General features: G+C 68.0%; 44 protein-coding genes and 2 tRNA genes (1 of these 46 cut by a window edge). 19 read left to right on the forward strand and 27 right to left on the reverse strand.

Annotated elements, in window-relative coordinates:
* Positions 1 to 1,919 carry the 3' portion of a TPM domain-containing protein gene (locus MMF96_RS03245; RefSeq protein WP_256882552.1) on the forward strand. The gene continues 193 nt to the left of window position 1, outside the view, so the window shows 1,919 of its 2,112 coding nt (coding positions 194-2,112); its start codon lies off the left edge, out of view; the stop codon is at positions 1,917 to 1,919.
* A 156-nt stretch (positions 1,920 to 2,075) separates the two neighbouring features.
* Positions 2,076 to 2,873 (forward strand): PspA/IM30 family protein, encoded by a 798-nt coding sequence (locus MMF96_RS03250; RefSeq protein ID WP_176615492.1) that lies wholly within the window; start codon positions 2,076 to 2,078, stop codon positions 2,871 to 2,873.
* A 40-nt stretch (positions 2,874 to 2,913) separates the two neighbouring features.
* On the opposite strand, the gene MMF96_RS03255 is transcribed toward MMF96_RS03250, so the two are convergent.
* Complete coding sequence (locus tag MMF96_RS03255; protein ID WP_176615493.1) at positions 2,914 to 3,765, reverse strand: aldo/keto reductase; 852 nt, start codon at positions 3,763 to 3,765, stop codon at positions 2,914 to 2,916.
* A gap of 272 nt (positions 3,766 to 4,037) precedes the next feature.
* On the opposite strand from MMF96_RS03255, the gene MMF96_RS03260 reads away from it, so the two are divergent.
* From MMF96_RS03260 to MMF96_RS03285, 6 genes are all read left to right on the forward strand, one after another.
* Entirely contained in the window at positions 4,038 to 5,009 is a 972-nt protein-coding gene (locus MMF96_RS03260) for an aldo/keto reductase (RefSeq protein ID WP_176615494.1), read from the forward strand.
* 26 nt (positions 5,010 to 5,035) lie between these two features.
* Positions 5,036 to 6,055 carry an NAD-dependent epimerase/dehydratase family protein gene (locus MMF96_RS03265; RefSeq protein WP_375141396.1) on the forward strand — a complete coding sequence of 340 codons (1,020 nt, stop codon included), beginning with the start codon at positions 5,036 to 5,038 and terminating at the stop codon, positions 6,053 to 6,055.
* Positions 6,056 to 6,140: 85 nt separating this feature from the next.
* A complete protein-coding gene (locus tag MMF96_RS03270) occupies positions 6,141 to 6,548 on the forward strand; it encodes a molybdopterin-binding protein (RefSeq protein WP_176615495.1) in 408 nt (135 codons plus the stop codon).
* Positions 6,545 to 7,345 carry a molybdate ABC transporter substrate-binding protein gene (gene modA / locus MMF96_RS03275; RefSeq protein ID WP_256882553.1) on the forward strand — a complete coding sequence of 267 codons (801 nt, stop codon included), beginning with the start codon at positions 6,545 to 6,547 and terminating at the stop codon, positions 7,343 to 7,345. The genes MMF96_RS03270 and modA overlap by 4 nt, the downstream gene beginning before the upstream one ends.
* Entirely contained in the window at positions 7,323 to 8,168 is an 846-nt protein-coding gene (locus MMF96_RS03280) for an ABC transporter permease (RefSeq protein ID WP_256882554.1), read from the forward strand. Before modA ends, MMF96_RS03280 begins: the two co-directional genes overlap by 23 nt.
* Positions 8,165 to 9,286: a sulfate/molybdate ABC transporter ATP-binding protein gene (locus MMF96_RS03285; protein WP_256882555.1), complete on the forward strand. Its 1,122-nt coding sequence runs from the start codon at positions 8,165 to 8,167 to the stop codon at positions 9,284 to 9,286. Before MMF96_RS03280 ends, MMF96_RS03285 begins: the two co-directional genes overlap by 4 nt.
* A 76-nt stretch (positions 9,287 to 9,362) precedes the next feature.
* Here the strand turns inward: MMF96_RS03285 and MMF96_RS03290 are convergent.
* The 8 genes from MMF96_RS03290 to MMF96_RS03325 all read right to left on the reverse strand — a co-directional run bounded on the left by MMF96_RS03290 (position 9,363) and on the right by MMF96_RS03325 (position 16,450).
* Positions 9,363 to 9,439 (reverse strand) — tRNA-Met (locus tag MMF96_RS03290).
* Positions 9,440 to 9,566: 127 nt separating this feature from the next.
* On the reverse strand, positions 9,567 to 10,343 hold the full coding sequence (locus MMF96_RS03295) for an enoyl-CoA hydratase (RefSeq protein ID WP_256882556.1): 777 nt from the start codon (positions 10,341 to 10,343) through the stop codon (positions 9,567 to 9,569).
* 42 nt (positions 10,344 to 10,385) lie between these two features.
* Positions 10,386 to 11,333, reverse strand: a complete 948-nt coding sequence (gene mmsB / locus MMF96_RS03300; protein ID WP_256882557.1) for a 3-hydroxyisobutyrate dehydrogenase — start codon at positions 11,331 to 11,333, stop codon at positions 10,386 to 10,388.
* Positions 11,330 to 12,412 (reverse strand): enoyl-CoA hydratase/isomerase family protein, encoded by a 1,083-nt coding sequence (locus tag MMF96_RS03305; RefSeq protein ID WP_176615501.1) that lies wholly within the window; start codon positions 12,410 to 12,412, stop codon positions 11,330 to 11,332. The genes mmsB and MMF96_RS03305 overlap by 4 nt, the downstream gene beginning before the upstream one ends.
* Positions 12,413 to 12,429: 17 nt before the next feature.
* Positions 12,430 to 13,566, reverse strand: coding sequence for an acyl-CoA dehydrogenase family protein (locus tag MMF96_RS03310; protein ID WP_256882558.1), 1,137 nt, complete (start codon positions 13,564 to 13,566; stop codon positions 12,430 to 12,432).
* An 81-nt stretch (positions 13,567 to 13,647) separates the two neighbouring features.
* Positions 13,648 to 14,574 carry a cytochrome b/b6 domain-containing protein gene (locus MMF96_RS03315; RefSeq protein WP_176615503.1) on the reverse strand — a complete coding sequence of 309 codons (927 nt, stop codon included), beginning with the start codon at positions 14,572 to 14,574 and terminating at the stop codon, positions 13,648 to 13,650.
* Positions 14,575 to 14,704: 130 nt separating this feature from the next.
* Positions 14,705 to 15,670: an electron transfer flavoprotein subunit alpha/FixB family protein gene (locus MMF96_RS03320; protein ID WP_256882559.1), complete on the reverse strand. Its 966-nt coding sequence runs from the start codon at positions 15,668 to 15,670 to the stop codon at positions 14,705 to 14,707.
* Positions 15,671 to 15,682: 12 nt separating this feature from the next.
* Positions 15,683 to 16,450 (reverse strand): electron transfer flavoprotein subunit beta/FixA family protein, encoded by a 768-nt coding sequence (locus MMF96_RS03325; RefSeq protein WP_176615505.1) that lies wholly within the window; start codon positions 16,448 to 16,450, stop codon positions 15,683 to 15,685.
* Between the two features lie 132 nt (positions 16,451 to 16,582).
* Between MMF96_RS03325 and MMF96_RS03330 the strand changes: the two genes are divergently transcribed.
* Positions 16,583 to 17,119 carry a MarR family winged helix-turn-helix transcriptional regulator gene (locus MMF96_RS03330; RefSeq protein WP_256882560.1) on the forward strand — a complete coding sequence of 179 codons (537 nt, stop codon included), beginning with the start codon at positions 16,583 to 16,585 and terminating at the stop codon, positions 17,117 to 17,119.
* A gap of 19 nt (positions 17,120 to 17,138) precedes the next feature.
* On the opposite strand, the gene MMF96_RS03335 is transcribed toward MMF96_RS03330, so the two are convergent.
* The 3 genes from MMF96_RS03335 to MMF96_RS03345 are packed head-to-tail and all read right to left on the reverse strand — an operon-like array spanning position 17,139 to position 21,398.
* A complete protein-coding gene (locus MMF96_RS03335; protein WP_176615507.1) occupies positions 17,139 to 18,002 on the reverse strand; it encodes a crotonase/enoyl-CoA hydratase family protein in 864 nt (287 codons plus the stop codon).
* A complete protein-coding gene (locus tag MMF96_RS03340; RefSeq protein WP_256882561.1) occupies positions 18,002 to 20,170 on the reverse strand; it encodes a 3-hydroxyacyl-CoA dehydrogenase NAD-binding domain-containing protein in 2,169 nt (722 codons plus the stop codon). Before MMF96_RS03340 ends, MMF96_RS03335 begins: the two co-directional genes overlap by 1 nt.
* Positions 20,171 to 20,174: 4 nt before the next feature.
* A complete protein-coding gene (locus MMF96_RS03345; RefSeq protein ID WP_176615509.1) occupies positions 20,175 to 21,398 on the reverse strand; it encodes an acetyl-CoA C-acetyltransferase in 1,224 nt (407 codons plus the stop codon).
* 227 nt (positions 21,399 to 21,625) lie between these two features.
* Here MMF96_RS03345 and MMF96_RS03350 point away from each other — a divergent pair, with 227 nt between their 5' ends.
* Entirely contained in the window at positions 21,626 to 22,312 is a 687-nt protein-coding gene (locus MMF96_RS03350; RefSeq protein ID WP_256882562.1) for a TetR/AcrR family transcriptional regulator, read from the forward strand.
* Between the two features lie 42 nt (positions 22,313 to 22,354).
* Here MMF96_RS03350 and MMF96_RS03355 read toward each other — a convergent pair whose 3' ends face one another.
* The 5 genes from MMF96_RS03355 to MMF96_RS03375 form a co-directional block, all read right to left on the reverse strand.
* Positions 22,355 to 23,212 (reverse strand): NAD(P)-dependent oxidoreductase, encoded by an 858-nt coding sequence (locus tag MMF96_RS03355; protein WP_176615511.1) that lies wholly within the window; start codon positions 23,210 to 23,212, stop codon positions 22,355 to 22,357.
* A gap of 574 nt (positions 23,213 to 23,786) precedes the next feature.
* On the reverse strand, positions 23,787 to 24,236 hold the full coding sequence (locus MMF96_RS03360) for a hypothetical protein (RefSeq protein ID WP_256882563.1): 450 nt from the start codon (positions 24,234 to 24,236) through the stop codon (positions 23,787 to 23,789).
* A 73-nt stretch (positions 24,237 to 24,309) separates the two neighbouring features.
* The gene (locus MMF96_RS03365; RefSeq protein ID WP_256882564.1) at positions 24,310 to 25,734 is read right to left on the reverse strand and encodes a ThiF family adenylyltransferase; all 1,425 of its coding nucleotides are present in this window, start codon (positions 25,732 to 25,734) and stop codon (positions 24,310 to 24,312) included.
* Positions 25,734 to 26,126, reverse strand: coding sequence for a hypothetical protein (locus MMF96_RS03370; RefSeq protein WP_256882565.1), 393 nt, complete (start codon positions 26,124 to 26,126; stop codon positions 25,734 to 25,736). The genes MMF96_RS03365 and MMF96_RS03370 overlap by 1 nt, the downstream gene beginning before the upstream one ends.
* An 8-nt stretch (positions 26,127 to 26,134) precedes the next feature.
* Positions 26,135 to 26,395, reverse strand: coding sequence for a multiubiquitin domain-containing protein (locus MMF96_RS03375; RefSeq protein ID WP_256882566.1), 261 nt, complete (start codon positions 26,393 to 26,395; stop codon positions 26,135 to 26,137).
* Between the two features lie 100 nt (positions 26,396 to 26,495).
* Between MMF96_RS03375 and MMF96_RS03380 the strand changes: the two genes are divergently transcribed.
* Together MMF96_RS03380 and MMF96_RS03385 are read left to right on the forward strand one after the other, a co-directional pair.
* A complete protein-coding gene (locus MMF96_RS03380; protein ID WP_256882579.1) occupies positions 26,496 to 26,852 on the forward strand; it encodes a helix-turn-helix domain-containing protein in 357 nt (118 codons plus the stop codon).
* A 7-nt stretch (positions 26,853 to 26,859) separates the two neighbouring features.
* Positions 26,860 to 27,423, forward strand: coding sequence for an ImmA/IrrE family metallo-endopeptidase (locus MMF96_RS03385; protein ID WP_256882567.1), 564 nt, complete (start codon positions 26,860 to 26,862; stop codon positions 27,421 to 27,423).
* A gap of 302 nt (positions 27,424 to 27,725) precedes the next feature.
* Here MMF96_RS03385 and MMF96_RS03390 read toward each other — a convergent pair.
* The 3 genes from MMF96_RS03390 to MMF96_RS03400 all read right to left on the reverse strand — a co-directional run bounded on the left by MMF96_RS03390 (position 27,726) and on the right by MMF96_RS03400 (position 32,117).
* Positions 27,726 to 27,802, reverse strand: a tRNA-Met gene (locus tag MMF96_RS03390).
* Positions 27,803 to 27,883: 81 nt separating this feature from the next.
* The gene (locus tag MMF96_RS03395) at positions 27,884 to 30,886 is read right to left on the reverse strand and encodes a UPF0182 family protein (protein ID WP_256882568.1); all 3,003 of its coding nucleotides are present in this window, start codon (positions 30,884 to 30,886) and stop codon (positions 27,884 to 27,886) included.
* Positions 30,887 to 31,013: 127 nt separating this feature from the next.
* The gene (locus tag MMF96_RS03400) at positions 31,014 to 32,117 is read right to left on the reverse strand and encodes a PDZ domain-containing protein (protein ID WP_256127682.1); all 1,104 of its coding nucleotides are present in this window, start codon (positions 32,115 to 32,117) and stop codon (positions 31,014 to 31,016) included.
* A 272-nt stretch (positions 32,118 to 32,389) separates the two neighbouring features.
* On the opposite strand from MMF96_RS03400, the gene MMF96_RS03405 reads away from it, so the two are divergent.
* Positions 32,390 to 33,871, forward strand: coding sequence for a zinc-dependent metalloprotease (locus MMF96_RS03405; RefSeq protein WP_176615512.1), 1,482 nt, complete (start codon positions 32,390 to 32,392; stop codon positions 33,869 to 33,871).
* Positions 33,872 to 33,920: 49 nt separating this feature from the next.
* Here the strand turns inward: MMF96_RS03405 and MMF96_RS03410 are convergent, their stop codons facing one another.
* Complete coding sequence (locus MMF96_RS03410; RefSeq protein ID WP_256882569.1) at positions 33,921 to 34,637, reverse strand: M48 family metallopeptidase; 717 nt, start codon at positions 34,635 to 34,637, stop codon at positions 33,921 to 33,923.
* Between the two features lie 168 nt (positions 34,638 to 34,805).
* Between MMF96_RS03410 and MMF96_RS03415 the strand changes: the two genes are divergently transcribed.
* On the forward strand, positions 34,806 to 35,906 hold the full coding sequence (locus MMF96_RS03415; RefSeq protein ID WP_176615514.1) for a TOMM precursor leader peptide-binding protein: 1,101 nt from the start codon (positions 34,806 to 34,808) through the stop codon (positions 35,904 to 35,906).
* On the opposite strand, the gene MMF96_RS03420 is transcribed toward MMF96_RS03415, so the two are convergent.
* On the reverse strand, positions 35,867 to 37,978 hold the full coding sequence (locus MMF96_RS03420; protein WP_256882580.1) for an ATP-dependent DNA helicase UvrD2: 2,112 nt from the start codon (positions 37,976 to 37,978) through the stop codon (positions 35,867 to 35,869). The two genes, MMF96_RS03415 and MMF96_RS03420, sit on opposite strands and share 40 nt — an antisense overlap.
* 32 nt (positions 37,979 to 38,010) lie before the next feature.
* Positions 38,011 to 39,003, reverse strand: coding sequence for an NAD(+) diphosphatase (gene nudC, locus MMF96_RS03425; protein ID WP_256882570.1), 993 nt, complete (start codon positions 39,001 to 39,003; stop codon positions 38,011 to 38,013).
* Between the two features lie 143 nt (positions 39,004 to 39,146).
* On the opposite strand from nudC, the gene MMF96_RS03430 reads away from it, so the two are divergent.
* Positions 39,147 to 40,472, forward strand: a complete 1,326-nt coding sequence (locus MMF96_RS03430; protein WP_256882571.1) for a macrolide 2'-phosphotransferase — start codon at positions 39,147 to 39,149, stop codon at positions 40,470 to 40,472.
* A 341-nt stretch (positions 40,473 to 40,813) separates the two neighbouring features.
* On the opposite strand, the gene MMF96_RS03435 is transcribed toward MMF96_RS03430, so the two are convergent.
* From MMF96_RS03435 to MMF96_RS03445, 3 genes are read right to left on the reverse strand one after another with little or no spacing between them, the layout of a single operon-like run.
* Positions 40,814 to 44,308 carry an ATP-dependent DNA helicase gene (locus MMF96_RS03435; RefSeq protein ID WP_256882572.1) on the reverse strand — a complete coding sequence of 1,165 codons (3,495 nt, stop codon included), beginning with the start codon at positions 44,306 to 44,308 and terminating at the stop codon, positions 40,814 to 40,816.
* Positions 44,305 to 47,631, reverse strand: a complete 3,327-nt coding sequence (locus MMF96_RS03440) for an ATP-dependent DNA helicase (RefSeq protein WP_256882573.1) — start codon at positions 47,629 to 47,631, stop codon at positions 44,305 to 44,307. Before MMF96_RS03440 ends, MMF96_RS03435 begins: the two co-directional genes overlap by 4 nt.
* Positions 47,628 to 48,053 carry an MGMT family protein gene (locus tag MMF96_RS03445; protein WP_256882574.1) on the reverse strand — a complete coding sequence of 142 codons (426 nt, stop codon included), beginning with the start codon at positions 48,051 to 48,053 and terminating at the stop codon, positions 47,628 to 47,630. Before MMF96_RS03445 ends, MMF96_RS03440 begins: the two co-directional genes overlap by 4 nt.
* A gap of 84 nt (positions 48,054 to 48,137) precedes the next feature.
* On the opposite strand from MMF96_RS03445, the gene MMF96_RS03450 reads away from it, so the two are divergent.
* From MMF96_RS03450 to MMF96_RS03465, 4 genes are all read left to right on the forward strand, one after another.
* The gene (locus MMF96_RS03450) at positions 48,138 to 48,860 is read left to right on the forward strand and encodes a 3'-5' exonuclease (protein ID WP_256882575.1); all 723 of its coding nucleotides are present in this window, start codon (positions 48,138 to 48,140) and stop codon (positions 48,858 to 48,860) included.
* Positions 48,861 to 49,179: 319 nt separating this feature from the next.
* A complete protein-coding gene (locus MMF96_RS03455) occupies positions 49,180 to 50,112 on the forward strand; it encodes an ABC transporter substrate-binding protein (RefSeq protein ID WP_176615539.1) in 933 nt (310 codons plus the stop codon).
* An 11-nt stretch (positions 50,113 to 50,123) separates the two neighbouring features.
* A complete protein-coding gene (locus MMF96_RS03460; RefSeq protein ID WP_371130802.1) occupies positions 50,124 to 50,882 on the forward strand; it encodes an amino acid ABC transporter permease in 759 nt (252 codons plus the stop codon).
* A gap of 4 nt (positions 50,883 to 50,886) precedes the next feature.
* Positions 50,887 to 51,624 (forward strand): amino acid ABC transporter ATP-binding protein, encoded by a 738-nt coding sequence (locus MMF96_RS03465; RefSeq protein WP_176615521.1) that lies wholly within the window; start codon positions 50,887 to 50,889, stop codon positions 51,622 to 51,624.
* Between the two features lie 43 nt (positions 51,625 to 51,667).
* Here MMF96_RS03465 and MMF96_RS03470 read toward each other — a convergent pair whose 3' ends face one another.
* Positions 51,668 to 53,293 (reverse strand): molybdopterin-dependent oxidoreductase, encoded by a 1,626-nt coding sequence (locus MMF96_RS03470; protein WP_256882576.1) that lies wholly within the window; start codon positions 53,291 to 53,293, stop codon positions 51,668 to 51,670.
* Positions 53,294 to 53,510: the final 217 nt, after the last annotated feature.

Here is a 53,510-nt window from a genome sequence, read left to right on the forward strand (position 1 = left end):
ACGCCCATGTCCTGGGCGGCCGGAAGGCGGACGTCAGCTCCGCCATTGACAAGCTGGCCAAGGACCATGGCCTGACCTTCTTTGTGGTCTACGTCAATTCATTCGACGGCATGACGGGCGATGCCTGGGGCACCGAGGTGGCAAACAGCAAGCAGCTGGGCGCCAACGACGCCCTGCTGGTCGTCGCAGTCAAGGACAGGAAATACGCACTCCTGGCCGACACCGGCGTGATTCCGGCCGCCAAGAACCAGAACATCCAGGTCAAGGCCATCAAGCCCCAGCTGGCCGCCGGGAACTGGGCACAGGCCGCGATCGACGCCGCCGCGGCCCTTGGCGACGCCGCCGGCGGCGGCGCGGGCAACGTGCCCAACCCCACGGGCGGGTACGTGGCGCTGGGCGTGGGCGCCGTCGTCGTACTGGGCGGTGCGGGAACTGCGCTGGCCATCCGCAGCCGGCGCAAAAAGGCTGCCGCCGACGCCACCGCCCAGGGCTACGGCCCCGACGGCAAGCCCCTCGACGCCAACGCGGGGATGACCGTGGAGCAACTGCGCAGCAAGGCCGGTTCGCTGTTGATTGCCGCGGACGACGCCATCAAGAACAGCGAACACGACATCGGCTTTGCCCAGGCGTCGTATGGGGACGGGGCGGTCAAGCCCTACCAGGCCGCCCTGGCCCGGGCGAAGGAGCACCTGACCGAGTCCTTCAAGCTGCAGCAGCAACTCGACGACGAAATTCCGGACACGATTGACGAACAACGCCGGTGGCTGGGCGAGATCATCCAGCGCAGCGAAGACGCAAATGCTGCGCTGGATGCGGAAAAGGCGTCGTTCGACGAACTGCGCGAGCTGGAACGCACGGCCCCGCAGGTGCTGGCGAAGGTCAAGGCCGACGCGGCCCAGGCAGCCACGGCCGTGGCCTCCTCGGATCAGGCGCTCACCGCGCTGGCCGGCAAATACGCTGATTCAGCCCTTGCCACGGTGCGCGACAACGTCGCGCAGGCGCGGGAGCGGCTGGCCTTCGTGGACACGGCCGCGGACGACGCCGACGCCAAGCTGGGTGCCGCGGACACCGCGAACGCCGCCCTGTCCGTCAAGGCCGCCGAGGAGGCGCTGCTGCAGTGCAACGTCCTGCTGGCGGCCATCGGCAAGACCGAGAAGGCCATCAACGACGCCGCCACAACGCTGGGCACCGCACTGCCGGAGGCGCTGACCGACCTGGAACGGGCCAAGTCCATGGTCGACTCCCCCGAATTTGCCCGCTTCGCGCCCACCGTGGCCGCGGCAGCGTCGGTCCTGCAGGATGCCAAGGCGCAGGGAGCGGCCGGGCGGACCGATCCCGTTGCACTCCTGGGCGCCGTGCAGGGCGCCCACATCCAGCTGGACGAACTGCTCACCGGCATCCGGGACCAGCAGCAGCAGGCCCTGCGGGCGCAGGCATCCCTGCAGCAGACCATTGCCGCGGCGCAGGCACACATCTCCGCGGCCCAGGACTTCATTGCGGCCCGGCGCGGCGGCGTGGGCACGGAAGCGCGCACCCGGCTCTCGGAGGCCCAACGCAACCTCGAGTACGCCATGGCGATTGCTGACAAGGACCCGGCCAACGCGCTCACCTACGCCCAGCAGGCCCAATCCCTGGCCCAGCAGGCCATCCAGTACGCCCAGCAGGACGTGGACAGGTTTGGCGGCGGCGGCTTTGGCGGCGGCTACGGAGGGCGCGGCGGCTCGGGCATGGGCGGTGCCATCCTCGGCGGCATCATCGGCGGCCTGCTCGGCAGCGGCGGCGGCTTCGGAGGAGGCTTCGGCGGAGGTGGCTTTGGTGGCGGATTTGGCGGGGGCGGCGGCGGATTTGGCGGGGGCGGCGGCGGCGGATTTGGCGGGGGCGGCGGCGGCGGATTTGGCGGCAGCGGCGGCAACTTCTAGGGCGCCGATTTTGCCCTCCGCCAAGTTCCCCGCCCCACGCCGTGCGCGCCGCGCCACGGTCACCTAGACTCAAAACGAGGTACCAGGAAGTTCCGCAAATCAGGCACAAAGAGACAAGCACGGACGATGTTCAACAGTAAAAATAAGGGGAAGAGAATGGCAAAGCAGTCAATTTTCGGCCGGATTGCGCAGTTGGCAAAGGCCAACATCAACTCACTATTGGACCAGGCCGAGGATCCGGAGAAGATGCTGGACCAGATGGTGCGCGACTACAAGGCGAACATCACCGAGGCTGAGGGCGCGGTGGCACAGACCATCGGCAACCTGCGCATGCTCGAGGACGACTACAACGAGGACGTCAAGGCGGCCCAGGACTGGGGCTCAAAGGCACTGGCCGCCAGCCGCAAGGCCGACGAGTTCCGGGCGGCCGGCAATCCCGCCGACGCGCAAAAGTTCGACAACCTGGCCAAGGTGGCCCTGCAGCGCCAGATCTCCTCGGAAAACGAAGCCAAGTCCGCCCAGCCGAACATTGCCGCCCAGACCGACGTCGTGGAGAAGCTCAAGACGGGCCTGCAGCAGATGCATGTCAAGCTCGGCGAGCTCTCCAGCAAGCGCAATGAACTCATTGCCCGTTCCAAGACCGCGGAGGCACAGACCCAGGTCCACGATGCCCTCAAGAGCATCGACATCATGGACCCGACCAGCGAGGTCAGCCGCTTCGAGGAGAAGATCCGCCGCGAGGAAGCCAAGGTGCGCGGCCAGAACGAACTCGCCGCCTCCAGCCTGGACGCGCAGTTCAACAGCCTCGAGGACCTGGGCGAGCAGACCGAGGTGGAAGCCCGTCTGGCAGCACTGAAGTCCGGCGGCACGGCGGCAGCGCAGCCGGCCATCTCGCAGTCGGCGGGGACCCCGGGCGCCGACACTGTCGACGAGGCAGACTTCGACAAGCTCTGACCACCCACTGCACAGCTGTGGCGGGGTGCGGGGCGCCGTCCTACATCTGCGTGAACGCCGCCACGGCCGGGTCCGCGCCAATGCGGTCGCCGGTTTCCAGCGCCGAGATCCGGGCCAGCTCCTCCGGCGTGAGCGTCAGGGCGGCGGCAGCGAGGTTTTCGCGGATGCGCGCCGGCGTGGCCGACTTGGGAATCACAATGTTCCCGGTCCCCAAATGCCAGGCGAGCACCACCTGGGCCGGCGTCGCGGCGTATTTCGCGGCCAGTTCCGTCACCACGGGGCTGGCCAGGTCCCGGCCCTGTCCCAGCGGGCTGTAGGCCTCCACGGCGATGCCATGGCTGCGCGACTTCTCCGCCAAGTCCGCCTGGTGGAACGTCGGGTGGGCCTCGATCTGGTTCACGGCGGGCACCACGGAGGCGCCGGCCAGCAGCGTGTCCAGGTGCCCGGACAGGAAGTTGGAGACGCCGATGGCACGGACCAGGCCTTCCGAATACAGCGCCTCGAGTTCCTTCCAAGCCTGCGTGTACAAGCCGAGGGACGGCACCGGCCAGTGGATGAGGTACAGGTCAATGACGTCCAGGCCCAGGGCCTTCCGGCTGGCCTCGAAGGCCGCCCGCGGACTGCCCTGCTCGCCGTTGCGCAGCTTGGTGGTCACAAACACCTCGTCGCGCGGAATGCCGGACTCGGCGAGCGCCGCCCCGACGCCGGCCTCGTTGCGGTAGGCCGCGGCCGTGTCGATGTGGCGGTAGCCGGCGGCGAGGGCCTCCCCCACGGCCACGCGGGTCTCCTCCGGCGGGATCTGGAAGACGCCGAAGCCCAGTTGCGGGATTTCCACGCCGTTGTTCAGGGCCAGCACCGGAACTGCAGCGCTGTTGGGGGTCGAATCGCTCATGTCCAACTCTTTCCTTTCGTGCCGTCCGCCCCGGACGGCGTTTTCCTCCAGCCTAAGCCCCGCCCCGCGGGCAGGCAGCCCACCACGCAGGCCCGGGCCAGTCGCGGGCATTGCAGTCGCGGGCACTGTGTCGCGGGCATTGCAGTCGCGGGCACTGCGTCGCGGGCATTGCAGTCGCGGGCATTGCAGTCGCGGGCATTGTGTCGCGGCCCTTGCATTGCGGCCAGGCAGTGGATTGCACCGGCGCCCCGGGGCACAATGGTGCCATGGGCATGAAATACACGCATCTGGGCCGCAGCGGCCTGACCGTTTCCCGCCTCTGCCTGGGCACCATGAACTTCGGTCCGCACACCGCGGAGGCCGACGCCCACCTCATCATGGACCAGGCCCACGACGCCGGGCTGAACTTCCTTGACACAGCGAACGTCTACGGCGGCGCCGCGAACCGGGGCTGGACCGAGGAAATCGTGGGGCGCTGGATGGCGCGGGGCGGCGGGCGCCGGGAACGGACGGTACTGGCCACGAAGGTCTACGGCGCCATGGGCGACTGGCCCAATGACGGGAAGCTGTCCGCACGCAGCATCCGCATGGCCCTGGATGCGAGCCTGAAGCGGCTGCAGACGGACCACGTTGACCTGTACCAGTTCCACCACGTGGACCGGGACACGCCGTGGGACGAGATCTGGCAGGCCGTCGACACGGCCGTGCAGCAGGGCAAGATCCTCTATGCGGGCAGCTCCAACTTTGCCGGCTGGCACATCGCCGCCGCCCAGGAGGCGGCGGCCCGGCGCCCCGTCATGGGCCTGGTCAGCGAACAGTCCATCTACAACCTCATGGAGCGCAGCATTGAGCGGGAGGCCATCCCGGCTGCGCAGCACTACGGGCTTGGCATCCTCCCGTGGTCGCCCCTCCACGGCGGCCTGCTGGGCGGCGTCCTGGCCAAGGAGAACGACGGCGTGCGCCGCACCGGGGGCCGCGCCGCCAAGGCGCTGGAAGAACACCGCGACGCCATTGGCGCGTTTGAGGACCTTGCCGCCGGGCTGGGCCATGCACCGGCCGATGTGGCGCTGGCCTGGCTGCTGCACCAGCCGGCCGTGACGGCGCCGATCATCGGCCCGCGAACGTCCGCGCAGCTGGATGCCGGGCTGCGGGCCCTGGACGTCGCCTTGGATGGGGACGCACTGGCCCGCCTGGATGAGATCTTCCCCGGCCCGAAGACGGCACCGGAAGACTACGCCTGGTGAGCGGCTTCAACGACGAGCTGCGGTGGCTGGCCCAATCCAAGGCCGGGTCGGGCACCGCTCCCCCGGCCGGGCTGCGCGTGCTGTTCCTGGGCGGCTCGGGGGTCATCAGCGCCGGCTCCGTGGCCCGTGCCGCGGCCCTGGGTTTTAACGTGACTGTGCTCAATCGCGGGGTCAGCGCCCGGCGTCCCGTTCCGGCCGGCGTCGAGCACCTCGTGGCGGATGTCCGGGACCCCGGCGCCGTGCGGCACGTCCTGGGCCGGCGGACCTTTGACGTGGTGGCCGACTTCCTGACGTTCACGGCCACGCAGGCCGCCTCGGCCGTGGAGCTGTTTGCGGGGCGTTGCCGGCAGTATATTTTCATCAGCTCGGCATCGGCCTACCAAAAGCCGCCCGCCAGTCTGCCCATCACGGAGTCCACGCCGCTGCGCAACCCGTTCTGGCAGTATGCGCGAAACAAGATTGCGTGCGAGGACGTGTTCACGGCGGCGTACCGGGAACTTGGTTTTCCCGTGGCCGTGGTGCGCCCGTCGCACACCTACGACGCCACGCGGCTGCCGCTGCTCTTTGGCTGGACCGATGTCCACCGCATGCGGGCGGGGCTGCCGGTGGTGGTCCACGGGGACGGGACGTCGCTGTGGACGCTGACCCACACGGCCGACTTCGCCGTCGGCTTCGTGGGGCTGTTCGCGCTGGACGCCGCGGTGGGCGGGAGCTTCACGATCACCTCCGACGAGGTGCTGCCGTGGGATGCCGTGTACCGGACCGTGGCCGCGGCGGCCGGTGTCGACGACGTGCGGCTGGTGCACGTGGCCAGCGACACCATCGCCGCGCAGGCGCCGGAGCTGGGCCCCGGGCTGCTGGGCGACAAGTCCCATTCGGTCATTTTCGACAATTCGAAAATCAAGGGGTTGGTGCCGGGCTTCCGAGCCCGCATCCCATATTCCGAGGGCGCCCGGCAGATCATGGCCTGGCACATCGGCCACCCGGAGGCGCGCGTGGTGGACCCGGTGCACATGGCACTTTCGGACAGGCTCGGCGCCTTGTAAGGGCGCCCCGGCAGGGAACGCAAAGGCACGCACATGCGAACGTAATGCCATATATTTTCCGCAAATGAGGATATAGACTCGCAGGATGGCACTTATCCGCGTTTCCGAGGCCGCCCGGTTCCTTGGTGTCAGTGACGACACCGTCCGGCGCTGGCTGGACAACGGCACCCTCCATGGCCAAAAGGACGGGCAGGGCCGCATCGTGATCGACGGGGTGGAACTGGCCGCTGCGGCCAAGTCGGCCTCACAGCTGCCCGATGACCCCACCGGCGTCGGCAGTTCCGCCCGGAACAGGTTCGTCGGCCTGGTCACCAACGTGACCCAGGACCTGGTCATGGCCCAGGTGGAACTGCAATGCGGCCCCTTCCGGGTGGTGTCCCTCATGAGCAGCGAGGCCGTCCGCGACCTCGGCCTGGAACCGGGCTCCGTGGCCACCGCCGTCGTCAAGTCCACCAATGTGATCATCGAGATTCCGCAAGGGGCCAAGCCGTGACAAGAATTTTCCGCAAGCCTGCCGCCGCGGCCGCCCTCCTTTTGACGGTGTCCCTGGCCGCCTGTTCCGGGGGTGCCGCCGGGACGGGAACCACCGCCGCGCCGGGCAGCACGCCCGGACTCTCCGGCACCCTGACCGTCTTCGCCGCCGCATCGCTGAAGTCTACGTTCACCGACCTGGCCGCCATCTTCGAAAAGGACAACCCCCGTGCCAAGGTTGCCCTGAGCTTTGACGGCTCCTCCACCCTGGTCAGCCAAATCACGCAGGGCGCCCCGGCAGACGTCTATGCCTCGGCAGACCAGGCCAACATGGCCAAGCTCAGTGATGCCCGGCTGGTCGAAGGCACGCCGGCCATCTTCGCCACGAACATCCTGACCATGGTGGTGCCGCCCGACAACCCCGCCCACATCAAGACCTTTGCCGACCTCGCCAGGCCGGGTGTGAAGGTGGTGGTCTGCGCGGCACAGGTCCCCTGCGGTGCCGCCGCCAAGACGGACGAGGCGGCGGCCGGCGTCGTCGTGAAGCCGGTGAGCGAGGAACTGAACGTGACCAGCGTCCTGGGCAAGGTCACCTCGGGGGAGGCCGACGCCGGCCTGGTCTACGTCACCGGCGCCGCCACGGCCGGTGACAAGGTCAAGGCCATCCCCCTGAAACTGGCCCGCCCCACCGTCAACAAATACCCGATCGCCGCGGTTGCCACATCGCAGAAGCAGGCCCTCGCCAAGGCCTTCCTGGCCCTGGTCACGGGGCCGGCGGGTCGGAAGGTCCTCAGGGATGCCGGCTTTGGCACCCCGTAACCGCCCCTGGCAGTACCAGGCGGTGCCGCGGTGGGTATACGTTGTGGCGGCGGCCGGGGCGCTGTTCGTTCTGGTGCCGCTGGTGGGCATGGTGGCGAAGGTCAATTGGGGCGAGTTCATCCCGCTCATCACCTCCCCATCCTCGCTGGACGCGCTGCTGCTGAGCCTGAAGACGGCATCGGCCAGCACGGCCCTGTGCATCATCTTCGGCGTGCCGCTGGCGCTGGTGCTGGCCCGGGCACAATTTCCCGGGCAGCGGATCCTGCGCGCACTGATCCTGCTGCCCCTGGTGGTGCCGCCCGTGGTGGGCGGGCTGGCGCTGCTGTACACCTTCGGCCGCGAGGGGCTGGTGGGCAGGTCGCTGACGGTCCTGGGCATTGACATCGCGTTTTCCACCACGGCCGTGGTCATGGCACAGGCGTTTGTGGCGCTGCCGTTTCTGGTGCTGAGCCTGGAGGGGACGCTGCGCACCGCCGGGCAGAAGTACGAGGCCGTCGCCGCCACCCTCGGCGCCCGCCCCTCCACGGTGCTGCGCCGGATCACCGTGCCCCTGGTGCTTCCGGGCCTGCTCTCCGGCGCTGTGCTTTCCTTCGCCCGCAGCCTGGGCGAATTCGGCGCCACGCTCACCTTCGCCGGCAGCCTGCAGGGCGTCACCCGCACCCTGCCGCTGGAGATCTACCTCCAGCGCGAAACCGACCCCGACGCCGCGGTGGCGCTGTCCTTCCTGCTCATTGCCGTCGCCGTGGTGGTGGTGGCCCTCACGTACCGCGCGCCGAAGCAGCCCGCGCGCGTGCCCGAACCGGCGGAAGCTGCTGCGCCATGACCCTGGAGGTGGACGCCACCGTCGCCGGGCGCCGCCTGGACATCTCGCTGCGCGTTGGTGCGGCCGAGACCGTCGCCGTCATGGGCCCCAATGGTGCGGGCAAGTCCTCCGTGGTGCAGCTCCTCGCCGGCCTCCTGCGGCCCGACACCGGCCACGCCACCTTGGGCGGGCGCACCCTCTTCCGCACCGGCAGCCCGGGCCAATGGCTGCCGCCGCATGCCCGCGGCGTGGGGCTGCTGGCCCAGGAGCCGCTTCTCTTCCCGCACCTGAGCGTCCTGGACAACGTCGCCTTCGGGCCGCGCAGCCAAGGCGGCAGCCGGGCGGCGGCCGCAGCGGCGGCCCGGCACTGGCTCGGCGCGGTCGACGCCCTCCAGCTCGCCGGCCGCAAGCCCGGGCAGCTTTCCGGCGGCCAGGCCCAGCGCGTGGCCCTGGCCAGGTCGCTCGCCACCGAGCCCGAGCTGCTGCTGCTGGATGAGCCCATGGCCGCCCTGGACATCGACACGGCCCCGTTCCTGCGCAGCCTGCTCAAGCGAGTCCTGGCCGGCCGCAGTGCCGTCATAGTCACCCACCACGTGCTGGACGCGCTGATGCTCGCGGACCGGATCATCGTCATGGACCGCGGGCGCATCGTGGAGGAAGGCCCTACCGCCGCCATCCTGGCCCACCCGCGCAGTGGATTCGCCGCGTCGCTGGCCGGATTGAACGTCCTCACCGGTTCGCTCTCCGGGACCGGCGTGGTGACGCCCGACGCCGGACTGGTTGCCGGCCGCCTGGCCGGCGCCTTTGCGGACGGTGCGGCGGGCGGCGTGGCAGCGGCGGGACGGGCGCAGGGTTTGGGGCCGTCCTCCGCCGCCCCGGGGCCGGGCGGGGCCGATGGCATGGCCGCCTTCCCCCCGTCGGCCGTGTCGGTGTTCCTGGCGCCGCCCCAGGGAAGCCCGCGCAACTGCTTCCCGGTCACCGTGACGGAGCTGGAACCGCTCGGGGACCACATCCGGGTCCGCGCCGGGCGCCTGGCCGCGGACATCTCCCCCGCCGCGACCGCGGAGCTGCGGCTGGCGCCGGGCGCGCAGGTGTTCTTTGTGGTGAAGGCCGCCGAGGTGGCCATCTACCCGGCCTGACCGGCCGGCAGCCGCCCGAAACGGCTGCTCCAAGGCGGAAAGCCCCGGCCGTTCCCGGCCGGGGCTTTCCTCATCATGGTTGCGGGGACAGGATTTGAACCTGTGACCTCCGGGTTATGAGCCCGGCGAGCTACCGAACTGCTCCACCCCGCGTTGCGTCCTCAACAGTACATGTGAACGGGCGGATTCACCAACTCGGGCGGAAACCGGCCGCCCGGCGGGGTCCCGGCAGGCTCGACCAGCGGGGGTCTCGACCAACGGGGTCCCGGCCGTCGGGGAACTACCGGTGCTTGAACCCGGCGGCACGCTTCTGGGTGAACGCGGCCATGCCTTCCTTCTGGTCCTCGGTGGCGAAGCAGGAGAAGATGAGGCGCCGCTCCAGGCGCACGCCTTCGGCCAGGGTCACCTCATAGGCGGCATTGACTGCCTCCTTCGCGGTCATGGCAACCGGCTTGGACATGGAGGCAATCAGTGCGGCCGTGGCCAGCGCATCCCCGAGCAGGGAGTCCACGGGAACCACGCGGGCCACGAGGCCGGCCTGCTCGGCCTCCACGGCGCCCATGACCCGCCCGGTCAGCACCATCTCCATGGCCTTGGCCTTGCCGATGGCACGGGTCAGCCGCTGTGAGCCGCCCATGCCCGGGATGACGCCAAGCTTGATTTCCGGCTGGCCGAACTTGGCGTTGTCTGCGGCGATGATGAAATCGGCAATCATGGCCAGTTCGCAGCCGCCGCCCAGGGCGTGCCCGGCGACGGCGGCCACCATCGGCGTGCGCACCCGGGCCAGCGCATCCCACGCGGAGAACCAGTCCAGCTGGTACATCTCCACGGAGGACTTTTCCGCCATTTCCTTGATGTCCGCACCGGCGGCGAAGGCCCGGGAGGAGCCGGTGATGACAATGGCGCCCACGCCGGGATCGGCGTCGAACGCCTGCGCGGCGGCCAGGATTTCCCGGCCCATGGCGTCGCTGAGGGCGTTGAGGGCCTCGGGCCGGTTGAGCGTGATCAGGCCGACCCGGCCGCGTTGTTCGGCCAGGATCAGGGTGGAGTCCGTCATATTAAAGATTTCCGTCCAGGTCAGGGTCCAAAAGGGGGTGGGTCAGGCGTCGGGGTCCAGCGCGGCCAGCCCCTCCGAGGCCTCCCGGATCGTGTTGATGATGCCGGAGAAGTCGGTGCCGGCGCCGCCGTTGAGCGAGAAGTGCCGGTAGATTTCCTCGGCGGCGCGGCCCATCGACGCGGCGGTGCCCGTGGCGTTGAGTGCCTCCACGGCCAGTCCCAGGTCCTTGGCCATGAGGGCGCCGGCAAATCCGGGCTGGTAGTCGCGGTTGGCGGGGCTGGTGGGCACCGGCCCGGGGACGGGGCAGTTGGTGGTCAGGGCCCAGCACTGCCCGGACGCGTTCGCGGCGACGTCGAACAGCGCCTGGTGTGTGAGCCCCAGTTTTTCGCCCAGGACAAACGCCTCACTGACGGCGATCATGGATACGCCCAGGATCATGTTGTTGCACACCTTGGCGGCCTGTCCGGCGCCGGCCCCGCCGCAGTGCACAATACGCTTGCCCATGACCTCGAAGATCTCCGCGGCATCGGCAAAGTCCTCCTCGGTTCCGCCCACCATGAACGTCAGCGTGCCCGCCTCGGCGCCCATGACGCCGCCGGACACCGGGGCGTCCAGGCTGTGGTGGCCGGCGTCCAGGGCCATCTTGTGCGCGGTGCGGGCGTCCTCGACCGCGATGGTGGAGCACTCCAGGAACAGCGAGCCCGGTTTGGCGGCCGCCAGCAGGCCGCCGCCGGGGCCGTCGCCCTCATAGGCGGCAAAGACGTGCCTGCCGGCGGGCAGCATGGTGATGACGACATCCGCCCCGGCGGCCGCCTCCGCGGACGATCCCGCCACCGCCACGCCTGCGGCTTGGGCGGCCTCCAGGGCGGCCGGGACGACGTCGAAGCCCGTCACCGAATACCCGGCCTTGACCAGGTTGGCCGCCATGGGCCCGCCCATGTGGCCCAGGCCGATGAAACCGATTGTCCTGCGTGCTGCCTCGCTGCTCATTGCACTGCCACCGATCCATTCCGTGCGTTTGCCAGGCCCAGTTCGTCCGGGCCCAGGTCCTCGAATATCGATTCCACCACTGCGGCCGGCACGTCCGCCAGGGCGGCCGGCTGCCAGGCGGGGTTGCGGTCCTTGTCCACCAGCTGTGCCCTGATCCCCTCGGCGAAGTCGGGCCAGCGCAGGGCCCGCAGCGACACCCGAAGTTCCTGGTCCAGCACCTCCTCCAGCGATCCCAGCGCCCGGGCCCGGCGCAGTGCCTCCAGCGTGACCGTCACCGCGGTGGGCGACTTGGCGAGGATGGTTGCCGCCGCCTTCTCGGCTTCCGGAACGCCCGAGCCGGCCAACCGCTTGACGATGGCGCCGGCGTCGGCCGCGGAATAGGCCGCGTCAATCCAGTCGCGGGCGTTGATCAGCGCGGATTCCGGCGGTTCCTGCCCATGGCGTGCGACGGCGGAGCTTGCGTTGCGCTCGGCCAGCTCGGCTGCCAGCGTGGGCAGCAGGGAGGAGTCAAGGAAGTAGTCGGCCAGGCCCATGGCAATGGCGTCCGCGCCGCTGACCATGCTTCCGGTGAGCCCGGCGTGCGTGCCAAGTTCCCCCGGGGCGCGGGAGAGCAGGTACGTCCCGCCAACGTCCGGGACAAAGCCGATGCCCGTTTCCGGCATGCCGATCCGGGACCGTTCGGTGACCACCCGGTGCGAGGCGTGTGCGGAAATGCCCACGCCGCCGCCAAGCACCACGCCGTCCATGAACGCCACCACCGGTTTGGGATAGCGCTTGATGCGGGCGTTGAGGTGGTATTCATCGCGCCAGAACTGCTCGCTCTGGTGCCCGCCGGTGCGCGCGTCGTGGTAGATCGAGACGATGTCGCCGCCGGCACACAGGCCCCGCCCGCCGGCACCCGAGATGAGCACGGTGGCCACGGCGTCGTCCTTTTCCCAGGCGTCCAGCGCGGCCGCCACGGCCAGGACCATGCCGTGGTTGAGGGCATTCATGGCCTGCGGCCGGTTCAGCACCAGGTGGCCCAAGTGCCCTGTGCGCTGGACCAGGACGTCGTTGTCGTTCATCTGGGGGTCCTCCATGTTCCAGTCTCCATTACCTAGTCCTCGACCGCCAGCCGGCCCACTATCAGCCGCATGATCTCATTGCTGCCCTCCAGGATCTGGTGGACGCGCAGGTCGCGGACAATCTTTTCCAGCCCGTACTCGGAGAGGTAGCCGTAGCCTCCGTGGAGCTGCAGGGCCTGGTTGGCGACGTGGAATCCGGCGTCGGTGGCCACCCGTTTGGCCATGGCGCACAGCTTCACGGTGTCCGGGTCGCCGGTTTCCAAGGCCGCCGCGGCGCGCAGCAGCATGGTGCGGGCGGTTTCCAGTTCCGTGTCCATGTCCGCCAGTTCAAAGAGCAGGTGCTGCTGCTTGATGAGCGGGCCGCCAAAGGCCTGCCGTTCCTTGAGGTACGCCACCGACTTGTCGAAGGCGGCCCGTCCGCCGCCCAGCGAGCAGGCACCTATGTTCACCCGGCCCCCGTTGAGGCCCTTCATGGCAATCGTGAAGCCGTCGCCTTCCCTGCCCAGCCGGTTGGTGACGGGCACCCTGACGTCTTCGCAGACCACCTGACGGGTGGGCTGGGCACGCCAGCCCATCTTCTTTTCCTCGGCGCCGAAGGACAGGCCCGGCGTGCCGTCCGGGACGACGATGGCCGTAATGCCGTGGCTGCCGTTGTCCTGGGTGCGGGCCATGACAATGTAGAGGGCCGAGGAGCCGGCTCCCGAGATGAACTGCTTGGTGCCGTTGATGACGTAATGGTCGCCGTCGCGCACGGCCCGCGTGGACAGGGCGGCTGCGTCGGAGCCGACCCCGGGCTCGGTCAGGCAGTAGCTGCCCAGGTCGGTCATGGCGGTCAGCCCGGGCAGCCAGGCGGCCCGCTGGGTGTCGTTGCCGAAGGCGTCCACCATCCAGGCCACCATGTTGTGGATGGAGATGTAGGCGGCGATGGACGGGTCTGCGGCGGCCAGTTCCTCAAAGATCAGCACGGCGTCGGTGCGGGTCATCCCGGAGCCGCCATAGTCCTCCGCCACGTAGATGCCGCCCATGCCCAGCGTGCCCGCCTCGGCCAGCACGTCCACGGGGAAGTGCTTGGCCTCGTCCCATTCGCCGGCGTGCGGTGCCAGCGCCGTGGTGGCGAAGTCACGCACCATCGCCACGATGGACTGCTGGTCTTCGGTGAGGTTTTCCATGGCGTCTCCTTTGACTTTCCCGGGCCGGCAGGCCGGCCCGTCCTCGTGTCCTGCCCGGCGCGGGTGGGCCGGGCGGGCAGCTTACTTGGTGACCTTCCCGGTCAGTGAGGCGATGGGCCGCAGGAACAGGGGCCGGGCGGCGAACCACGCCCCGGCGGTGACGAGCAGGGACAGGGCAAAGATGCCAAAGCCCCACCAGTTGACCACGTCGCTGGAGCCGTACATGTGGTTGAGGTTGCGCAGTGCGCCGGTGGCCAGCACCAGCGTCACGTGCACAATGATGAACAGGACAAAGTAGATCATGACGGGGAAGTGCACCTTCCGGGCCAGCTCGATGGGGTAGAACTTGTTCAGCGTGCGGGCGTTTTTGGGCCAGGCCCCGGACATGCGGATGCCGGTGAGGATGGCCAGCGGCGCCGCGATGAACACGGTGGCGAAGTAGGTCAGCAGCTGCAGGGAGTTGTAGTTCACCCAGCCGTCCTCCATGGGCCAGTCCAGCGAGAGGTATTGCAGTCCGGCGGAAATGGCGTTGGGGAACACGTCCCAGGTGGTGGGCACAATGCGCAGCCACTGTCCGGTGGCAAAAATGACGATGATGAAGATCAGGCCGTTAAGCACCCACAGTGCGTCCAGGCTCAGGTGGAACCACAGGTCCAGGCTGATCTTCGTCGGCGCGTTCTTCGTCCTGATGAAGCCCTTGTTGTTGCGGATCCAGTGCGCGGGCGGCCGCTTGGAGGTGCGCACCTGCCAGCCGGAGCGGATGATCAGCACAATGAAGAACATGTTCAAAAAGTGCTGCCAGCCCAGCCACGCCGGGAAACCGACCGGGGTGGTGGCCGGCAGTTCCGACTGCCCCGGGTAGGCTGTCATCCACGTCTTCACGGCGTCCAGGCCGGTGAACCAGCGGGCGGCCAGCACCAGGACCAACAGTCCGATCACAATGGCGCCGGCAACTATGGCGGGTGTGGCCCACTTGTTCCCGGCCAGCTTCTTCGTGGGGGTCGACATGGATCCTCATACCTCTTTCAAGAACGTTCCTGCTGCCACACTAACCCGCAAACGGCCGGTGGCATTCACCGTCCCTTTGTAACAGGCGGGAGGGCGAACCCGGCAGCCGGCCGTAACAGGCGTTTGCGTGCTACTGCGGGCGGGCCGCCAGCGCATCGATCAACTGCGGCACCACCTTGAACACGTCGCCCACAATGCCGAAGTCGGCCACATCGAAGATGGGGCTTTCCCCGTCCTTGTTGATGGCCACGATGGTCTTGGCGGTCTGCATGCCGGCCCGGTGCTGGATGGCGCCGGAGATGCCCAGCGCAATGTAGAGCTGGGGCGAGACGCTCACGCCGGTCTGCCCCACCTGGGCCGTCTGCTCCACGTAGCCGGCGTCGACGGCGGCCCGCGAGGCGCCGACCGCCGCGCCGAGGGCGTCGGCCAGCTGCTCCACGAGCACGAAGTTCTCCTTCGAGCCGAGTCCGCGTCCACCGGAAACCACTGTCTTGGCGCCGCGCAGCTCGGGCCGGCCGGCCGCGGCGGGGGCGTCGTTGACGGCGTCGACCCGGGCGCCGGCGGCGGGGCCCAGCTCCACGGTGGCAACTTCCGGTGTTGCTGCCGGTGCGGTGCCCTCGATGGCGCCCTGGCGCAGCGTGATGACGGGCAGCCCGCCCTCCACCGCCGATTCGACGTCGTAGCTGCCGCCAAACACGGAGTGTCCGGCCACGACGCGGTCCCCGTCGAGGCGCACGGAGACGGCGTCGGCCAACAGCGCCCCGCCGGTCCGCACGGCGAGCCGGGCGGCAGCCTCGCGGCCGTCCACGGAGTTGGCGGCCAGCACGGCGCCGGGTGCCAGCGCAGCCACCGCCTGCCCCAGGGCGTCCACGGCCGGGGTGCCAAGCACGGAGGCCGCGTCCGGGCCCACGGCCTGGTACACGACGGCCGCGCCCAGCCCGCCCAGGTGGGCGACGACGTCGTCCGCCAGGTTGGCGGGGGCCGCCACCACGGCCACGGGCGTGCCGAGCGACGCGGCGGCCGCCAGCAGCCCCCGGGCCGATCCGGCCACGGCGGCCTGGTGGGTCAGTTCAATCAATGCCAGTATGTTCGCCATGCCCAGCCTTTCCTAGACCAAACGGTTTTCAACGAGGTAGTCCGCCAGCAGCGTGCCGGCATTGCCTTCATCCACAATCTTGGTTCCGGCGGTGCGCGCCGGGCGCTCGCTGTGGGAGACGATGACGGTGTGCGCCGGGGTGGCCGGCACGTCCAGGTCCGACAGCGAGAGCGTGGCGACGGGCTTGCGCTTGGCCGTCAGGATGCCCTTGAAGTTCGGGAAGCGTGCCTCGGCACTGCGTTCGGTGACCGTCACGACGGCGGGCAGCGCGGCACTGACGCTCAGCGTGCCCGATTCCCCCTGCCGCTCCCCGGAGACCTTGCCGGGAGCCAGTTCCAGGGAGGCGAGGGAGCCCACCAGAGGCAGGCCCAGGTGCTCGGCCACCATGGCCGGGACCACGCCGCCGCGGCCGTCGGTGGATTCATTTCCGGCGACGATGACATCCGCCCCGGCGCCCTTGAGCGCTGCGGCGAGCACGGCGGCCGTGCGGGCGGCATCGGCCCCGGCCAGGGAGCCGTCCAGGATGTGGATGCCGGAATCGGCCCCCATGGACAGCGCCTTGCGGATCGCCTTGGCGGCCTCTTCGGGGCCCATGGCCAGCACCACGACCTCGGTGGACTTGTCGCCGTCCTTCACGCGGAGGGCGGTTTCCAGGGCCCGTTCGTTGATTTCATCGACAATGTTGTCCCCCGCGTCGCGGTTGAGCCACCCGGTGGCGGGGTCAAGCGTGCGTTCGTCCGCCGTGTCCGGCACCTGTTTGATCAGGACGACGATCTTCATGGACAGCCCCTTCGCGTAGAAAGTGTTCTGCGGCCAGATTACTAGGAACTGCTAGCATTTACTAGGTACCCCGAGTAAATTGTTGCTGGGGCGCCAAGGCCCCGGAAGTGCCGCCGCGAGGAAGGACATGCCATGCCAGCCGCAGCCCCGCTGCCCATGGATCCGATCGCGGAGGCCCGGCGGCAATGGATAGCCCACGGCTGGGCCGACGCTGCCGACGGAATGGCAGCGTTCTCCTCCGTGATGCGGGCCCACCAGCTCATGTACAGCAGGGTCGACGCCGTGCTCAAGCCGCTGGGACTGTCCTATGCACGGCTGGAGTTGTTGCGGCTGCTGTCCTTCACCCGCGGCGGCGCCCTGCCGATGGCCAGTGCCAGCGCGCGCCTGCAGGTGCACCCCACGAGCATCACCAACGTGGTGGACCGGCTCGAGCGCGACGGCTTTGTGCGCCGGGAAGCACACCCCACCGACGGCCGGGCCACGCTGGTGGTGCTGACCCCCGCCGGCCGGATGCTGGTGGAGCAGGCCACCGGGGTGCTCAACGAACAAGTCTTTGAACAACCCGGCATCCCGGCGGAGGAACTGCGCAGCATGACGGGGATCCTGGCCCGCTTCCGCCGCGCCTCCGGCGACTTCACCGATCCCGCGCCGCCCCCGGACCCCCTGTAGGCGCCCCTGCCGCCGGATGCTAACGGCCCTTGAATTCCGCCGGGCGGCGCTCCCCCAGCGCCGCGACGGCCTCCACCAGGTCCCCGCTGTGCAGGAAGGCGGAGTTCCACAGGGCCACGTGCCGCAGGCCGCGGGCGATGCGTTCCTCGCGGTCCTCGTTCAAAACGGCCTTGGTACCGGCAACGGCCAGCGGCGAATTGGCAGCCATCTGCCCGGCGAGGTCCAAGGCGGCGGCCAGGAGCGAATCCGCATTCGGGTGGACGTCATTGACGAGGCCGATTTTTTCCGCGCGGTCCGCTGCAATGTCCTTCCCGGTCAGGGCCAGCTCACGCAGATGGCCCTCGCCGATGACGCCCCGGAGCCGCTGCAGGCTGCCGACGTCGGCCACGATGGCCAGCCTGGCCTCCCGGATGCTGAACTTTGCCTCCGCAGAGGCCAGCCGGACGTCGGCTGCGCTGATGAGGTCCACGCCACCGCCGATGCACCAGCCGGAAACGGCGGCAATGACCGGCTTGCGGCACGCCGCGACGGCCGTGACGCCGTCCTGCAGCCGGCCGATCTGCCGCAGCAGCGCGCTGCGGGCTGCTGCGGTGGGACCGCCCGCGGCGCCGAGTTCCGCGAGCCAGGGGCCGAGGACCTCCTGCACGTCCAGTCCCACGCTGAAGTGGTTCCCCGTGCCGGTGAGGACTACGGCGCGGACGGCTTCGTCGGCGTCGAGCGCGGCAAAAAGGCGCGGCAGCTCCTCCCAAAAGTCCAGGCCCATCATGTTGCCGCGGCCCGGACCGGCCAGCCGGACGACGGCGGTCCCCGGCACGGGGGCCTGCTCCGCCGTAAACGCCTTCCAGGCCGTGGTGAAGGCCGTGCCTGCAGGAGCGCCGGCCATCAGTACGCTTCCCCCTTCTCCGCCTTCGCCACCAGCGACGCCGGCGGCAGGAAGCGGTCCCCGTACCGGGCCGCCAGCTCACGGGACCTGGCCACAAAACCCGGCAGGCCGCCGCGGTACCCGTTCATGTACTGGATGACGCCGCCGGTCCAGCCGGGGAAGCCGATGCCCAGGATGGAACCGATGTTGGCGTCCTCCACGCTGCGCAGCACGCCCTCATCCAGGCATTTGACGGTTTCCAGGGACTCCGCAAAGAGCATGCGTTCCATCATGTCCACGAACGGGATCTCCCTGGTGCCGCCCCAGGTTGCCGCCAGGCCCTCCCAGAGGCCGGTCCGGTGGCCGCCTTCGTAGTTGTGGAATCCTGCGCCGCCCAGCTTGCCCGTGCGCCCGAACTCCCCGACCATCCGGTCCACGAGTCCGTAGGCGGGGTGGGGCTGGTACTTTTGCCGGCCGTCGTCGTGCTCCAGGCCCGCCTTGGTCTCCTGGTGGATCTTGGACAGCAGGGTCAGGTTCAGCTCGTCGGCCAGCTGCAGCGGCGGGGCCGGGTAGCCCGCCTGGGCACCGGCCTGCTCCACGGAGACCGCACTGATGCCTTCGCCGACCATGCCGATGGCCTCGTTCAGGAACGTGCCGATGACGCGGCTGGTGAAGAAGCCGCGGGAATCGTTGACCACGATGGGGGTCTTGCCGATCTGCCGGGCGATGTCGAAGGCACGGGCCAGGGTCTCGCCGGAGGTGCTATTGCCGGCGATGATTTCCAGCAGCGGCATCTTTTCCACCGGGGAGAAGAAGTGCAGGCCAATGAAGTTCGCCTGGTCCTCCACCCCCGCGGCCAGCTCGGTGATGGGCAGCGAGGAGGTGTTGGTGCCCAGGACGGCGCCGTCCGCCACCAGGCCTTCAATCTCCTGGAACGCCTGCTGCTTGACGCCCACGTCTTCAAACACGGCCTCGATGACCAGGTCGGCGCCGGCCACGTCCGCAGCGGTTGCCGTGGGCGTGATCCTGGCCAGCAGGGCCTCCGCCTCCGCCTGGGAGATCTTGCCGCGGGCCACGGCCTTCCCGGCGAGCGTGCGCGAATGGGCCTTGCCGCGTTCGGCCGCCTCCAGCGTGACATCCTTGAGCACCACGTCCATGCCACCGCGGGCACACACGTAGGCGATGCCGGCGCCCATCATGCCGGCACCGAGCACGGCCACCTTCCTGGCGGTGTGTTTTTCAAAACCCGCCGGGCGGCTGCCGCCGGCGTTGATGTGGGCCATGTCGAAGAAAAACGCCTTGATCATGTTGGTGGAGACCTGCCCGGCCGCGACTTCCACGAAGTAGCGCGATTCCATCTCCAGGGCCGTGTCGATGTCCACCTGCGTGCTTTCGACGGCGGCCGCCAGGATGGCGCGCGGGGCCGGGTAGTTCGCGCCCATCAACTGCTTGCGCAGGTTGGCCGGGAAGCTTGGGAGGTTCGCGGCAAAGGCGGGGGTGGCCGGGGTGCCGCCGGGAATCCGGTAGCCGGGCACGTCGTAGGGCTGGACGGCCTCCGGGTGGGCGGCGATCCAGGCCTTGGCGGCCGGTATGAGCTCGTCCACGGTGTCCACCACCTCGTCCAGCAGGCCGAGGTCCAGGGCCTCGCGCGGCGTGTGGCGCCGGCCCTGCAGCAGCACCTTGGTGAGGGCTCCGGCCACGCCCATGAGGCGCACGGTGCGCACGATCCCGCCGCCGCCGGGCAGCAGTCCCAGGGTGACCTCGGGCAGGCCGATCACGGAGCCGCGGGTGTCCGCGGCGATCCGGTGGTGGGCGGCCAGTGCAATTTCCAGCCCGCCGCCCAGCGCTGCTCCGTTGAGGGCCGCCACGACGGGCCGGCCCAGCGTTTCCAGCTGCCGCAGCGGGGCCTTGATGGCCTGTCCGAGGGCGAAGACCCTTTCGGCGTCGCCGGGCCCTGCCTTGACGAGGTCGTTCAGGTCGCCGCCGGCGAAGAACGTCTTTTTGGCGGAGGTGAGGATGACGCCGGTGATGGACTCCCTTTCGGCCGCCAGCCGCGCCACGGCGGCCTGCATGGAGGCGCTGTAGGCCTCGTTCATGGTGTTGGCCGACTGCCCGGGATCGTCGATGGTGAGGATGACGACGCCGTCGGCGTCCTGGTCCCAGCGGATGGTGTTCTTGGTGTCAGTCACTTCGTCAAACCCTCTCGATCAAGGTGGCCACGCCCATGCCGCCGCCAATGCAAAGCGTGATGACCGCGCGCCGGGCACTGCGGCGTTCCAGTTCGTCCATGACGGTGCCCAGGATCATGGCGCCGGTGGCGCCCAGCGGATGGCCCATGGCGATGGCGCCGCCGTTCACGTTGAGTTTTTCCTCCGGTATGCCCAGGTCCTTTTGGAACTTCAGCACGACGGCGGCGAACGCCTCGTTGATCTCGAACAAGTCAATGTCGTCCACCGCCAGGCCGGCCGTTTTGAGGAGCTTTTCGGTGGCCGGGGTGGGTCCGGTGAGCATGATGGTGGGGTCCGCCCCGGAGGTGGCCGTCGCGACAATCCTGGCGCGTGGCGCCAGGCCCAGCCGCTCCCCCATCGCCGCGCTGCCCACCAGCACCAGGGCCGCGCCGTCGACAATGCCGGACGAGTTGGCGGCTGTGTGGACGTGGTTGATGCGCTCCACGTTGTGGAACTTTTGCAGGGCGACGGCGTCAAAGCCGCCGGCATCGCCCATGGCCGCAAACGACGGCTTGAGGGCCGCCAGGGATTCCACCGTGGAATCGGGGCGCATGTGCTCGTCCCGGTCCAGGACCACCAGGCCGTTGCGGTCGCGGACGGGGATCACCGAGTGGGCAAAGCGGCCCTCCCGCCACGCCTGGGCGGCCAGTTCCTGCGAGCGCACGGCGTAGCTGTCCACGTCGGTGCGGCTGAAGCCCTCAATCGTGGCAATCAGGTCCGCGCCCACGCCCTGCGGCACAAAGTAGGTGTCGTAGTTGGTGGCCGGGTCCATGGCCCAGGCGCCGCCGTCCGAGCCGATGGGCACCCGGGACATGGACTCCACGCCGCCGGCGATGATCAGCTGGTCCCAGCCGGAGAGCACCTTTTGGGCGGCCGTGTTGACGGCCTCCAGGCCGGAGGCACAGAACCTGTTGAGCTGCAGGCCGGCGACGGTGTTGGGCATGCCGGCGGCCAGGGCGGCTGTGCGGGCAATGTCGGCGCCCTGGTCCCCGATGGGCGAGACGACGCCCAGGATGAGGTCGTCAATGAGGTTCTCATCGAGTCCGGGGTGGCGTTTTCGCAGTTCGTGGATCAGGCCCACCACGAGGTCGATCGGCTTGGTCCCATGCAAGGACCCCTTCTTGCCGCGGCCCCGCGGGGTCCTGATGGCGTCATAGAGGTACGCTTCCGGTGCAGCTTGTTCGTGCACGTTTTTTCCTTCCCTGGTGGCGCCGGCCGGTGGAAAACACACCGGTTGACATAAGGCCAATGCTTCAGAACTATTGACAGCGTGTCAATAGTTCCGCAGGATTTCAGGATGAGGAGGTCCCCCATGAGCAGTTGCACGGCCATCAGCACTGCGGTGCCGGACGGCATTGCCACCATTGCATTCCCCCGTACCTGCCGAGAGGCCTGGCGGGGGAAGGACCCTGCGCCGTGAACCGCCCCGACCCGGCCCGGCCGCCGGCCCGGACCGCCCGGGACGGTGAGGTTCCCGGCGTCGGCCCCTCCCCTGCCGGAACCCGGCCGACGCGGCAGCGGCTCAGCCCGGACGAGCGCCGCAGGCAAATCTTCGCCTGCGCCCAGCGGCTGTTTAGTGAGCGCCGGTACGAGGACGTTTCGACCACGGACATCGCTGCCGCAGCCGGCGTGGCGCGGGGCCTGGTGAACCACTATTTTGGCAACAAGCGCGGGCTGTACCTGGAAGTCGTCCGGCTGAACTCGACCGTGCCCGCCCTGGCAGTCGCCACCCTTCCGGCCGGGACGCTGCAGGAGCGGATCGACGCGTCCGTCACCTGGTTCCTGGACACCCTGCAAGCCAACGGCGGGACATGGCTGGCCCTTGGTTCCGGGGGCATGGGCCGCGACGCCGATGTGGAGCGCATCCTGGTCAAGGCCGAGGACGACTCGGTGGAACGGCTCATGGAGGCCATGGGCCTGGACCGGGGCGGCGCGGGGCAGGACCAGGCCCGTGCACTGCTGCGCGTGTACGCCCAGCTGGCACGCAGCGGCGCGCGGGAATGGCTGCTGCGCAAATCCCTGGGACGGGGGCAGGTCCATGCGCTGCTGGCCGGGACGCTGATGGTGGTGGTCCGCGAAGCCGCGCCGGCCGTCGGGGTGTGACCGGGCACCTGCACGGCGGGCGGGCCGGTCCCGGACAGGTGGTCAGCGGTCCAGGTAGAAGTCCGGCATCAGCTCCGCGGACGCCTCCACGGCGTAGGGGGAAAAGTCGGTGGTGCCGCGGGACCGCAGCAGGTCCTCGTCGATGATGACCTGCCCCGTCAGTTCGCGGCTGGGTGTGGTGAGAATGGCGTGGGCGGCATCGGCCACGATTTCCGGCCTGCGCGAGCGCCGCTCCATGTCAGGCCCGCCCAGGATGTTCGCCACGGCCGCCGTGGCAATGGTGGTGCGCGGCCACAACGCGTTCGAGGCGACGCCGGCTTCGGCAAATTCGGCGGCAAAGGACAGCGCACAGAGCGTCATGCCGTACTTGGACAACGTGTAGGCGGGATGGCTGCCCAGCCACTTGGGGTCCAGGTTCAGCGGCGGGCTGAGGGTCAGGATGTGCGGGTTGTCCGCGTGGAGCAGGTGCGGCAGGGCGGCCCGCGTGAGCAGGTACGTGCCCCGGGTGTTGACGTCCTGCATCAGGTCGTAGCGCTTGGGTGTCAGCTCCAGGGTGCCGGCCAGGGTGAGCACGCTGGCGTTGTTGAGCACCATGTCGATGCCGCCGAACGCCGTCACGGCACCTTCGACGGCGCGCGAGATGGCCTCGTCGCTGCGCACATCCCCGACGATGGGCAACACACGTCCGCCGGCCGCCTCGATGGCAGCTGCCGCCGTGTGGATGGTGCCTTCCAGGCGGGGGTTTGGCTTGTCCGTCTTGGCAATCAGCACCACGTTGGCACCGTCGCGGGCGGCCCGCAGGGCGATCGCCAGGCCGATTCCGCGGGAACCGCCGGACATGAGCAGGGTCCTGCCGGCCAGGCTGCCGGGATGCTGCGTGGGGGATGCTTCGGATGCCATGGTGCCAGGTCCTTCCGTCACGGCCGTTTCCGCCCACTGTACTCCGCCGGGGACGCCGGGCCCCGGGAGTCAGGACGCCACTACTTCAACCCGGATGCGCGTTAATGCAGTGAAGTCCCCGGTCCGAGGACCGGGGACTTCACTTTGGAGTTGCCCTTTCGAGGTCTGACTTAAAAAACTTGCAGATCCTTGGAGACGAACTCCAGAGGCTACCTACCGGGGATAGTCCCGCAGATCAGTCTGGTGTAGCCGTGGTGAGTACTCCCCGTCAGCATCTGCTCACCCCCGAAGAAGAGGCCGAGGTTGTTGCCCTCTACAAAGCGAGTCGCACCACGAAAGAGGTAGCTGAGCAGTTCGGCATCCATCGTCTGACCGTGAGCCGGGCGGTTCGTCGGGCTGGTGGCCGGGTTGGGCGGGAGCCGCTGACAGTTCGAGAGGTTGAGAGAGCCAAGGTGCTCTATAAAAGTGGCTTGCCTATCGCAGCCGTTGCCAAGGAGCTATCACTCCCCCGCGAAAGCATCCGCCGGCAGCTCATCCTGGTCGGGGTTGTGATGCGAGCTAAGGGACGACCGGCTCAAGACTGATCTGTCTTCCCATCATCCCCTCGACGCTGGCGGATGACGTCGTCCGCCAAGGCCAGATAGATCTTACTGAGCGCGTTGATGTCGACATGCGGCTTGACCAGCACCCTGATACTCACATCCGAGGCATCACCCCGGCGCCGCGGCGTGCGAGGTATAGCTGCTGCAGCCTGGGTGACGAGACGTTCCTGGATTTCGATCTGGTCCATGAGCTCGGCATAGACCTTGCCGGCCCGGTTGGGTTGAGATGAGTCGTAGATCGGGACGGCCTGGAAGTGTTGGCGCAGTTCCTCATCCGACAGATCGTCCGAACTCAGGTAGTAGCCGTGGATCTCCCACTGCTTGGTGGCGCTGATATAGGAGAACAGTTCCTTGTTCTCAGTCCAGATTTGATGAAGCTGATCGTGACGGGAGCGATAGGTTTCGAAGGTAACGCGTGGCATGCATGGGTACTCGGCTTTCTGGCCGTAGCATGACACAAACCACCCAACCTTACGAGCATGAGCAATATGACCGCTAGTTTCTAGTTGGTAGACTCCGTGTGTCCCCTCGCCCCAGTCGCCCGCTCGGCGAGCATTCGCCGCAGACAGAATCTCGCCGCGGATAATCCGGCCCCACTTCATTGCCGCGTGGGTCAAACCTCAACCAGCCAAAATCATCCTCTTGGAGCAAGCCAGTCAGACTCATCAGATAGTCGTTTCCTGCATAGCCGGCAGCAATGGCATTCATCGTGATTACGCTCGGCGCCGGAACGTCTTCGTCGTCAACATACCGCTGTCGTGCCCGTTGTTCCGGAGACGTCGCTTCTTCCTGCAACTTAGACGGGACGATCAAACCGTTGCACCACAAGCACCCGACACCAGGTATAACGGGCCTTACGATAGCGAAGAGGTCAAGGACGTCACCGGTCTTACCATCGACCTGCGCCTTCACACCCATCTGGACGCCCGGAATAAGGTACTGGTGTACCAGGGCGTTGAAAACCAGCCGCGCCTGCATGGAATCGGCCGCTAGGAACAGATAGTCGCAGTCCTTGAGCTCGGCACACATAGAGGCATCTGTCACGCTCTGCTGGTAACCCTTGAATTTGGTCGCACTGCCGGAATCCCGCACAACTCGCCTGGCGATATCCACCTTGGTCGTTCGGTGCTGCGCGAAGTAATTGCGAATCACGGCCGGCATACGTTCATGGGTGAGCCATGGGCGGACGTCTGATCGGCGGCTGCCAACAAGGCGATTGAGGTTTGTTGGGTCGATACGGTCAGGGTCAATGACTACGAGCTCGCCAACACCAAGCCGTGAGAGATACTCAACCAACAAGGAGCCGGCCCCGCCAGCCCCGATAACGCCAACCTTCTGTCTCTGGAGCAGTTCCTGTCCCCGGTCGCCAAAGAGACGCACCTGCCTATCGAAGCGAGGGTCAGCCACAACGGCCGCCTTGCGAGGCTCATACGAGATGGTGCGAATTGGCCGACCCGGGATCGTCATTAGATCAAGAGAATGACGGCTACCATCCGGCGTCCAAATATCGCCGGCGACCGCGTTCTTGGCAAACACCAAACCACCCACCGGCTGGTCAACCAGAATATCCAAGAGGGCCGGGTAACCTCGATCATGCGAAGCCATGTCAGCACCCGAGAAGCCCACCGAATCGGTACCTCCATGACAATGCACCGCAAGGTACGCCATCTTCAGATCGGCACACTCCAGCACACAATCCATCACAAACGATGCCGTGAGCATCCGATAGCCCCGCTTGCCAGGCACGTAGTCGACACCGTCCTCAGCCAGGAAAAGCCGGTGGGCGAGAAGCTTAGTTCCGCGGGCAGTTTCGAGCACCGATGCAGCGATGACAGCGCCGTGTTCGTCTTGGTCAGCTTGAAACAGATGCTTATGCAGCTGATCCATCATCTCTTCCGGGATACGCAGAGAAACGCCCATTACTGACTCCTCAGCCAATGAAGGACCTTAGCCAACTTCAGAGCGGCAGTGTCAATCGCCGGATTTAGCTTGTTTGAACGACGCGAGATTTGCGTTCCCGTCGTCCCATCTCCTGTGAACGTGACGGACGGCTGCAAGCCCTCGCCCAACGACGCCCCGTCCTTGCGCTGCAAGTTCGGAACAACAAAGTGTGGATAGACATCAGAGTAAGGGTACTGAAAAGTGATGTGGAACTTGATCCACGATGTTCCTTGTACGTACTGCTCTCCCAGTTCGACGGGATCGACAGTCACATACGCACCACCTTCCGAATCAGCGACAGCGGTAACTGTCGAGTCCGGAAACGCTTCGCGGAGCTCCTCTACGGCTGTTTCAACCTCAGACTTCATCACGTCGGCTCCTAAGAGTTATCGTCCGCTGCAGTAGCGATGAAGTTGTCCTTCTTGTGGGTGATGACCAGTTCATCAGAGTCCCCAATAATCTGGCGCCCCTTAGGGAGAATCAAGGCCAGCTGGAAGTCGAGCTCGATACTGACCCCTTGCTCGATGGCCGCCTGCTTGATCTCGTAGCCTGTGATCTTCTTATCCGGGATCACCACCGGCTTGTTGTTGACCGTGATTTCAAGGGTCTTTTTTGGTTTCGTTTCGGCTTCCTCGGCCATGGTTCTACCTCCTCAAGGTATTGCGTTTTAGACGCTTAATTGCTACTCTAGTATTACACAGTAGGTTAACGATTGCAAGTTCGCAATCACGGAGGTGAAGATGACAAAGAGTGGTTGGTTCGATACGGCAGCGTTCTACGGTGCACTCGACGCAGCTCGACAGGCGCGCGCACTCAACTGGAAGCAGGTCGCTGCGAACACGGGCGTCAGTGCCTCAACCCTGACTCGCATGGCCCAAGGAAAGCGGCCAGACGTCGACGGCCTGGCCGCCTTGGCCGCTTGGTCCGGGCTAAATGCCGACGACTATGTGCGATCAGAGGATGGCAAGGTGCAACCAGAACCTCTCGCCAAGATCACCACATATCTACGCAGCGACCGCAATCTCTCACCAGAGGCTGCTATTGCACTGGATGAACTGATCAAGGCCACCTATGAGCGGCTAAGGAACAAGGACTAGAAATCACATGGGGTTCCGGCGAGGCTTCAAAACCGAAGCAAACAACACGGCGCTTGAAACGCGCCAAGAACTCCAACTTGGTCCATTCGACCCGCTCGACCCCCTTGTGCTTGCCGGGTATCTTGAGATACCGGTTCTAACTTTGAGCGATTTGGCTCAAGACCACTCCGCCATTGGCTATCTACTCGACGGGGGATCGGAGGTATTCTCCGCCGCCACCGTCTTCTACGGCACGGAGCGCACGATCGTGCACAACGATGCACACTCACCGGGCCGACAGAACAGCAACCTTGCCCACGAACTAGCGCACGGACTCCTGCTCCACCCACCAACTCCGGCCCTCGATGACAGGGGATGCCGAGAATGGAACCAGTCGATCGAAGACGAGGCTGGCTGGCTTGCAGGCGCACTCCTTGTCCCCGAAGCCGCCGCCATAGCCATCGCTCGTGGAAAGTGGACCAGAGACGAGGCGGCCGCACACTTTGGCGTAAGCAATCAAATGATTCAGTACCGACTGAACGCAACGGGAGCCCTGTTGCGTGTTGCCAGAGCCCGCGCTTCCCGCCGATAGGCCCTTCGCTTACTCGAAAACTTTCGGGTCGGAACACCATGACCTGCTGAGGGTTTCGATGTCACTACTACAACACGCACCGGTACATGTCGACGCCAACTAACAGAGGTCGCACCACGAACTCCAAGTGCCGAAAAACATGTACCGGTGGCAATCTTGACCTGGCACAGGAGAGGCAACAACAGGGGTGACCATGAATAGCCCGCCCGCACCGACTATCTCGCGGACAAACAAAGAGGTCAGCACTGGTACATGCTGACCTCTGGGATAATTTCTTTTGCTAACGATAACGATTAGCATCTTGGTTGCGGGGACAGGATTTGAACCTGTGACCTCCGGGTTATGAGCCCGGCGAGCTACCGAACTGCTCCACCCCGCGATGTGTCCTTAACATTACCCCGGGGCCGGCAGGGCGCAAAATCCGGGGCACGTGACGTTCATCGCGTGCCCCGGACCCCCGCTACGGCTTGGCCGTGGGTGACGGCTTCGCAGTGGCCGACGGCGTTGCCCCCGCCTTCGGGGCGGCGCCCTCGGCCGCGATGGCGGCGTTGAGCGCGGACTGCAGCGCCTTCTGCGCCACGCCGTAGGCGGCAAAGTCGCCCTTGGTCAGCGCGGCCTGGCTGTCCTTCATGGCCTGGCTGGCATCGTTGAGTGCCTTGGCCAGCGCCGGGTTGGTGCTGCCCACCGCTCCTTCCGTGGAGCTGCCCGCCGTGCCGGCTTCCTTCTGGACGTTGGCGTCACCGGCCGAGGCGCCGGAGTTGCCGCCAAAGAGCTGGTCCAGGGCATCGTTCAGCGTGGCCGCGTAGCCGATCTTGTTGCCAAAGGCGACCAGGACGCGCTGCAGGGTGGGGTACGACGTCGAACCCGTCGACTGCACGTACACGGGCTGGACGTAGAGCAGGCCGCCGCCCATGGGAAGTGTCAACAGGTTGCCGTTGATGACGTCGGACTGGCCCAGCTTCAGCACGTTCAACTGCTCGGAGACCGTGGGGTCGGACTGGAAGGTGTTTTGGACCTGCCCGGGACCGGGCACCTGCGTGTCCACAGGCAGCTCCAGAAGTTGCAGCTTGCCGTAGTCGGGGCTCTTGACGCCCTTCACATCACCGGCGTCGCCGTTGGCGGCCATGAAGCCGTAGAGGATGTTGCGTGATTCGGTGCCTTGGATCTCCTGCGGGATGAAATCGGTGGTCAGGGAGAAGGCCGTCTTGTCCTGGCCCGGCATTTGCAGCGACAGGTAGTATGGCGGCTGCTTGTCCACGGTCTTGGTGGTGGGATCATCCGGCACGCTCCAGGCTTCCTGGTTTGCGTAGAACTTTCCGGCGTCCGTCACGTGGTAGCGGCCCAACAGTTCGCGCTGGACCTTGAACAGGTCCTCCGGGTAGCGCACGTGGGACATCAGGGCCCCGGACATTTCCGTGTACGGCTTGACCGTGGCCGGGAAGACCTTCTCCCAGGCCTTCAGGATCGGATCCTGCGTGTCCCACGCATACAGGTCAACGGATCCGTCATAGGCGTCAACCGTCGCCTTGACCGAATTCCGGATGTAGTTGATGGAGGCGTTGGGCAGCGCCGCCACCCCGCCGTTGTTGGTGAGGGAGTCCGTGGTGGCCTCCTGCAGCTGCTGCTGCTGCGAGTACGGGTAGTACGAGCTGGTGGTGTAGCCGTCCACAATCCACTTGACCCGCCCGTCGATGATGGCAGGGTAGGGGTTGCCGTCAATGGTCAGGTACGGTGCCACCTGGGCCACGCGGCTGGCCGGGTCCCGGTTGTACAGGATCTGCGACTGGTTGTTGACGCCGTTGGTCAGCAGCAGGTCCGAGGACTGGAACTTCATGGCATACATCAACCGGTTGAACCAGTTGCCCAGCGACGGGCCGCCGTTTCCGGCGAACGTCGTCATGGATTCCCCGGAGGTGTCGGCGGCATCCTTCGACGTCGGGGTGGACCCTTGCGGCCGGTCCAGCTCCACCGGGGTGGCGCCCTTCGGGGCCCCGACGATGGAATAGTCGGTCATCGACGGGCTGAAGTAGATGCGCGGCTGGTAGCTGGTGTCGGTGCCCAGCACGCCCGTGGAGGGCACGCCGGACTGCATGAACACGGGCTTGCCGTCCGAGGTCACGGTGTTGCCGTAGGCTGCCACCACGCCGTAGCCGTGCGTGTAGACGAGGTGCTGGTTGTACCAGCTCTGCTGACCCGGATTGATGCCGTTCGGGTTCAGTTCGCGCACGGCAATCACGGCGTCCTGGACCTTGCCGTCAATCGTGTAGCGGTCAACGTTGAGGGTCTTGGGGAACTCGTAATAGGGGCGGTACTGTTCCAGCTGGGCGAACGTGGAGGAAATCAGGTTCGGGTCCAGCAGGCGGATGCTGGCCACCGTGGAAGCGTCCTTGCGCAGGGCGCCGGGCGTCGCCGTCGTCGTGGCGTTGTACGGGGTGACTTCCATGCCGGAGAGCCCGTAGGCCTGCCGGGTGAAATCAATGTTGCGCGTAATGTAGGGCGCCTCCACGGTGCCTTCGGTGGGCCGGACCTGCGTGTACTGGATGGCCCAGGGGTAGATGCCGCCCGCGACGATGGCGGTGATGATCAGCATGCCGGTGCCGATCAGGGGCAGCTTCCAGCGGCCGATGAAGGCGGCCACCACAAAGAGGACGGCCACGATCACGGCGGCCACGGCCAGGATGGCCTTGGTGGGGATGACGGCGTTGACGTCCGTGTACATGGCCCCGGCCCGGTAGCCGCCGTTGTTTTGCAGCGTGCCGTAGGTGTCGAGCCAGAAGTTGATGCCCAGCAGGACCAGGAACACCGCGGCGAGGACCGCCATGTGGATCTGTGCGGCCCGGGAGGTGAAGACGCCGTGCTCGGCCAGGCGGACGGCGCCATACAGGTAATGGGTCAGCAGGCCGGCGATGAAGGCGACGACGGTGACGCTGATCAGCAGGCCCGTGACGAAGCCGAGGAACGGCAGCGTGTTGGTATAGAAGCTGATGTCCAGACCAAACTGGGGGTCCTTCTCGCCAAACGGAACCCGGTACAGGAACAGCATCACCTTGTCCCACTGGGCCATGGCCGCGGTGCCGGCAAACAGCCCGAAGACCACGGGTACGCCCACCATCACCACGCGGCGGACAGGCTCCAGCTGTGCCTGGTACCGGTTGAGGTTGTCATCGCGCTGGTTGTCCGGCGCGTAGACGGGCCTGGCCCGGTAGGCCGCCCTGATGGAGAAGTACACGCCGGCGCCCATAATGACGAACCCCGCAGCGAAGATCAGCAGCTTGGCAAGCTTTTCACGCCAAAAGACCGTGGAGAAGCCAAGCTGGCCGAACCAGAGCATGTCGGTGTAGAGGCCGGCAAAAATCACCAGCGCAATGACCAGGACCACCACGATGATGATGGTGGGCAGCAGCGCGCTGCGGCGTCTTGGCCTGACGGTATTGTGCGGCGAAGGGGCTGGGCGGGATGTCACTCGTACCTCTATTTGCTGTTTATTGGTTTTTGGGTGTTGCCGGTGCGGTGCTGCTCCCGGCACTGCTGCCAGGTCCTATTGCTGCCACGAACGGCCCCACGGCGAAGTTCCCCCCGAGTCCCAATCGTTATTTACACGTGGGCAGGGTGGAACTTTCCGTACCGGTCCCAATGGCGGACACGGCGGCGTACGCTTCCTTCAGCGTAGCGACTTTGACGACGTGAAGCCCGTTGGGGACGTGTCCGACCACGTCTGAACAGTTCGCTGCCGGCGCCAGGAAGTAGTCGGCGCCGGCATTGCGGGCCCCGACCATCTTTTGGGCGATGCCGCCAATGGCACCCACATTGCCTTCCGGGTCAATGGTGCCGGTGCCGGCGAAATGCTTCCCGCCGGTCATCTCGCCCTTGGTGAGCGTGTCAATGGTGCCCAGGGCAAACATCATGCCCGCGCTCGGCCCGCCAATGTTGCTCAGCGTGATGTTCACCGTAAAGGGGAAGGTGAACCTGTTCTGCAGGGCGATCCCCAGCAGGTACTTGCCGTCCTTGTTGGCGCGCGGGGTGACCGCGACGGTCTTCTCCGCCCCGTTGCGCAGCACCTTGACAGCCACTGGCGTGCCTTTCCCGGCGGCCAGCACATCCTGGATCACGGGCAGCCCGGTGACGGCCTTGCCGCCGATGGTGAGCAGGACGTCGTCGGGCTTGAGGATTCCGGCAGACGCGCCGTCAGCCGGGACCGAGGCGATGGCCAGGGTGGTCTTGTAGGGGATGCCCAGGAGCGTGAACGCGGCGGCGGTGGCGTTTTCCTGGGATCCGGTCATGGCCGCGGTATTTTCGCTGTTGACGGCTGCCTGGCTGGTGCCGGGCGCGTAAATGAGCTCGGACGGGTAGATGGAGTCCGACGGCGACATCCACGCCTGGAGTGTCTGGAAAATGTTGACTTCGCTGTCCGGCAGGCCGCCGCTCATGTGGACCGTGGTCAGGTCGAGGGTGCCTGAACGGGCGGGGAAGCTGTCATGGCCGGTGACACTGATGACCGGCTGGCCGTTGACCGTGCCGATCGTGTTGATGGCCGGGCCGGGCGACTCAATGACGTAGGGCACGGGGATGGCCATGGCGGCGACCGCCAGGACCGCGGCAATGACGCCGGAGACCACCATCAGGGAAACCCGGCTGTCCCGGGCCGTCGTCTTCGCCGCCGGCTGCGGGGCCGCTGCCTGGTACTCCTGGCTCAATAACTTGACCTTTCCAAGGTTCTTCCGGCAAGTGCCGCGGTGCCGCGCCGCACCCTGCAATGGCTGCCCGGGATTGCGCACCAAGGTCCACCCTACTGTGTGTGCCCGGGTTCCCGCTGTGAATCGGCAGGGCCCGCGCCGGGGCGCCAAAACCGGCGGAAATCCGGCTCCTTTGCCGGTAGCGAACAGCGGTGTCCCATGGGGCGACAACGGTTGGCGGCGGCGGTAACGTGAAGATATTCGGTACATCTTCCTGCAACGATCGGGCCACCATGTCTTCCACCCCAGCCAACAACAACGACGACGACACGCCGAAGGACCCGCTGTCTGAAATGCTGGCGAACCTCCTGGGCGGGAAGGGCATGGAAGGCTTTGACCCGGCCGAGCTGGCCAAGGCCGCCGGCCTGCCGGACGACCCCAAGGTGCTGGCGCAAATGTTTTCCCAGGTGCAGTCCATGATGAACAGCTCCTCGGACACCCCGGTGAACTGGGAGCTGGCCCACGACGCCGCCCGCAAGTCCGCGGCCGGGGACGACCCTTCCGTGTCACCGGCACAGTCCCGGGACATCGACGAGGCGCTGCGCCTGGCCGAGATGTGGCTGGACCCGTTCACGGACCTGGCCGCCACGGCGATCATTGGCAAGGCGTGGTCGCGGGCGGAATGGGTTGAGGAAACCCTGGGCACCTGGCAGCGGCTCACCGAGCCGGTGGCGAACAGCATCGCCCTGGCCATCTCCACGGCCATGAATGAGCAGCTGCCCGAGGAAATGAAGTCCATGATGGGCGGTGCCGCCTCCATGATGCAGAACATGGGCGGTGCACTGTTCGGGCTGCAGCTGGGACAGGCCGTCGGCGCACTGTCCAAGGAAGTGGTGGGCTCCACGGACATCGGCATCCCCCTGGCAGACCTGCAGATGGCCCTGTTGCCGGCCAACGTCAAGGCGTTTGGCGAGGGACTGGAGGTGCCGGAGCAGGAAATCCGCCTGTTCCTGGCCCTGCGGGAAGCGGCCCACGCCCGCCTGTTCGTCCAGGTCCCCTGGCTGCGCGGTCACCTGCTGGGCGCCATCGAGTCATACGCCCGCGGCATCCACATTGACATGTCCCGCATCGAGGACCTGGCCCACAACCTGGATCCCAGCAACCCGGAGGCGATGCAGGCAGCCCTGTCCGAGGGCGTCTTCATGCCGGCCCGTACTCCCGCCCAGGACGCCGCCCTGTCCAAGCTGGAGACCGCCCTGGCCCTGGTGGAGGGATGGGTCGACGAAGTGACGTTCTCCGCGGCCGCCAACCTGCCCTCCGCAGCGGCCATCCGCGAGACCATCCGCCGCCGCCGCGCCACGGGCGGTCCGGCCGAACACGCGTTTGGTTCCCTCGTGGGCCTGGAGCTGCGCCCGCGGCGCCTGCGTGAGGCCGCGGCCCTGTGGGCGAACCTGTTGGAGCAGCGCGGCATTGCCGGCCGCGACGCCATCTGGGCCCACCCGGACCTGTTGCCGACCTCCGCCGACCTCGACGACGCCGCAGGGTTCAGTGCGCGCCGTTCCGCCGCGGACGCCTCCGATTCGGAGGTGGATGCCGCCCTGGCGAAGCTGCTCGACGGCGGTTTCGACGACGCGCCGGCCGCCGGCCAGTCCGGTGAAAAGGCTCCCGGCGGACCTTCCGGCGATGCCTCCCCGGGTCCGGCAGACGGCACGTCCGACGGCGGTTCGCCCAACGGAGGCACGGCCGGCACCGACGGGACGCCAACGGACAAGTAGCCGGCGGTCCCTTCGGGCTTCTGAACCTGGCCCGGCGGGGCCCGCCAGGTCAGAACAGTTGCCCGGGCGGCGCCCCGCCTGCGGTTTCCGGCGCCGCCGTGCCGGGACCGTCGTCGTCCATGTCGCTGCCCATGCCCTGGATGTTGCGGGCCGACGCGAAGGACGCCCCCTCCAGGAACGCCTTGGCACGCTCCTGCAGGGCATAGCTGTCCAGCTCGGCCCAGAATTGGGCGCTGTGGTTGGGGTGGATCAAGTGGGCCAGTTCGTGCAGCAGCACATAGTCCAGCACCCACTCCGGCATGCCCTTGACGTGGTGGGAGATCCGGATGGTCCTGTGGGCGTGGGTGCACGAGCCCCAGCGCCCGTTTTGGTTCGTCACCCACCGCACGGATGCCGGCACCGCCCGCGACCCCAGATACCTTGCGGACAGGTCCAGGCACCGGCGCATGAGGGCGCCATCGCTTTCAAACGTCCGGCGGCCCCCGGCGGCCTTGGCACGCGTGTCCCCTTCCAACCGGGAAACCATGTGCGGGACCCAATATTGTTCGTCCTCCAGGGTCAGGCGCGAGGGCACGGCAACCACAGCGCGCCCCGCCTCCCAAAACGCGGAGATGCCGTTTTTCCGCCGCCGCGTGCGGCGCACCACCACCGGCGCACCGTTGGCGGCGCGGTGCCCCGAGACGGAGTCGCCCAGGGGCCCGGGCGTGCCGCTGCCGATGGGCGTCCGGCGGGGGTCCTTGGCTGGCGGGGATAGCTGCTTTGACATGGTTCGACGGTACATCGGGGCGGGGAACGAAATCGACTTGGCCGGACCCGGATGTGGACAACCCCGGCCTGTGGATAACTTCGGGCGCACCTCGCCGGGCCGTGCCAAGATCGAAAGGAACGGCCCGGGCGGAAAGGTCCCCGGCCCCGTACCCGTTGGGAGTCGGCCATGACCATCATCAACCCCGGGCTGCGCATGGTTGCCAGAGGCCCGGGCAGTATCCAGATCGGCGTTGGGCCTGGCGGCACCATCATCGACGGCCTCCAACCGGCAGACCTGCTCTTCATCCAGGAATTGCGCAGGGGGATCCCCGACGGCCAGGCCATGGCCGCAGCCAAGGCCTGTGCGCTCGAGGCGGCACGGGCCGCGGAAATTTGTGCCAGCCTGCGCGGAATCCTGGTCAGTGACGGCGAACTGCGCATGCAGGGGTTCCGGGCTGAACGGTTGCGGCCCGAGCACTCCGCGCTGCTGGGCCTCCACCACGGACAGTCCCGGGACTACATGGACCGTCGCGAACACGGCCTCGTGCACGTCATGGGGCTCGGCCGGACAGGGGCGGCATTGGCGCTGGTGCTGGCGAGCGCAGGCGTGGGGACCTTGCTGCTGGAAGATGACAGGACGGTCACCGCCGCCGATGTCAGCCCGGGGTCGTTCAGGCTGGCCGACATCGGGCTGCCCAGGTCGGCCGCAGTCCGCAGGCACCTGCTGTCACTGGACCCCCGCTGCCATGCGCATGTCCTGCACACGGGCGGCCTGGGCTCCCCGGACATGCGCTGCCTGGACCTTGCCGTGGTGGTGGCCCACGACGCCGTTGGCTCGGAGACGGCCGCCCGTTTCATGTCCACCGACAGGCCGCACCTGTTGGTGCTGGTCCGCGAACAGGACGGCACGGTGGGTCCGCTGGTCCTGCCGGGCGAGACGGCCTGCGCGGAGTGCGTTGAACGGCACCGCGGTGCCGGTGATCCGCAATGGCTCCAGGTGCGCGAGCAGCTTGCGGCGGGCAGCGGTCCCGAAGCCGCACGACCGGGGCAGGAGCCTCCTCCGGGCCTCGAGGACGCGGCCCTGTCCACGGCCCTCGCCGGCACCGCTGCCGCCCAGGCGCTGCTTTTCCTCGACGCCGTCAACAGGCCGAGCACATGGTCCGCCGTCCTGACGTTCCACCATGACAACGGACGCTGGAGCAGGGAGGAATTCGCGGTCCACCCGGAGTGCAGCTGCCAGCTGCAGCGTCAGGCGCTGGAAACGATTTCCAACACCGCCTCGCCATAGCGTTCCAGCTTGGACGGGCCCACCCCGGGCAGGGCGGCCAGCCCCTCCAGGTCCCGGGGCGCGGCCTCGGCAATGGCCATGAGCGTGGCATCGGTGAACACCACGAACGCCGGCACCTCGGCCGAGGTGGCCTCCTTCAGCCGCCAGGCCCTCAACTCTTCAAATACTGCCTCGTCATAGCCGGCCGGGCAGGTGGAACAGCGGCCGATCTTGCGCTCGGCGCCGGTGGTCAGCACCTTCCCGCACACCCGGCAGGTGGACGGGGCCGCCGTCTTGCGGGGCTTGCGTGCCGCGGTTTGGCGCGGGCCAGTGGGGGCGCCCCCGACGGAACTGGGCCGCAGCCCGTCCAGGAAGCGCGACGGCCGGCGGTTGGCGCGCCCGCCCGGGGTGCGGGCGGTGGACCAGGAGAAGTTCAAAAATTCCCGGGCCCTCGTGATTCCCACGTACAGCAGCCGGCGTTCCTCATCCACGGTTTCCGGGGTGTCGGCGAAGGAGATCGGCATCAGCCCTTCGCTCAGGCCGACCAGGAACACCGCATCCCACTCCAGCCCCTTGGCCGAGTGCAGCGACGCCAGGGTCACGCCCTGCACCGTGGGGGCGTGCTGGGCCGAGGCCCGCTCCGTTAGTTCTGCCACGAAGTCCACGAGCGAGAACGCATGCTCGGGCGTGCTGCGGGAAACCGCCAGCTCGTCCGCCAGTGCCACCAGCGCAGACAGCGATTCCCACCGCTCGCGCACTGCTCCCCCGCTGGTGGGCGCTTCCGCCTGCCAGCCCAGGTTGCCCAGGATGTCCCGGACCAGCTGCCCCAGCGGCTCGTCTTCGGCCGCGCGGGAGCCCGCCCGCAGCTGCAGGATGCCGTCGCGGACTTCCTTTCGGGCAAAAAACCGCTCCCCGCCGCGCAGCTGGTAGCCCACCCCGGCCGCGGACAGGGCCTGCTCGTATGCTTCGGACTGGCCGTTCGTGCGGAACAGCACGGCAATTTCGCTGGCCCGGGTGCCGTGCTCAATGAGGATCTTGATGCGGGCGGCCACCGCGGCGGCCTCGGCCTCGTCGTCGCTGCATTCAAGGAACTCCGGGGACGGCCCGTTGGGGCGCTGTGCCAGCAGTTCCAGCGGGGCCGACCACAACGCGTCGGCGGTAAGCCCGCCGCTGCGCCGGTTGGCCAGCAGCGCGTTGGCCAGCCCCACCACCTGCGGGGTGGACCGGTAGTCGCGGACCAGCTTCACCACGTTGGCTGCAGGGTAGCGGGCCGGAAAATCCAGCAGGTGGCGCGGGGTGGCCCCCGTGAAGGAGTAGATGGTCTGGCTGGCGTCGCCCACCACGCACAGTTCCTCACGCCCGCCCAGCCACAGGTCAAGCATGCGCTGCTGCAGCGGGGAAACGTCCTGGTATTCGTCGACCACAAAGTGCCGGTACTGTTCACGGACTGTCGCGGCCACCCGGGCGTCTTCCTGCAGGATCCCCACCGTGATGAGCAGGACATCCTCAAAGTCGATCAGGTTCCGGTCGGCCTTGACGTCCTCATAGGACTGGAAGAGGCGTCCGACGGCGAGCTTGTCCAAGCCGCCCGGCTCGCCCCTGTCCTGGGCCCGTGTCATGTAGGTTTCCGGCGTGAGCATGGAGACCTTGGCCCATTCCACCTCCGCGGCCAGGTCGCGGATGGCGGCCCGGTCCGTGGGCAGGCGCAGCCTGCGTGCGGCCTCGGCAATGATCTGGGCCTTGTGCTCGAGCAGCCCCGGGAGCTGGCCGCCGACGGCGTGGGGCCAGAAATACTGCAGCTGGCGCAGCGCCGCGGCGTGGAAGGTGCGGGCCTGCACGGTGCCGACACCGAGGTCGCGCAGGCGGGTGCGCATTTCGGCGGCGGCCCGCGCGGTGAAGGTGACGGCCAGGAGGCGGTTGGGGTTGTAGACGCCGGTGTGCACGCCGTAGGCGATCCGGTGCGTGATGGCCCGGGTCTTGCCGGTGCCTGCCCCGGCCAGGACGCACAGCGGCCCTGTCAGCGTGGTTGCCACGGCCCGTTGTTCGTCGTCGAGCCCGGCCAGGATGCGTTCCTCGGCGGTGCGTTCGTCCATGACGGGCAGGCCCGCCTGGCGTGGATCGTAGCTCAAGCCCGCCCGCCCGGTGTGGCATGTCCGGCGGCTTCTTCGTGGTCCAGTGCTTCCCCTGGCTCCAGGATGGCGCTGCCGTACCAGTGCTCGATCAGTGCCCGGGCAATGGAGAGCCGGCGGGAAATGACGGCTTCGCCGTTGAGCACCGCGGCCTGCAGTTCGCCGCGGCTGAACCAGCGCGCCTCCCTGACCTCCGTTCCGTCCGGCACGGCCACCGTGTCATGGGTGTAGGCGAGGAAGCCGAGCATGAGGGACCGGGGGAACGGCCAGGCCTGTGAACCGACGTAATGGGTGGCGTGCAGGTGGACGCCGACCTCCTCGGCGATCTCGCGGATGGCGCCCTGCTCGGCGTTTTCCCCGGCCTCAATGAAGCCGGCCACCGTGGAGTAGCGGTTCGCGTCCCACGCGAAATTGCTGGCCAGCAGGATCCTGTCGTCGCCGCCCACCACGGCCACGATGGCGGCGGGGTCGGTCCGCGGGAAGTGCTCGGAGCCGTCCACCGTGCAGCGGCGCATCCAGCCGGAATGCTCCGGCACCGTGCGCGCGCCACAGCGCGGGCAGAACCGGTGGCTCACGTGCCAGTTCGCCACGGCCTGCGCCTCGATGAAGACGGCGGCATCCGTTGCGCCCAGCGTGTCCCCGACGTCCCGGTACCCGGAGAACGAGGCACCCCGGGGCACCCAGGGCAGGTCCCCGGCGTCGTCCGCCAACACCTTCAGGACAAGGTCCGTACCGTCCGGCACCTGCGGGTGGGTGCCTGGAAGGGTGCGGCCGAGGTAGACGGTGACCGCGTCCGACGGCAGGTGGGGGCCGGCCGCCGCGGGGTCCAGGTAGGCGAGGCCGGTGCCGTCCAGGAGCGCACGGCCGCCGCGGAAGAGCACGATCCGGTGCCCGGGGCTGCCCTGCACCTTGTCCAGGTACCCGGTTTCGCTGCGCTGTTCACAGTTTCTCTCGAGCACGGCGGCGGGGGTCGGCAAGGCTTGAATCATGGTTCTACCGTACGCAGTCCGGCACGGTTTTTACATTCCGCACCGCAGATCTGTGGACAGCGTGTGGCAGGACATCTTACGACTCGCCGCCGCAACCACACTGAGTTGCCAGCTTGGCGCTCTACGGTGGAGGGGTGAGACGAATGACTGCAATCGAATTGGCCGCCATTGCCAGCGCCGCCGTGCCCGGACTGAACGTGACGGCGTTTGGGCCCGAACCCGACGATGCAGCCGATTTCAGCTCCGCGTTGCTGGTGGACGCCGAAAACCGGCGATGGCGGGTGCGCTCCCCCCGGCATGCCGAGGCAAGTGCCCGGCTGGAGACCGAACGCCAGGTTTTACGCGCATTCTCACCAGCCATCCGTGCCGAGCTGCCGTTCCTGCTGCCCACCGTGGCCGGGACCGTCCGGCAGGGCGAGCTGATCACCTTTGTGTATTCGCACATCATCGGCAAGCCGGAATCCGTGGAGGCTTTGGCCTCGGGCGGCGCGGCCCTGGCCCTGGAAATCGGCGCCGCCATTGCCGCGATCCACGACCTGCCGCAGGAACTGGTGACCCGGGCCGACCTCCCCAGCTACTCGGCCAATGAATTCCGCCAGCGCAAGCTCAACGAGCTGGACCAGGCCGCCACCACCGGGAAGATCCCGCCGTCGCTGTTGCGCCGGTGGGAACATGCCATGGAGGATGTGGCGCTGTGGCGCTTCAACGCCTCCGTGGTCCACGGCGACCTGCACGAGGACAACATCCTGCTCGATGGCCCGCGCGTGACGGCGGTCATGGGCTGGACCGACCTGCGGGTTGGCGACCCGGCAGACGACTTCGCCTGGCTCGTGGCCATCAACGACCCCAAGTTCGTGGACGCCGTCCTGCAGGCCTACACGGCCGCGCGCCACGAGACCCCGGACCCGCACCTGCTGCGCCGGGCGGCCCTGAGTGCGGAATTTGCGCTGGCCCAGTGGCTGGTCAAGGGCGTTGCCGCGGATTCGGCCCGCATGGTGGCCGATGCCCAGGAAATGCTGGCGACGCTCAAGGCCGACATCGACGAACATGGCGGCCAGCCCATCAGTACCGAGCCGGCTCCGGGGGCCGTGGCCCCGACGGCGGCCCCGATGGCCGGGGCCGACGAGGCCGCCACGGGAAGCATCCCGGTCATCGCCACTCCGGCGGCCACGGACGACGCCGGTGACGCCACAGGCACCATCCCGGTCGTCACGAAACCGGCGGCCACGGACGACGCCGGTGACGCCACAGGCACCATCCCGGTCGTCACGAAACCGGCGGCCACGGACGACGCCGGTGATTCGCCAGATGGTGAGCCGGAGACCGCCGTCGAACCGGCGCCCGACGGCGAACCGAAGGCCGGCGCAGCGGCCAATCCTGGGGACGACGATCCTGCTGCCGGTTCCCCCGAGGACGTCGACACAACGGCACTTAAGGTCATTCCGCTCACGACTCCCCCGGCGGGCTGATCCCGGGGTTCCCCCGGGAGCCTGCGTAGAGTGTGCGCATGGGGATGACACACCGCATGGTGGCGGTCGCGGAGCCCTTACCCTCCGCGCCGGATGCGGCCATCGTCTTCGAAGTCCAGAAATCCATGGTGGAACACTGGGCAAACCCTGGCACAGTGCTGAAACAGTACAGCGGAAAAGGTCCGGCCATACTCCATGTTCCGCCCCTTGCAGCAGGTCAGAAGCGACTCGGGTTCACTGTTTTCTGCAGCGCTTCCGGCCAATGGACGGTGATTTGGCCTGCCGAAATCAAGGTCTCGACAGGCTCGACCGGCGGGGTCCCGACCGGAGGGGCCGGCCCCTCACTGCGCGTAGGCGTTGGTGACGATCGCCTCCAGCTCCTCCTCCCCGGCCAGGTCGACGGGCCGGACCAGCTTGTCCTGCCCCACGTAGTAAAACGCGGCCCGCACCTGCTCCAGCGGGACGCCCTTCAGCCGGGACCACGCGAGCCGGTACACCGCCAGCTGTACACCGCGCACCGCCAGCTGCGCCTTGGAGGGGACTTTTCCGGTCTTCCAGTCGATCAGGTCCCAGCTGCCGTCGTCGTCCCGGAAAATGGCGTCGATGCGTCCGCGGACCACGACGTCGGCCACCCGTGTTTCGATGGGCACCTCCAGTTCCGCCGGGATCCGGCCGGCCCAGGTGGAATTCCTGAAGGTCTCCTGCATGTCCGCCAGCCCGTAGGCCTCGTCAACATGGGCGTCCGCGCCCGGGGCCTCGTCGAGGTCCAGCTGGCCGGTGCTGCCGAAAAACTCCTCGATCCAGGCGTGGAATGCGGTGCCCCTCCGGGCGGCCATGCCGGGCTTGGCCGGCACGGGCCGGCGCATGGCACGCGTGACCTTCCCGGCGTCCTCGCCCAGCGCCACGAGGCGGGAGGCGGAGATATGCGGCGGCAGTTCGACCCGCAGCTGGTCCGACTCCACCTTTTCCTGCGCGAGCAAAATGGCGGTCTCCCGGCCCCAACGCGGATTGGCGGCAAAAAACGCCGGCGCGCCAGGCAGCGCATCGGAGTCGGCATCCCGAACCTCTGCGGCGGCGGCAAGGACGGCCCGGGCGGATGCCTCGACGTTCTCCCGCCGCCCCGCCCGGGCCGCGACGCCGGTGCGGCCGATGATGACGGGGCCGTTCAGCGGATCGTAGGGCCAGCCCGCCGTCTCCTCCCCCGCGGTGACAGGGTTCCCGGCGCCCTCTTTGGGGTCGTCGGCCCACGGTCCCAGGCTCGCGGACTGGACGGCGCCGGAGGCAAGCGGCAGCAGTTCCGCCAAAAACAGCGACGGTTCCAGGGGCGCCTTGGCACTGCCCCACACCGTGGCGCTGCACATCAGGTAGTCCCGGGCCCGGGTGAACGCCACATAGGCCAGCCGGCGTTCCTCCTCCTCAGCGTGCAGCTTCACGTTGTCGGCGAACAGCTTCTCATTGTCCAGCAGGCCCTTCATGTCCGGCACGTTCGTGTCCCACGCCGGCAGGTCCTCCCGGTCCCCGCGCAGCGGCCACGGCAGCGACTTGGCACCCGTGGTCCACCGGTCGGCCTTGGCGCTGGGGAACGACCCGGAGTTCATGCCGGGCACAAACACCACGTCCCATTCCAGCCCCTTGGAGGCGTGCACGGTGAGCAGCTGCACGGCGTCCGGATTGGCCTCCACGGCAGCCATTTCCAGGCCGCCTTCCTCCGAGTCCGCCGTTTCCAGCCACCCCAAAAACGCTGTCAGGTCCGCGCGTTCGGCAGCCTGCATGAAGGATGCGGCCGCGTCGGCAAACGCATCGAGGTTGCGCCGGGCGTGGTGGATGCTGGAGCCGGGCCTGGCCGCCAGCTCGATGTCCAGCAGCATGGTCCGCTCCACCACCCCCAACAGCGTGCTGAGGTCGTCGCCCACAAAGGTCCGCAGCACGCGCAGCTCGTCGCGCAGGGCCAGCAGCCGCGCCCGGGCGGCGTCCGAAAGCGGCCGGACGGATTCGGGCCAAAAGTCCGCGCTGAGGTAGTCAAGGGCCTCCACCAGTGAGGCGGAATCGACTGCGTCGGACGCCACGACCGCCTCCTCCGGCGCCGCAGCCGCGTCCCCTGCACGGGGCTCAGCCGGCCCGCCATCCCCGGGCACCCCGTCCGCAGCCTGCCCGCCCTCGATCACCGCCGCGTCAAAGGCGAGGCGGTTTTTCGCCGCCCAGTCACGGCGCCGGGCCAGGTACCGCGACCAGTCGGCGAACGCCATGAGGTCCGCCGGGCCGATCCGCCACCGGGCGCCGGCCATCAGCCGCATCAGGGCATCCGAGCGCCCCGGATCGGCAATGACGCGCAGGGTGGCCACGAGGTCCACGATTTCCGGCGTGGACAGCAGCCCGCCCAGGCCCACGATCTCGTACGGGATGCCGTGGGCTTCAAAAACGGACTGGAAGGTGGCGAACTGGGCCCGCCGGCGGCACAGCACGGACACCGTCATGGACCCCTGGGCGCCGCGCCGGTTGCTGAAGTCGCCCTTGCGGTCCAGGATTTCCGCCGCCACGGCTTCCGCCTCCGCCAGTGCCGTGTCAAAGCGTGCCAGCACCACTTCCCCGTCAGGGGCGTTGGGTTTTTCCCGCAGCGGCGACACGACCACGCGCGGCCCGGCGGCGGCGCGCTCCGCGGCGGTCAGGCCTGCGGCCAGCCGGGCGTTGGCCTTGCGGTCCTGCGCCGCCGTGAGTTCGGCGGACATGACGTTGGCGGCCGCCAGGATGTGTGCGGAGTTGCGCCACGCAATGGTGAGTTCGGCTGTCGGAGCCCCGGCGCCGTCGTGCTTGCGGAAAATTTCCGGAAAGCGGAACAGCTGCCCGGCGGAGGCGCCGCGGAAGCCGTAGATCGACTGGTGGGGGTCGCCCACGGCCGTGACGGGGTGCCCGCCGCCGAAGAGCTGGGCGAAGAGCTGGAGCTGGGCGTGGGAGGTGTCCTGGAATTCGTCCAGCAGCACCACCTTGTAGCGTTGGCGTTCCATCTCGCCGGCGTGCGGGACATCCTGCGCGATGCGGGCTGCGAGGGCCACCATGTCGCCGTAGTCCAGGGCGTTGCGGCGGCGCTTGGCCTCGGTGTAGCGCTGGACCAGGTCCACCACGGTGCCGCGCGTGCGCAGGACGTCCAACAGCCGTTCAGCTGCCTGGGTGCGCGGCTTGGCGGTCCCGTCGACGTAGGGCAGGGCCTCAAAGCCGGCCACCCAGGCGTCGAGTTCGGCACGCACGTCCGCGGGCTCCCGGAGGTGCTCGGCGCATTCGCCGGCCAGCTCCGTCACGGACCGGATGAGCGTGGACTTGGCGGCCGTGAAGTGCCGGTGGCCGCCGTCGTGGGCCTCGACGACGTCGCTGGCCAGCTGCCAGGCCTCGGCGGCGCCGAGGATGATGGCGTCACGCTCCACGCCCAGGCGCAGCCCGTAGTCGGTGACAATGCCCCCGGCGTAGGAATGGTAGGTGGAGACCTTAGGTTCCAGCGCATCCCGGGCCGTGGCGGCCGGCGCCAGTTCCACGACGCCGGAACGGGCCAGGACGCCCAGCTTGGCGAGCTGGCCCCGGATGCGCGCGGCCAGCTCGCCGGCCGCCTTGCGCGTGAACGTGACGCCGAGGATTTCCTCCGGCCGCACCAGCCCGTTGGCCACCAGCCACACCACACGGTCCGCCATGGTGGTGGTTTTCCCGGAGCCGGCACCGGCAATGACCAGCAGCGGTTCCAGCGGCGAGGCGATGATGGCGGCCTGTTCCTCCGTGGGCGGGGACTGGCCCAGGAGCCCGGCCAGCTCATAGGGCGTCAGGAGTGTTTCCAGGACCGTGTCAACGCTCATTCGGTGACCTGCTTTCCTTCGCGGCACAGCGGGCAGAGGGTGGGCAGAGGGCAGCCGCTGCGTTCGGTCCAGTCGGCGCCGTGCCGGGCCGGGAACGCCGCCTGCGCCATGAGGTGGGCGGCGTGCAGGACCTCGGGGGTGGCCCAGTCGTCCGGCCCCGGGGCAAGGGCAGGCTGGTCCTGGGTCTTGGCAGCCTTGGTGCCGTCGCCCAGCGGCAGCAGCGCGGCGCCGCCGGGCCGTGGCTCCGGGAGGCCCGCCGCGGCGGCCTCCGCGCGGAACGCACCGGCCAGCACGGCCGCCTGGTACGCACCCAGCTGCAGGTGGGTGGCCAGTTCGGCCTTCGTGGGCTTGTTGCGTCCGGTTTTCAGGTCCACCACCACCAGCCGGCCGGCGGCGTCCGCTTCCAGCCGGTCCACCTGGCCGCGGAGGCGCACTGTGCGCCCTTCCGTGGGGATTTCCACGTCAAAATCCAGTTCGACGCCGAGCAGGGTGCGGCCCTGCTGGCGGGCGTCGACCACGTACTGTGCCAGCTTGCCCAGCATCTCCTGGGCGCGTTCATAGTCCTTCTCCGCCTCCCAGCTTTCGCCCATGCCCAGCGAGGGCCAGCGCAGTTCCAGTTCCTCGAGGTATTCGTGCCCGGCGCCTTGGGGGAGGTGTTCGGCGATGGAGTGGATGAGCGTGCCCAGGCTGCGGGCAAAGTCCGTGGCCGCCTCTCCCCCGGCGGCCTTGACAAACCAGTTCAGCGGCGATTTCAGCACGGCCTCCACCTTCGACGGGGAGACGGTGACGGCGTCGCCGTCGGCCACGATGGGCGCCTCCGTGCTCAGCGGCAGCAGCCCCCACCACTGCGACGGGCCGGCTCCGGGGACGGATTCGGCGGCCAGTGCGGCCAGCATCCGGGCCGCTTCGGGGTCCGCGTGCATTTCCGATTCCTGGCGCAGTTCCGCCACGAGCGAGCGCAGCGTCATGGGCCGGGGCACCTGCTCCACGGGGCGGACTGGGTATTGGGACTCGCCGCCGGAATCGGTCACCGGCACGTAGGGCGCCGCGAGATCCAGGAACTGCGAGGGCTGGAGGTCGTGGCCGGAGGCCCCGGTGAGGACGAGCAGCCGCGACGCCCGGGAGATGGCCGCGGCGAAGCTGCGCAGTTCGTCGTAGCGGACATCGCGCAGCCGCGTGGCAGGGTCCACCTGCCGTGCCGCCACGGGGCCGAGTTCGAGCACATCCACCAGGAACTGGCTGCCCAGCACCTCCCCGCGCAGGCGCGTGTTGGGCCAGACCCCTTCCTGCAGTCCGGCCACAATCACCACCGGCCACTCCCGGCCGGCCGCGCTGGCCGGGGTCAGGATTTCCACGGCGTCGGCACGCTGGGCCCTGGCCGCGAGGGTGTCCATGGGAAGTTCCTGGCTGAGCAGGTAGTCCAGGAACTGGCGCGGGGTGGATCCGGGCAGCTGGTCCACGTACCGCTCGGCGGTCTGGAACAACGCCATGACAGCGTCCAGGTCGCGGTCCGCACGGATGCCGGTGGGCCCTCCGCGTAACGCCTGCGCCTCCCACGTGCCCGAGCAGTCCGAGGCCTCCCACAACGCCCACAGCACCGTTTCGGCGTTGGCGCCGGGCTCCGCCACGGCCACCCTGCCGGCGGCCAGCATGGCCGCGATCCGGCCCGCGTTTTGTGCCTCCCAGCCCAGCGGGGCCAGCTTTTCCGGGACCATGAGTGCCTCGACCAGCAGTTCATCGCTGGCGCGTCCGCCGCCGGCCCCCAGCTCCTGCTGCCGCAGGGCCTGCCGGAGCCGGCGCAGGTGCAGCGCGGTGGACCGGCCCAGGCGGGAGGTCAGCAGCGACACCGCCAGCTCCGCATCCAGCACCCCGGGGTCCAGCGCCGCGCCAAATGCCTCCAGCAGCGGGCGCACCGCCGGCTCGTCGCGGACCGGGTTCTCCGCCACGGGCACCTTGACGGGAATCCCCTGCCCGCCCAGGTAGCGCTGCAGCCCGGCCAGCGCCGAGCCCGTGCGCACGATGACGGCGATCTCGCCCAGGCGGAACCCGGCCAGGTGCTGCAGGTGCAGGATGCGTTCGGCCACCAGCCGGAGTTCGTGGACCTCGGAGGCCACCACGTGCGCCGTGACGCTCGACGCCGGACCGCCGGCCCGGGTGCCTGCCGTGCCGGCTGCGGTTGCCGGCCCGTCTGCGGTTCCGGAACTGTCCGCGGTTCCGGAACCGACGGGCCAGGCCAGCACGCGGGCCCGCTGCCCGCCGCGGGCCTGGGAGATCCGCTCCGCCACGGACCGCCAGGCCCCCGCCACTTCCGGCGTCATGCGGTGCGAGGTGGACAGCGTGAATTCGGTGACGGGCGCCTGCCGGCCGGACAAGGATTCCCGCAGCGTCCCGACGAGGTCCGGGCGGGCGCCGCGAAAGCCCTGCACCACGGTGTCCGGGGACGCGGTGACCAGGATGTCCTTGCCGCAGCCCACCAGGGCGATGAGCTCGTGCACCGAACGGTTGGCCTCCTGGATGTCGTCCACCAGGACCAGCTGCAGGCGGGCGCGCTCCCGGGCCAGGAATTCGGCGTCGTTCTTTAGCAACGTGGCAGCGGCCGTGATGATCCCGGCCGGGTCAAAGGAGCCTGATTTGCCCCAATCCACCACGTCCCGGTATTCGGCATAGAGGGAGGCGGCGGCCACCCAGTCCGGCCTGCCGTTGTCCCGGCCCAGCCGTGCCAGCTCCTCCGGGGTGACGTCGTATTCAATGACACGGTCGAACAGCTGGCGGATTTCCTGGCGGAAGCCGCGTGTGTCCAGGGCCTCGGCCAGCTCGGCGGGCCAGTGTGGCGCCGTGCCGAGCCCCAGCCGGTGCCCGGTCAGCAGGTCCTTGATGATGAGGTCCTGCTCTGGGCCGCTCATCAGCCGCGGCGGTCCCTCGATGTGCGGCATGCGGCCCTCCACCTTCGCCCGGCGCAGCAGGTCAAAGGCGTACGAGGACCAGGTCCGTGCCGGGGAGGTGCTCAGGCTCCTGGTGAGGCGGGCGCTAAAGGCGTTGCGCAGCCGCGCGGCAGCCAGCCGCGACGGGGCCAGCAGGAGGGCGCCGGCGGGGTCGACGCCGTCGTGTTCCATCCGCTTGACGGCGGCCTCCACCAGCACGGTGGACTTGCCCGTGCCCGGCGCGCCCCAGATGAGAACCGGTCCGGATCCCCGGCCCAGCCCCACCACCGGCTCCTGGTCGGGACTCAGGACCGGTGCCGCCTGCAACGACGCCGTGGGCGCCACGAGGGTCAGGCGGGGCAGCTGGGGCCGGGGAGCACGGGACGGGACGGGTGAACTCATGCCCCCAGTCCATCACGGGGCTCCGACATTGCCCCTGCAGGGTCCGACGGCGGCCCTTCCGCGGCGTGCAGCCGCGCGGCCACGGCGTCGATCCTGTCAAGATCGTCGTTCCCCGGGTTCCAGCGGGCTGCCGCCATGTCCACCCGCCACGAGGGATGTTGGCCACGGGTCTCGCCGTGCAGCCGGGTTGATTCCTCGCGGTAGTGGACCAGTGCGGTGGCCTCATGGCACAGCGGCGGCTGCCCGGCGGCCCGGACCACCCGCCACCAGGGCACGGCCGAGCCGTGGGCCGACATGACGGCCCCCACCTGCCGGGGGCCGCCGCGTTCCAGCAGGGCGGCAATGTCGCCATAGGAGAGAACGTGCCCGGCGGGGATCAGTTCCACCACGTCCAGGACCGCTTCAACATACTCAGCTCGCATGGCTCAAGCGTAGTTCTCCACAGCCCCGCCCGGCGCGGCGCCTGCGTGGGCCTGGATGTCGGGGGCAGGCGGTAGCGTTGGGGCATGACTAGCTGGAACATGCACCCACGGGCCGCGTTTGACTTGGAGACAACCGGCAAGGACCCCCGCGAGGCCCGGATCGTGACCGCTTCCATCGTGGTGGTGGACGAATCCGGTGCCGTGGCGGACACCCACGAGTGGCTGGCGGACCCGGGGGTGGAGATCCCCGAGGAGGCCGCGGCCATCCACGGCGTCAGCACGGAGCAGGCCCGTGCCAACGGCAGGCCCGTGGATGAGGTCACGGCAGAGATCGGCGCCGTCCTGGCCACATTGTTCCAAAACAACATTCCCGTCATCGCCTTCAACGCCAGCTATGACTTCACGGTGCTGGCCAACGAGGCACGCCGCTACGGCCTGGCGGCCATCACGCCGGCACCGGTGATCGATCCCTTCATCTGCAACAAGCACGTGGACAGGTTCCGCAAGGGCAGCCGCACGCTGGTGGCCCTGTGTGAGGAGTACGGCATCACGCTCGATGACGCCCACACTTCCGCAGCCGATGCCGATGCCACGCTCCGGCTGGCCGACGCACTGGCCGCCAAATACAGTGCCCTGCGGCTGGAACTGCCCGAGCTGCACGCCGCGCAGGTGGTCTGGGCCCGCGATCAGGCCGCCGACTTCCAGAAATACCTGCGCCGGGTCAAGGACCCGGCCGCTGTCATTGAGGGCGGCTGGCCCGTGCTGCCCGGGAACATGTCGGGCGGCGTTGCCGGCGGTGCCGCCTGAGCACCATGGCCTAAATCACACTGGAAGTGGGCGGCCGCCGCCGCCTTGCCTGCACGGCAATCCTGCGGCACGGGAACGGACAGCACCGGGCGGTGCCGCCCATCACGGCCGATGGTCCGCCACTTCTTCCGCCGCCGGCGCATTTATGACGCATTTGTTCGCACACGCCATAAATGCGCCCCGGATGACATAATTTAGTTTCGCGGGTTGAGCTCTGCTATGCCACTTGTGCGAGTCCCTGCAGGAGCTCCCCGCGACCCGTGAAACCCAGCCGCCGTCTTTCGTCGATGCTGGCAACTGCAATGAAAGTGAACGCTTGATGAAGAAATCAGCCCTGAAGTGGCTCACCACCGTGCCCGTGGCGGTAGCACTGGCCTTCTCGCTGGCCGCGTGCGGCGGCGGCACCGGTGCCACCAGCTCCGGCAAGCCCACGAACGCCCTGGCCGGCAGCGACCAGCAGTCCCTGGACAAGTACACCACCAAGGACGTCACCCCCCTGGACAAGATTGACACGTCCAAGCTGGGCCTGATCACCCCCGGCACCATCACCGTTGGCACGCTCTCCGACGCCCCGCCGAACATCTTCATTGACAAGAGCGGCAAGTTCACCGGCTACGACAACGAGCTGCTGCGCGCCATGGCGGCCAAGCTCAAGCTGAAGGTCGAGTTCAAGTCCACCGACTTCTCCGCCCTTCTCTCCCAGGTTGCCAACAAGCAGTTCGACGTCGGATCCTCCTCGATCTCCACCACCGACCTGCGCCGCAAGACCGTGGGATTCACGAACGGCTACGACTTTGGCTACATGGCCGTCGTCGCGAAGAAGGACTCGGCCATCAAGGGCTTCAAGGACCTCAGCTCCAAGACACGCATCGCCGTGGTCCAGGGCACCGTCCAGGACGACTACGTCACCAACACGCTCAAGCTGGACCCGGTCCGCTTCTCGGACTACAACACCGCCTACGCCAACCTGAAGAACGGCCAGGTCGACGCCTGGGTGGCCCCCTCACAGCAGGCCACCGGCCAGGTCAAGGCCGGCGACGGCATCGCCATCGTGGAGTCCGTGGTCAACACCCAGAACTTCACCGCCTACGCCGTCAGCCCGAGCAACAAGCCGCTTATCAATGCCTTGAATTCGGCCTTGGATGCCGTGATCGACGACGGCACATGGGCCAAGCTGACCAAGCAGTGGTACCCGGACCGCACGACGCCCAAGAACTGGACGCCCGGTTCAAAGGCCGCCAAGCTCTCCTAAGGAGTCCATGAGTGGACGCATTCCAGCAGTTCCTTAAAACATTCTTCGACTGGCAGGCCATGGGGGACGTTGTCCCGCAGATGCTCACGGTCGGCCTGCCCAACACGCTGATCCTCGCGGCGGCCTCCGCCGTGCTCGGTTCCATCCTGGGGCTGGTGCTGGCGGTCATGGGAATATCCCGCAACGCTGCACCTCGGTGGATCGCGCGAATCTATACGGATATTTTCCGCGGCCTGCCGGCCATCCTGGTCATCGTGGTCATCGGCATTGGTCTTGGACCGATCATCCGCCAGACAACGGGCATCACCAGCCCGTTCCCCCTGGCGATCTTTGCCCTGACCCTGATGGCGGCGGCCTACATCGGCGAGATTTTCCGTTCGGGCATCCAGAGTGTTGACAAGGGACAGCTGGAAGCTTCACGGGCCTTGGGGTTCAGCTACACCTCGTCCATGGTCCTGGTGGTCATTCCGCAGGGCATCCGGCGCGTGCTGCCGGCCCTGGTGAACCAGTTGATCGCCCTGATCAAGGACTCGTCCCTGATCTACCTGCTCGGCGTGACCACAGGCCAGCGGGAGATCTACCGTGTGGCCAATGACTATGCCGCCAATTCCGGCAACATGTCACCCTTGATCGCCGCCGGCCTGCTGTACCTGTGCCTGACCATCCCGCTGACGCACCTGGTGAACTTCATGGACAAGCGGATGCGTGAGGGCAAGGCCGCCAAGGTCGAACCCGACGAAGCCGCAGCACTAGTTGGAAAGGGGGCCTGAGCCCATGAGTGAATTCCAGTCAGGGTCCCTGACCGCCAGGAACATCCACCTGGCCTTTGGCTCCAACAAGGTGCTGCGCGGGATTGACCTGCATGTCCCCCAGGGCACCACGTCCTCCGTGATTGGCCCCTCGGGGTCCGGCAAGTCCACCTTGCTGCGCGTCATGAACCGCCTGATCGAACCGGACCAGGGGGACATCCTGCTCGACGGCCGCTCAGTCCTGGCGGACAGCCCGGATGAACTCCGGCGTCGCATTGGCATGGTGTTCCAGCAGTTCAACCTGTTCCCGCACAAGACCGTGGCGGACAACGTTTCACTGGCATTGAACAAACTGCGCCGGATGCCCAAGGACCAGGCGAGGGCCAAGGCGTTGGAGCAGCTGGACATGGTGGGCCTGAAGCACAAGGCCGACGCCCGCCCGGGAAACCTGTCCGGCGGCCAGCAGCAGCGCGTGGCCATTGCCCGTGCATTGGCCATGGAGCCTGAGGTGATGTTCTTTGACGAGGCCACCTCCGCGCTGGACCCGGAACTGGTCAAGGGCGTCCTGGCGCTCATGACGGACCTGTCAAAGGCCGGCATGACCATGGTGGTGGTGACGCACGAGATGGGCTTCAGCCGCAACGTCTCCGACACCGTTACGTTCATGGACGGCGGCGTGGTGGTGGAGACCGGCTCCCCCGACGAGCTGTTCAGCGCACCCAAGACAGAGCGCCTGAAAGGCTTCCTCTCCGACGTCCTGTAGACCCGCGGTGTGGGCAGCCCCAGGGCCCGCCCACACCGTGCCGCTAAACGACCGTAAAGGTGATGGAGTGCCAGCCGGTGGAGCCGTCGGGTTCCGGCGGCGCCTGTTTTTCGGTCTGCAGCGTGCCGTCCATGTCGTAGGCGCGCACCCGCACATTGTGGAGGCCCTCCGTCGCACCGTGCCATTGGTAGGACCACTGGCGCCAGGTGTCCACCGAGGCCCCGACCGCCAGGGTTGCCGCCCGCCACGCCCCGTTGTCCAGCTGGATCTCGACCTTGGAGATGCCGCGCCGCTGTGCCCAGGCGCTGCCGCCGATGCCCACCGTGCCGGCGGGCACGCGAGCCAAGGCGCGTGGCACCTCGACGCGGGATGCCGTCTTGATGGTTCCGTGCGAGGACCAGCCCCGCGAGGTCCAGTAGCCGGCCTTCTTGGCGAAGGTGGTCACTTCCAAATCCACCACCCACTTGGTCGCTGAGACAAAGCCGTACAGGCCGGGAACCACCATGCGCACTGGAAAGCCGTGTTCCAACGGCAGCGGTTCGCCGTTCATGCCGATGGCCAGCATGGCGTCCCGTTGGTCCTGGAGCACCGGCAGCGGCGTGGAGGCACTGAATCCGTCAGCGCTGGTGGAGAGCACCATGTCCGCCCCCGCCGTGGGCCTGGCACGGGCCATGACCTCACGCAGCGGGTAGCCGAGCCATTTGGCGTTGCCGGCCAGGTTGCCGCCCACCACATTGGACACACAGGTCAATGTCACGTAGCTTTCCACCAGCTCGGCGGCAAGGAGTTCGTCGAAGCCCATGGTGAATTCGTTTTCCACCATGCCGTGCACGCGCAGCCGCCAGGGGCCCGGATCCAGGCGGGGAACCACCAGCGCGGTGTCAATCCGGTAGAAGTCCGCATTCGGGGTGATGAATGGCGTCACGCCCGCAACGGGTGCCTGGACATCCGCGGGCAGGGCCGGCGCCGTCGTTTTTGGGCCGGGAAGCCGCAGTGCCTGGCGCACCTTGAGTGCGGTGTTGCGCGCCCCGGAAAGCGCGGCCCCGCCCAGTCCGAGGACGACGGCGGCACCCGCCACTGCGGCCGACCTCAGCAAAAAGGTCCTGCGGCTGGGCGGGGCGGAAAGGGCAGGGTCGGAGGCGGCCAGTGGTGGTGCGGCGTGTGCAGGCCCGCCGCCGGCCGGGGCTTGCTTCCGGAAGGGATGGGCTGTGGCCAGGTAGCGCAGGGCCCACAGTCCCGCAACCGTGCCGGCCAGCAACGGAACCAGATCGGGCACGGTGGCGCCGGCGCGGGTGATGATGCTCCCGGCCATGACGGCAGCGAACACGGCGACGAGGGCGCCTCCGGCCGCGAAGCGAATCCGTGACAGCACCCCGGCTGCGGCCGAGAGGATGATGACGGCAACGGCCATGGAGAGCAGCAGCACCGTTTTGTCCTGGGTGCCGAAGGTGGCGACGGCAAAGTTCTTCATCCAGGCGGGCGTGAAGTCGATGAACGCGGCCCCCACGGATGTCAGGGGGGACGCCTGCGGACCAAAGAACGCCGCGAACAGTTCCGCCACGGAAAACAAGGCCCCGGCGCTCATGACGCCACCCACCCCTCCGGCCAGCCTGCCCCGACTCCCGTCGGGCCGGGGGCCACGTGCGTTGCTGTTGTTGCGGTTTCCCATGGCGGGCTCCTCAAGACGTGGACATTGCCGTCAGCGGCTGGCGGCACCTGCCTGTACTTCGGAGCAGTCAGCCCGGCGGATTGGAACCGGCCGGGTCGATGGTTGGGGTTTGTTGTGGGGGGTGTGGTTTAGATGGTTTGGAGGAGGATGGGGGTGGTGGTGGGTTGGGGGGATCCGCCGGGGGGTTCGATGGTGATGCCGATGTGGGTTGCGTTGT

Origin of the sequence: Arthrobacter sp. STN4 (assembly GCF_024539665.1) — a bacterium.
GTDB lineage: Bacteria > Actinomycetota > Actinomycetes > Actinomycetales > Micrococcaceae > Specibacter.

Coding starts and splice junctions, on each gene's coding strand:
- MMF96_RS03305 (WP_176615501.1), bottom strand. CDS start 12,412: ATGGAGGACCCCCAGATGAACGACAACGACGTCCTGGTCCAGCGCACA.
- MMF96_RS03420 (WP_256882580.1), bottom strand. CDS start 37,978: ATGGACGAACGCACCGCCGAGGAACGCATCCTGGCCGGGCTCGACGAC.
- MMF96_RS03285 (WP_256882555.1), top strand. CDS start 8,165: ATGACCCTGGAGGTGGACGCCACCGTCGCCGGGCGCCGCCTGGACATC.
- MMF96_RS03470 (WP_256882576.1), bottom strand. CDS start 53,293: ATGGGAAACCGCAACAACAGCAACGCACGTGGCCCCCGGCCCGACGGG.
- MMF96_RS03410 (WP_256882569.1), bottom strand. CDS start 34,637: ATGTCAAAGCAGCTATCCCCGCCAGCCAAGGACCCCCGCCGGACGCCC.
- MMF96_RS03435 (WP_256882572.1), bottom strand. CDS start 44,308: ATGAGCGTTGACACGGTCCTGGAAACACTCCTGACGCCCTATGAGCTG.
- MMF96_RS03320 (WP_256882559.1), bottom strand. CDS start 15,670: ATGGCGAACATACTGGCATTGATTGAACTGACCCACCAGGCCGCCGTG.
- MMF96_RS03405 (WP_176615512.1), top strand. CDS start 32,390: ATGTCTTCCACCCCAGCCAACAACAACGACGACGACACGCCGAAGGAC.
- MMF96_RS03450 (WP_256882575.1), top strand. CDS start 48,138: ATGACTAGCTGGAACATGCACCCACGGGCCGCGTTTGACTTGGAGACA.
- mmsB (WP_256882557.1), bottom strand. CDS start 11,333: ATGAGCAGCGAGGCAGCACGCAGGACAATCGGTTTCATCGGCCTGGGC.
- nudC (WP_256882570.1), bottom strand. CDS start 39,003: ATGATTCAAGCCTTGCCGACCCCCGCCGCCGTGCTCGAGAGAAACTGT.
- MMF96_RS03455 (WP_176615539.1), top strand. CDS start 49,180: ATGAAGAAATCAGCCCTGAAGTGGCTCACCACCGTGCCCGTGGCGGTA.
- MMF96_RS03315 (WP_176615503.1), bottom strand. CDS start 14,574: ATGTCGACCCCCACGAAGAAGCTGGCCGGGAACAAGTGGGCCACACCC.
- MMF96_RS03440 (WP_256882573.1), bottom strand. CDS start 47,631: ATGAGTTCACCCGTCCCGTCCCGTGCTCCCCGGCCCCAGCTGCCCCGC.
- MMF96_RS03385 (WP_256882567.1), top strand. CDS start 26,860: ATGGGGTTCCGGCGAGGCTTCAAAACCGAAGCAAACAACACGGCGCTT.
- MMF96_RS03445 (WP_256882574.1), bottom strand. CDS start 48,053: ATGCGAGCTGAGTATGTTGAAGCGGTCCTGGACGTGGTGGAACTGATC.
- MMF96_RS03465 (WP_176615521.1), top strand. CDS start 50,887: ATGAGTGAATTCCAGTCAGGGTCCCTGACCGCCAGGAACATCCACCTG.
- MMF96_RS03365 (WP_256882564.1), bottom strand. CDS start 25,734: ATGGGCGTTTCTCTGCGTATCCCGGAAGAGATGATGGATCAGCTGCAT.
- MMF96_RS03355 (WP_176615511.1), bottom strand. CDS start 23,212: ATGGCATCCGAAGCATCCCCCACGCAGCATCCCGGCAGCCTGGCCGGC.
- MMF96_RS03250 (WP_176615492.1), top strand. CDS start 2,076: ATGGCAAAGCAGTCAATTTTCGGCCGGATTGCGCAGTTGGCAAAGGCC.
- MMF96_RS03310 (WP_256882558.1), bottom strand. CDS start 13,566: ATGGAAAACCTCACCGAAGACCAGCAGTCCATCGTGGCGATGGTGCGT.
- MMF96_RS03380 (WP_256882579.1), top strand. CDS start 26,496: ATGACAAAGAGTGGTTGGTTCGATACGGCAGCGTTCTACGGTGCACTC.
- MMF96_RS03295 (WP_256882556.1), bottom strand. CDS start 10,343: ATGACGGACTCCACCCTGATCCTGGCCGAACAACGCGGCCGGGTCGGC.
- MMF96_RS03325 (WP_176615505.1), bottom strand. CDS start 16,450: ATGAAGATCGTCGTCCTGATCAAACAGGTGCCGGACACGGCGGACGAA.
- MMF96_RS03280 (WP_256882554.1), top strand. CDS start 7,323: ATGCCGGCTTTGGCACCCCGTAACCGCCCCTGGCAGTACCAGGCGGTG.
- MMF96_RS03360 (WP_256882563.1), bottom strand. CDS start 24,236: ATGCCACGCGTTACCTTCGAAACCTATCGCTCCCGTCACGATCAGCTT.
- MMF96_RS03270 (WP_176615495.1), top strand. CDS start 6,141: ATGGCACTTATCCGCGTTTCCGAGGCCGCCCGGTTCCTTGGTGTCAGT.
- MMF96_RS03255 (WP_176615493.1), bottom strand. CDS start 3,765: ATGAGCGATTCGACCCCCAACAGCGCTGCAGTTCCGGTGCTGGCCCTG.
- MMF96_RS03430 (WP_256882571.1), top strand. CDS start 39,147: ATGACTGCAATCGAATTGGCCGCCATTGCCAGCGCCGCCGTGCCCGGA.
- MMF96_RS03415 (WP_176615514.1), top strand. CDS start 34,806: ATGACCATCATCAACCCCGGGCTGCGCATGGTTGCCAGAGGCCCGGGC.
- MMF96_RS03260 (WP_176615494.1), top strand. CDS start 4,038: ATGAAATACACGCATCTGGGCCGCAGCGGCCTGACCGTTTCCCGCCTC.
- MMF96_RS03375 (WP_256882566.1), bottom strand. CDS start 26,395: ATGGCCGAGGAAGCCGAAACGAAACCAAAAAAGACCCTTGAAATCACG.
- MMF96_RS03330 (WP_256882560.1), top strand. CDS start 16,583: ATGCCAGCCGCAGCCCCGCTGCCCATGGATCCGATCGCGGAGGCCCGG.
- MMF96_RS03335 (WP_176615507.1), bottom strand. CDS start 18,002: ATGGCCGGCGCTCCTGCAGGCACGGCCTTCACCACGGCCTGGAAGGCG.